Source organism: Brevibacillus sp. SYP-B805 (assembly GCF_011059135.1).
Classification (GTDB): Bacteria; Bacillota; Bacilli; order Brevibacillales; family Brevibacillaceae; genus Brevibacillus_F.
Genome location: NZ_JAALGD010000011.1, coordinates 1 through 55,949, shown reverse-complemented (window position 1 = coordinate 55,949; position 55,949 = coordinate 1). Strand labels below are relative to the sequence as shown.

At 57.8% G+C, this 55,949-nt stretch carries 59 protein-coding genes, 1 tRNA gene, 1 pseudogene and 2 riboswitches (1 of these 63 running past the window's edge); of the genes and pseudogenes, 48 read left to right on the top strand and 13 right to left on the bottom strand.

The features are described 5' to 3' along the window. The 4 genes from preA to G3578_RS14075 form a co-directional block, all read left to right on the top strand. Positions 1-245 carry the end of an NAD-dependent dihydropyrimidine dehydrogenase subunit PreA gene (gene preA / locus G3578_RS14090; protein ID WP_165213597.1) on the top strand. The gene continues 1,036 nt to the left of window position 1, outside the view, so only the last 245 of its 1,281 coding nucleotides appear in the window; its start codon lies beyond the left edge, outside the window; the stop codon is at positions 243-245. A gap of 202 nt (positions 246-447) precedes the next feature. Then, positions 448-1,833: a dihydropyrimidinase gene (hydA, locus tag G3578_RS14085; RefSeq protein ID WP_165213701.1), complete on the top strand. Its 1,386-nt coding sequence runs from the start codon at positions 448-450 to the stop codon at positions 1,831-1,833. 25 nt (positions 1,834-1,858) lie between these two features. Beyond that, entirely contained in the window at positions 1,859-2,749 is an 891-nt protein-coding gene (locus G3578_RS14080) for a nitrilase-related carbon-nitrogen hydrolase (protein WP_165213596.1), read from the top strand. A 229-nt stretch (positions 2,750-2,978) separates the two neighbouring features. Continuing rightward, the gene (locus G3578_RS14075; RefSeq protein ID WP_165213595.1) at positions 2,979-3,746 is read left to right on the top strand and encodes a MerR family transcriptional regulator; all 768 of its coding nucleotides are present in this window, start codon (positions 2,979-2,981) and stop codon (positions 3,744-3,746) included. A 64-nt stretch (positions 3,747-3,810) separates the two neighbouring features. On the opposite strand, the gene G3578_RS14070 is transcribed toward G3578_RS14075, so the two are convergent. Both G3578_RS14070 and G3578_RS14065 read right to left on the bottom strand, forming a co-directional pair. Next, entirely contained in the window at positions 3,811-5,307 is a 1,497-nt protein-coding gene (locus G3578_RS14070) for an NCS1 family nucleobase:cation symporter-1 (protein ID WP_165213594.1), read from the bottom strand. A 310-nt stretch (positions 5,308-5,617) separates the two neighbouring features. Then, positions 5,618-7,381, bottom strand: a complete 1,764-nt coding sequence (locus G3578_RS14065; protein WP_165213593.1) for a UbiD family decarboxylase — start codon at positions 7,379-7,381, stop codon at positions 5,618-5,620. 131 nt (positions 7,382-7,512) lie between these two features. Here G3578_RS14065 and G3578_RS14060 point away from each other — a divergent pair, with 131 nt between their 5' ends. The 10 genes from G3578_RS14060 (at position 7,513) to G3578_RS14015 (ending at position 16,744) form a co-directional block, all read left to right on the top strand. After that, positions 7,513-9,156: an ATP-binding protein gene (locus G3578_RS14060; protein WP_165213592.1), complete on the top strand. Its 1,644-nt coding sequence runs from the start codon at positions 7,513-7,515 to the stop codon at positions 9,154-9,156. Next, on the top strand, positions 9,122-9,808 hold the full coding sequence (locus G3578_RS14055) for a response regulator (protein ID WP_165213591.1): 687 nt from the start codon (positions 9,122-9,124) through the stop codon (positions 9,806-9,808). Before G3578_RS14060 ends, G3578_RS14055 begins: the two co-directional genes overlap by 35 nt. A 137-nt stretch (positions 9,809-9,945) precedes the next feature. Beyond that, the gene (locus tag G3578_RS14050; protein ID WP_165213590.1) at positions 9,946-10,986 is read left to right on the top strand and encodes a tripartite tricarboxylate transporter substrate-binding protein; all 1,041 of its coding nucleotides are present in this window, start codon (positions 9,946-9,948) and stop codon (positions 10,984-10,986) included. A 42-nt stretch (positions 10,987-11,028) separates the two neighbouring features. Then, positions 11,029-11,487 carry a tripartite tricarboxylate transporter TctB family protein gene (locus tag G3578_RS14045; protein WP_165213589.1) on the top strand — a complete coding sequence of 153 codons (459 nt, stop codon included), beginning with the start codon at positions 11,029-11,031 and terminating at the stop codon, positions 11,485-11,487. Between the two features lie 12 nt (positions 11,488-11,499). After that, positions 11,500-13,026: a tripartite tricarboxylate transporter permease gene (locus G3578_RS14040; RefSeq protein ID WP_165213588.1), complete on the top strand. Its 1,527-nt coding sequence runs from the start codon at positions 11,500-11,502 to the stop codon at positions 13,024-13,026. 72 nt (positions 13,027-13,098) lie between these two features. Continuing rightward, positions 13,099-13,686, top strand: a complete 588-nt coding sequence (locus G3578_RS14035; RefSeq protein WP_165213587.1) for a GNAT family N-acetyltransferase — start codon at positions 13,099-13,101, stop codon at positions 13,684-13,686. Positions 13,687-14,144: 458 nt separating this feature from the next. Continuing rightward, positions 14,145-14,471: a hypothetical protein gene (locus G3578_RS14030; protein ID WP_346774014.1), complete on the top strand. Its 327-nt coding sequence runs from the start codon at positions 14,145-14,147 to the stop codon at positions 14,469-14,471. A 12-nt stretch (positions 14,472-14,483) separates the two neighbouring features. Continuing rightward, positions 14,484-15,101 carry a thiamine phosphate synthase gene (gene thiE / locus G3578_RS14025; protein WP_165213586.1) on the top strand — a complete coding sequence of 206 codons (618 nt, stop codon included), beginning with the start codon at positions 14,484-14,486 and terminating at the stop codon, positions 15,099-15,101. After that, entirely contained in the window at positions 15,101-15,769 is a 669-nt protein-coding gene (thiE, locus tag G3578_RS14020) for a thiamine phosphate synthase (RefSeq protein ID WP_165213699.1), read from the top strand. The genes thiE (G3578_RS14025) and thiE (G3578_RS14020) overlap by 1 nt, the downstream gene beginning before the upstream one ends. A 66-nt stretch (positions 15,770-15,835) precedes the next feature. Further along, on the top strand, positions 15,836-16,744 hold the full coding sequence (locus tag G3578_RS14015; RefSeq protein ID WP_165213585.1) for a hypothetical protein: 909 nt from the start codon (positions 15,836-15,838) through the stop codon (positions 16,742-16,744). A gap of 95 nt (positions 16,745-16,839) precedes the next feature. Here G3578_RS14015 and G3578_RS14010 read toward each other — a convergent pair whose 3' ends face one another. From G3578_RS14010 to G3578_RS14005, 3 genes and pseudogenes are all read right to left on the bottom strand, one after another. Then, entirely contained in the window at positions 16,840-17,043 is a 204-nt protein-coding gene (locus G3578_RS14010) for a cold-shock protein (protein ID WP_165213584.1), read from the bottom strand. A 531-nt stretch (positions 17,044-17,574) separates the two neighbouring features. Then, positions 17,575-17,955 carry a hypothetical protein gene (locus G3578_RS21405; RefSeq protein ID WP_481752747.1) on the bottom strand — a complete coding sequence of 127 codons (381 nt, stop codon included), beginning with the start codon at positions 17,953-17,955 and terminating at the stop codon, positions 17,575-17,577. 423 nt (positions 17,956-18,378) lie between these two features. Continuing rightward, positions 18,379-20,286: pseudogene (locus G3578_RS14005) on the bottom strand (NTTRR-F1 domain); the annotation flags it as partial. A gap of 226 nt (positions 20,287-20,512) precedes the next feature. Between G3578_RS14005 and G3578_RS14000 the strand changes: the two are divergent. The 3 genes from G3578_RS14000 (at position 20,513) to G3578_RS13990 (ending at position 23,759) form a co-directional block, all read left to right on the top strand. Next, positions 20,513-22,273, top strand: coding sequence for an aromatic amino acid hydroxylase (locus tag G3578_RS14000; protein ID WP_165213583.1), 1,761 nt, complete (start codon positions 20,513-20,515; stop codon positions 22,271-22,273). A gap of 233 nt (positions 22,274-22,506) precedes the next feature. Beyond that, entirely contained in the window at positions 22,507-23,217 is a 711-nt protein-coding gene (locus tag G3578_RS13995; protein WP_165213582.1) for a cytochrome c biogenesis CcdA family protein, read from the top strand. A 14-nt stretch (positions 23,218-23,231) separates the two neighbouring features. Then, positions 23,232-23,759 (top strand): TlpA family protein disulfide reductase, encoded by a 528-nt coding sequence (locus G3578_RS13990; RefSeq protein WP_165213581.1) that lies wholly within the window; start codon positions 23,232-23,234, stop codon positions 23,757-23,759. Positions 23,760-23,801: 42 nt separating this feature from the next. Here G3578_RS13990 and G3578_RS13985 read toward each other — a convergent pair whose 3' ends face one another. After that, on the bottom strand, positions 23,802-25,274 hold the full coding sequence (locus tag G3578_RS13985; RefSeq protein WP_206529688.1) for an L-lactate permease: 1,473 nt from the start codon (positions 25,272-25,274) through the stop codon (positions 23,802-23,804). A 128-nt stretch (positions 25,275-25,402) separates the two neighbouring features. Between G3578_RS13985 and G3578_RS13980 the strand changes: the two genes are divergently transcribed. After that, positions 25,403-25,951, top strand: coding sequence for a helix-turn-helix domain-containing protein (locus G3578_RS13980; RefSeq protein WP_165213580.1), 549 nt, complete (start codon positions 25,403-25,405; stop codon positions 25,949-25,951). A 3-nt stretch (positions 25,952-25,954) separates the two neighbouring features. On the opposite strand, the gene G3578_RS13975 is transcribed toward G3578_RS13980, so the two are convergent. After that, positions 25,955-26,851, bottom strand: coding sequence for a LysR family transcriptional regulator (locus G3578_RS13975; protein ID WP_165213579.1), 897 nt, complete (start codon positions 26,849-26,851; stop codon positions 25,955-25,957). Between the two features lie 115 nt (positions 26,852-26,966). On the opposite strand from G3578_RS13975, the gene G3578_RS13970 reads away from it, so the two are divergent. The 6 genes from G3578_RS13970 (at position 26,967) to G3578_RS13945 (ending at position 30,044) form a co-directional block, all read left to right on the top strand. Continuing rightward, on the top strand, positions 26,967-28,340 hold the full coding sequence (locus G3578_RS13970) for an MFS transporter (RefSeq protein ID WP_165213578.1): 1,374 nt from the start codon (positions 26,967-26,969) through the stop codon (positions 28,338-28,340). Between the two features lie 73 nt (positions 28,341-28,413). Beyond that, positions 28,414-28,707, top strand: a complete 294-nt coding sequence (locus G3578_RS13965; RefSeq protein ID WP_165213577.1) for an Mpo1-like protein — start codon at positions 28,414-28,416, stop codon at positions 28,705-28,707. A gap of 127 nt (positions 28,708-28,834) precedes the next feature. Continuing rightward, complete coding sequence (locus G3578_RS13960) at positions 28,835-29,023, top strand: hypothetical protein (RefSeq protein ID WP_165213576.1); 189 nt, start codon at positions 28,835-28,837, stop codon at positions 29,021-29,023. Positions 29,024-29,110: 87 nt separating this feature from the next. Continuing rightward, positions 29,111-29,290, top strand: a complete 180-nt coding sequence (locus G3578_RS13955; protein WP_165213575.1) for a YycC family protein — start codon at positions 29,111-29,113, stop codon at positions 29,288-29,290. Beyond that, complete coding sequence (locus tag G3578_RS13950) at positions 29,268-29,834, top strand: thioredoxin family protein (protein ID WP_165213574.1); 567 nt, start codon at positions 29,268-29,270, stop codon at positions 29,832-29,834. Before G3578_RS13955 ends, G3578_RS13950 begins: the two co-directional genes overlap by 23 nt. A gap of 136 nt (positions 29,835-29,970) precedes the next feature. After that, a tRNA-Gly gene (locus tag G3578_RS13945) sits at positions 29,971-30,044 on the top strand. Positions 30,045-30,169: 125 nt separating this feature from the next. Here G3578_RS13945 and G3578_RS13940 read toward each other — a convergent pair. The 4 genes from G3578_RS13940 to G3578_RS13925 form a co-directional block, all read right to left on the bottom strand. Further along, positions 30,170-30,502, bottom strand: coding sequence for a YrdB family protein (locus G3578_RS13940; protein ID WP_165213573.1), 333 nt, complete (start codon positions 30,500-30,502; stop codon positions 30,170-30,172). 186 nt (positions 30,503-30,688) lie between these two features. Continuing rightward, positions 30,689-31,564, bottom strand: coding sequence for an SDR family oxidoreductase (locus G3578_RS13935; RefSeq protein WP_165213572.1), 876 nt, complete (start codon positions 31,562-31,564; stop codon positions 30,689-30,691). A gap of 95 nt (positions 31,565-31,659) precedes the next feature. Then, positions 31,660-32,100: an Rrf2 family transcriptional regulator gene (locus G3578_RS13930; protein ID WP_206529692.1), complete on the bottom strand. Its 441-nt coding sequence runs from the start codon at positions 32,098-32,100 to the stop codon at positions 31,660-31,662. Between the two features lie 154 nt (positions 32,101-32,254). Further along, positions 32,255-32,812, bottom strand: coding sequence for a superoxide dismutase family protein (locus G3578_RS13925; protein ID WP_481752746.1), 558 nt, complete (start codon positions 32,810-32,812; stop codon positions 32,255-32,257). A gap of 250 nt (positions 32,813-33,062) precedes the next feature. On the opposite strand from G3578_RS13925, the gene G3578_RS13920 reads away from it, so the two are divergent. The 8 genes from G3578_RS13920 to G3578_RS13885 all read left to right on the top strand — a co-directional run bounded on the left by G3578_RS13920 (position 33,063) and on the right by G3578_RS13885 (position 42,996). Next, on the top strand, positions 33,063-33,320 hold the full coding sequence (locus G3578_RS13920) for a hypothetical protein (protein WP_165213569.1): 258 nt from the start codon (positions 33,063-33,065) through the stop codon (positions 33,318-33,320). A gap of 107 nt (positions 33,321-33,427) precedes the next feature. After that, positions 33,428-33,609, top strand: a riboswitch (cobalamin riboswitch). 161 nt (positions 33,610-33,770) lie between these two features. Further along, positions 33,771-35,105, top strand: a complete 1,335-nt coding sequence (locus tag G3578_RS13915; RefSeq protein ID WP_165213568.1) for a prenyltransferase/squalene oxidase repeat-containing protein — start codon at positions 33,771-33,773, stop codon at positions 35,103-35,105. A 13-nt stretch (positions 35,106-35,118) separates the two neighbouring features. Next, positions 35,119-37,158 (top strand): S-layer homology domain-containing protein, encoded by a 2,040-nt coding sequence (locus tag G3578_RS13910; RefSeq protein WP_165213567.1) that lies wholly within the window; start codon positions 35,119-35,121, stop codon positions 37,156-37,158. A 70-nt stretch (positions 37,159-37,228) separates the two neighbouring features. Then, complete coding sequence (locus G3578_RS13905) at positions 37,229-38,749, top strand: S-layer homology domain-containing protein (protein ID WP_165213566.1); 1,521 nt, start codon at positions 37,229-37,231, stop codon at positions 38,747-38,749. Between the two features lie 14 nt (positions 38,750-38,763). Further along, entirely contained in the window at positions 38,764-39,810 is a 1,047-nt protein-coding gene (locus G3578_RS13900; RefSeq protein WP_165213565.1) for a DUF4430 domain-containing protein, read from the top strand. After that, positions 39,807-40,466: an ECF transporter S component gene (locus tag G3578_RS13895; protein WP_165213564.1), complete on the top strand. Its 660-nt coding sequence runs from the start codon at positions 39,807-39,809 to the stop codon at positions 40,464-40,466. The genes G3578_RS13900 and G3578_RS13895 overlap by 4 nt, the downstream gene beginning before the upstream one ends. Next, complete coding sequence (locus G3578_RS13890) at positions 40,463-41,353, top strand: CbiQ family ECF transporter T component (protein WP_165213563.1); 891 nt, start codon at positions 40,463-40,465, stop codon at positions 41,351-41,353. The genes G3578_RS13895 and G3578_RS13890 overlap by 4 nt, the downstream gene beginning before the upstream one ends. A gap of 2 nt (positions 41,354-41,355) precedes the next feature. Continuing rightward, complete coding sequence (locus G3578_RS13885; protein ID WP_241254630.1) at positions 41,356-42,996, top strand: ABC transporter ATP-binding protein; 1,641 nt, start codon at positions 41,356-41,358, stop codon at positions 42,994-42,996. Here G3578_RS13885 and G3578_RS13880 read toward each other — a convergent pair. After that, positions 42,978-43,214, bottom strand: a complete 237-nt coding sequence (locus G3578_RS13880; protein ID WP_165213561.1) for a hypothetical protein — start codon at positions 43,212-43,214, stop codon at positions 42,978-42,980. The two genes, G3578_RS13885 and G3578_RS13880, sit on opposite strands and share 19 nt — an antisense overlap. 213 nt (positions 43,215-43,427) lie before the next feature. Between G3578_RS13880 and G3578_RS13875 the strand changes: the two genes are divergently transcribed. From G3578_RS13875 to G3578_RS13840, 8 genes are all read left to right on the top strand, one after another. After that, positions 43,428-43,616, top strand: a complete 189-nt coding sequence (locus G3578_RS13875; protein WP_165213560.1) for a hypothetical protein — start codon at positions 43,428-43,430, stop codon at positions 43,614-43,616. Between the two features lie 202 nt (positions 43,617-43,818). Beyond that, positions 43,819-44,745: an aldo/keto reductase gene (locus G3578_RS13870; protein WP_165213559.1), complete on the top strand. Its 927-nt coding sequence runs from the start codon at positions 43,819-43,821 to the stop codon at positions 44,743-44,745. Positions 44,746-44,816: 71 nt separating this feature from the next. Then, on the top strand, positions 44,817-45,929 hold the full coding sequence (gene mnmA, locus G3578_RS13865; RefSeq protein ID WP_165213558.1) for a tRNA 2-thiouridine(34) synthase MnmA: 1,113 nt from the start codon (positions 44,817-44,819) through the stop codon (positions 45,927-45,929). A gap of 22 nt (positions 45,930-45,951) precedes the next feature. Then, entirely contained in the window at positions 45,952-46,275 is a 324-nt protein-coding gene (locus G3578_RS13860; protein WP_165213557.1) for a hypothetical protein, read from the top strand. A gap of 25 nt (positions 46,276-46,300) precedes the next feature. Continuing rightward, positions 46,301-46,813 (top strand): ACT domain-containing protein, encoded by a 513-nt coding sequence (locus G3578_RS13855; RefSeq protein WP_165213556.1) that lies wholly within the window; start codon positions 46,301-46,303, stop codon positions 46,811-46,813. 68 nt (positions 46,814-46,881) lie between these two features. Then, positions 46,882-47,202, top strand: coding sequence for a thioredoxin family protein (locus G3578_RS13850; protein WP_165213555.1), 321 nt, complete (start codon positions 46,882-46,884; stop codon positions 47,200-47,202). A 56-nt stretch (positions 47,203-47,258) separates the two neighbouring features. Continuing rightward, complete coding sequence (locus G3578_RS13845; RefSeq protein ID WP_165213554.1) at positions 47,259-48,542, top strand: glycoside hydrolase family 18 protein; 1,284 nt, start codon at positions 47,259-47,261, stop codon at positions 48,540-48,542. Between the two features lie 82 nt (positions 48,543-48,624). Beyond that, a complete protein-coding gene (locus tag G3578_RS13840) occupies positions 48,625-48,852 on the top strand; it encodes an LbetaH domain-containing protein (RefSeq protein WP_165213553.1) in 228 nt (75 codons plus the stop codon). Positions 48,853-48,860: 8 nt separating this feature from the next. Here the strand turns inward: G3578_RS13840 and G3578_RS13835 are convergent, their stop codons facing one another. Next, positions 48,861-49,268 carry a DUF2203 domain-containing protein gene (locus G3578_RS13835; RefSeq protein WP_165213552.1) on the bottom strand — a complete coding sequence of 136 codons (408 nt, stop codon included), beginning with the start codon at positions 49,266-49,268 and terminating at the stop codon, positions 48,861-48,863. 89 nt (positions 49,269-49,357) lie between these two features. On the opposite strand from G3578_RS13835, the gene G3578_RS13830 reads away from it, so the two are divergent. The 8 genes from G3578_RS13830 (at position 49,358) to G3578_RS13795 (ending at position 55,590) form a co-directional block, all read left to right on the top strand. After that, positions 49,358-50,569, top strand: a complete 1,212-nt coding sequence (locus G3578_RS13830) for an alanyl-tRNA editing protein (protein WP_165213551.1) — start codon at positions 49,358-49,360, stop codon at positions 50,567-50,569. An 18-nt stretch (positions 50,570-50,587) separates the two neighbouring features. Next, positions 50,588-50,977, top strand: coding sequence for a kinase-associated lipoprotein KapB (kapB, locus tag G3578_RS13825; RefSeq protein ID WP_165213550.1), 390 nt, complete (start codon positions 50,588-50,590; stop codon positions 50,975-50,977). Positions 50,978-51,052: 75 nt separating this feature from the next. Next, positions 51,053-51,163, top strand: a riboswitch (TPP riboswitch). Positions 51,164-51,351: 188 nt separating this feature from the next. Further along, positions 51,352-51,552, top strand: coding sequence for a sulfur carrier protein ThiS (thiS, locus tag G3578_RS13820; protein ID WP_165213549.1), 201 nt, complete (start codon positions 51,352-51,354; stop codon positions 51,550-51,552). A 5-nt stretch (positions 51,553-51,557) separates the two neighbouring features. After that, positions 51,558-52,331, top strand: a complete 774-nt coding sequence (locus G3578_RS13815) for a thiazole synthase (protein ID WP_165213548.1) — start codon at positions 51,558-51,560, stop codon at positions 52,329-52,331. Next, complete coding sequence (gene tenA, locus G3578_RS13810; RefSeq protein ID WP_165213547.1) at positions 52,332-53,000, top strand: thiaminase II; 669 nt, start codon at positions 52,332-52,334, stop codon at positions 52,998-53,000. Then, positions 52,997-53,782 carry an ABC transporter ATP-binding protein gene (locus G3578_RS13805; protein WP_165213546.1) on the top strand — a complete coding sequence of 262 codons (786 nt, stop codon included), beginning with the start codon at positions 52,997-52,999 and terminating at the stop codon, positions 53,780-53,782. The genes tenA and G3578_RS13805 overlap by 4 nt, the downstream gene beginning before the upstream one ends. Further along, complete coding sequence (locus tag G3578_RS13800; protein WP_165213545.1) at positions 53,779-54,546, top strand: ABC transporter permease; 768 nt, start codon at positions 53,779-53,781, stop codon at positions 54,544-54,546. The genes G3578_RS13805 and G3578_RS13800 overlap by 4 nt, the downstream gene beginning before the upstream one ends. An 18-nt stretch (positions 54,547-54,564) precedes the next feature. Beyond that, positions 54,565-55,590 (top strand): ABC transporter substrate-binding protein, encoded by a 1,026-nt coding sequence (locus G3578_RS13795; RefSeq protein ID WP_165213544.1) that lies wholly within the window; start codon positions 54,565-54,567, stop codon positions 55,588-55,590. Positions 55,591-55,949 lie beyond the last annotated feature (359 nt).

The window sequence follows — 55,949 nt, the reverse complement described above, 5'->3', positions numbered from 1 at the left end:
ACAAATGCCACATCGCGTGCGAGGATGCCTCCCACCAGTGCATCGACATCATCCATGACGAAGCGTCCGGCAAAGACCGGCTTGTCGTCCGGGAAGAGGACTGCGTCGGCTGCAATCTCTGTTCCATCGTCTGTCCGGTGGAAGGCGCAATCGAGATGGTGGAAGTGGCTGCCGGTGAACCGCCGCTCACCTGGAACCAGCGGCAGGCAGCGCTGTCCGCAGGGGGTGGCACGGCATACGAGTAATGTTTGGCGTGCAGGCCGCATAGCCTGTACTAGCGGGACGCTTGCGCAGGGTGAACGGTGTCCGAGAGAAGACGCAGGGAAGGATGGGCGCCCCGGTCGACACCAGCAATAGGCCCGCTCGGCACAGCGCAAACCAATGCCGGGTGGGTGGAGCGTCCGCTTGCGTCGCTGGATCATTATTATCGAAGCGGGGGAAGAGCTTATGAAAAAATGGATTCGCAACGGCACGGTTGTCACCGCATCCGATACCTGCCAAGCGGACGTGCTGATTGAAGGGGAGCGCATCGTGGCGATCGGGGAGACGCTGGAGGCGGATGAGGCAGAAGTGATCGACGCCAGCGGCTGTTATGTGTTTCCGGGCGGGATCGATCCTCACACCCATCTCGATATGCCGTTTGGCGGCACGGTGACGGCGGATGATTTCGAATCGGGAACAAGGGCGGCCGCTTTCGGCGGTACAACGTCCATCATCGATTTCTGCCTCACGCGCAAAGGGGAATCGCTGCGGGAAGCCATTGCCGTCTGGCATGAAAAGGCGCGCGGGAAGGCGGTCATCGATTACGGCTTTCACCTGATGATCGCGGAGGCGAACGATCAGGTGCTGGAAGAGCTGGAAACCGTGGTCAAACACGAAGGCATTACCTCCTTGAAGGTGTTTATGGCGTACAAAAACGTCTTTCAGGCGGACGACGAGACCTTGTTTAAAACATTGGTGCGCGCGAGAGAACTGGGTGCCCTCGTCCAGGTGCATGCGGAGAACGGCGATGTGATCGACTATCTGACGAAGCAGGCGCTTGCGAACGGGCAAACCGATCCGATCCATCATGCCCTGACGCGCCCGCCGGAAGCGGAGGGGGAAGCGACCGGACGAGCGGCGGCGCTTGCGGCGCTCGCCGGTTCGCAATTGTATGTCGTGCATGTCTCCTGCGCGGAGGCGGTCCGCCGCATCGCCGAAGCGCGGGAAAAAGGCTGGAACGTCTACGGGGAAACATGTCCGCAGTACCTGGCGCTCGATATCTCCGCTTTGGCCCAACCCGATTTTGAAGGGGCCAAATACGTCTGGTCGCCGCCGCTCAGGGAGAAATGGCATCAGGAAGTGCTGTGGAACGCCCTGAAAAGCGGCATCCTGCAGACGGTCGGCTCCGATCAATGCTCGTTCAACTTCAAGGGTCAGAAGGAGCTCGGACGCGGCGATTTCACGAAAATTCCCAATGGCGGCCCGCTGATTGAAGACCGGATCAGCGTCCTCTATTCGGACGGCGTGCACGCCGGGCGGATCAGCCTGCATCAGTTCGTCGACATCGTCTCCACCAAGGCGGCCAAACTGTTCGGCATGTATCCGCGCAAAGGGACGATCGCGGTCGGCTCGGATGCCGACATCGTCATTTTCAACCCGCAGGCCAAACGGACGATTTCCGCGGAGACCCATCACATGCGGGTGGACTACAATCCGTTTGAAGGCAAGGAAGTCGTGGGCGAAGTGGTCTCTGTCCTGTCGCGGGGCGAATTCGTCATTCGCGACAAGGAGTTTGTCGGGCAGGCGGGCGCGGGCCGCTTCATCAAACGGGCGACATTTACGCGTCCATAAGGGATTACGAGAAAGGAGAATCCACATGCCGAACAAGGTGACGATCGGCTTGATTCAAGCCGCCAACGATGTGCATGGCGACGAGCCCGTGCACGTCCACAAGGAGAAGGCCATCGAAAAACATGTGCGCATGGTGCGGGAAGCTGCTGCAAAAGGGGCCCGGATCATCTGTCTGCAGGAGATCTTCTACGGTCCCTACTTCTGCGCCGAGCAGAACACCAAATGGTACGAAGCCGCCGAAGAGGTGCCCGACGGACCGACGACGCTCCTGTTCCGGGATCTGGCACGCGAGCTGGGCGCGGTGATCATCCTGCCTGTCTATGAGAAGGCGGGGATCGGGATCTATTACAATACGGCTGCCGTGATTGACGCGGATGGGACGGTCCTGGGCAAATACCGCAAGAATCATATTCCCCATGTCGCGGCTGGCGGCAACGGCTGCGGCTTCTGGGAAAAGTACTACTTCAAGCCGGGCAATCTGGGGTATCCCGTGTTTGATACCGCCTTTGCCAAAGTGGGGGTATACATCTGCTATGACCGGCATTTCCCGGAAGGGGCCCGCCTGCTTGGCTTAAACGGTGCCGAAATCGTCTTCAATCCGTCCGCCACCGTCGCCGGATTGTCGGAATACCTGTGGAAGCTGGAGCAGCCCGCCCATGCGGTCGCCAACGGATATTATGTGGCGGCGATCAACCGGGTGGGCGTGGAAGCGCCGTGGAATATGGGGGAATTTTACGGGCAGTCCTACCTGGTCGATCCGCGCGGCCGTTTTGTGGCGATCGGCAGCCGGGACCAGGACGAAGTGATCGTGGCCGAGATGGATAAGAACCTGATCCATGAGGTGCGGGATCAGTGGCAGTTTTATCGGGACAGACGTCCGGAAACCTATGAAAACATGGTGAAGCTGCTTCCATAAATGTACGATTGTCAGGAAGCAGAGACAGAAGGGTCGCCGGGGCGGCCCTTCTCTTTTCTCCTGCGAAAAAGGATGGAAGTGACTGCTTCCCAGGAAGTGCTGTATCGCATGTTTGGGGATAATAGAGGTTGATCGGATCATCGATACCTTGGAGGCAGGTATCTTTTTTTATGTTCGCGGTTGACCCTCACGTTACGTCATAAACGATGATCAGGGTGGAGGTGATGACATGCCTTACAAGGTGAAGGAGGTAGCCGAGATGGCGGGTGTGAGCGTCCGGACGCTCCACCATTACGATCAGATCGGGCTGCTGCATCCTGAGACCGTAACGCCGGCCGGATACAGGCTGTACACCGACCAAAACCTTGAGCGCTTGCAGCAAATCCTGTTTTTCAAGGAGATCGGTTTTTCCCTGCGGGAGATCAAACAGATCATCGACAGTCCCCATTTTGACAGAAAGCAGGCGCTGCAATCGCACCGGAAATGGCTGCTGGAAAAAAAGAAGCGGCTGGAGGAAATGATCAGAACGGTGGACAGGACGATCCTGTCCCTGGAAGGAGGAATACGGATGGAAGGAAAAGAGATGTTTGAGGGATTTGACATGACCGCGATCGAACAGCATCGGGAAAAATACGCCGACGAGGCAAAACGCTTGTACGGGAAGGAGATCGTGGAAGAAACGGAACGCAGAACCTCTCGGTATACCAAGGAAGATTGGGCGGCGATCATGGGAAAATGGGACGAACTTTTCAAGCGGATCGCGGCCGCCATGGACAAAGGGCCGGCAGATCCCGGCGTGCAGCAGGCGGTGGGGGAACTGAGACAGCATATCACCGATTCCTTCTACGACTGTACGGTAGAGATTTTCCGAGGGCTCGGCGATTTGTATGTCAACGATGAGCGGTTCACGGCCAACATTGATCGCTACAAGCCGGGCTTGGCCGCGTTTTTGCGGGAAGCCATGCATCTCTACTGTGACAATCAGCAAAACGCATAGCCGCCGCCAGCCAGAAAAGTCGGGATCCCCGGGGGGATTCCGACTTTTCATGTGCGGCCGCATCTCAGGAAGCAGCAGAGCGTGCCGGGCTGCCGTATTCGGTGATTTTGTCGTATTCGGCCTGGCTGACGTTCGTGACGGTGTTTTTCATCAGCATCGTGTAGGCAATCATGGAGATGAGCAGACCGGCCGTCCACGCGTTGTCCCAGACGAAGGAAAGGCCGGGTGCATACCTACAGGCAAAGGGGATCGCGATGCCGATGACCAGCGCCCAGATGGCATGCTTGTTATAGCCGCTTTTATAATGATAGCGTCCCTGGTAGCTGTAGAGCTCCACCAGATGGATTCTCCGCTTGCGCACCAACCAGTAGTCGGCGATGGCGATCCCGTCGATGGGGCCGAGGAGTGCGCCGTACGTGCCCAACCAGAGGAAAATGTAGTTGCCGAAATTCTCCAACAGATACCAAGGCTGCATCAGCAGCGCCGCAAGCCCGGTGATGATGGCTCCCGCGCCGAAGGTTAAGCGGCGCGGCGCAAGATTTTCCAGGGCCCGCGCCGGCGCCACGATATTGGCGGCAACGTTGGTCGTCAGCGTGGCCAGAATGATGCCGAGCGTTCCCAGGAAAATGACGAAGGGGGAGAACTTGGCCAGAATCACGGCAGGATCCCAGATCGCTTCCCCGAAGATGACGACCGTCGCGGAGGCAACCGCCACGCCGATAAACGAGAAGAGTCCCATGGTGGTTGGCAGCGCCAGCGACTGCCCGACGATCTGCGCTTTCTGGCTTTTGGCATAACGACAGAAATCCGGAATGTTCAGGGCGAGCGTCGCCCAGAAGGAGATCGCCCCCGTCAGCGAAGGGAAAAAGACTTTCAGAAACTCGCCCGTCGAGGAGAACTTCGACGGGGCGGAGAGCATGGGGCCCCAACCGCCTGCCGCCGTCACCGCCCAGGCCAGCAGGGCGAGACCCATGACGATCAGGGTGGGCGCCGCCCAGAATTCCATTCTGCGGATGGCTTCGGGCCCCCGATAGGCAATCCAGACGTTCAGCGCCCAGAAGAAGAGGAAGGCGATGGGCAGGTGGGCGGGTACGTTTTCCCATCCGCTCATGGAGACGAGCAAGGTGTCAATGGCCGCCCCTCCAAACCAGCAGTTGATGCCGAACCAGCCGGCGCCGACTATCGCCCGGGCCATCGCGGGGATGTGCGCCCCCTTGGAGCCGAACCAAAGGCGGGCGTAGACCGGGTAGGGGATGCCGAATTTCGTACCCGCGTGGGCATTCAGAAGAATCGGAATAAGAACGATACAATTCCCCAAAATGATGGTGCCGATTGCCTGCCACCAGTTCATGCCGAGCGAGATCAAGCCGGCGGCAAGCGAGTACGTCGGCAGACAGATCGCCATCCCGATCCAGAGACTGGCGAAGTTGTAGGCGGTCCAATGATGCTCGGCCTGCGTGGTCGGCCGTAATCCTTCATTGTACAGCGGACTGTCCTTGATCAGCCTTTCCCCTTCGGCCGTCAAGGTGACGATGCCATCCACTTCCCTCTGTGATTTCATCAGGATTCCCTCCTTTTCGCGGTGGATTGACAGAAAGAGACGGTTTGTCTCGCTGCCAAGATGCTACCAGTATATTGGGCAGGGGAGAATCTGATGCCTGAATTTTCAGGATTCGACAATGTGATTACCCCGCCGACGATAGCGAACGCTCCCCCACTCGGCGACAGCTAACGATACACCGATTGGGGGGCCTTTCTGGCCGAGCGGGGTCCCTTGCTGGTGTTGGCGGGGGCCCCCAACCTTTCTTCCCTCGCTTTAGCTCATTAAACTAAAAAAACCCCGGAGTGCTGCCAACTCCGGGGGACAATGCTCAGCCTTTCGGAAAATATTCGCGCCAACGTTCCGTGACCAGTTTGGCGATATCGGGATGGGTTTCCACCTCATCCGGATAAAAGGGCTTCATGCGGGCATCGATGATCAGCGGTCCCTCATAGCGGATTTTATTGCGCACGACGGAGGAGCGCGCATACAGATCGTGGGCGGGATCGAAGCGCGTAAAGACCGTCCACAGGAAGCTGCTCTCCTTTTCCGCAATGGCCGCATCGTCAACCAGGCAGATCAGCGGCCACTCCTTCAGATGCTCGTTGGCGTAAGGGACCAGTGTTTCCGCCATTTCCGGAAAATCGGTGAACGCCGGGCCGGAGACCACCAGACAGCCGGGGCAGAACGCTTTGGCGCTGGTGATGCCGGGGATTTCGCCGCCGTTGTATGCACGCGGAAGCTCGCGTACCGCTTCCCCGATGCCCAGCATGATCCCTTTGCTGCCATGATTGAACTTGCGGCCGGTGTAGTCCAGGGTATCGTTGGACGTGTCGTTGACGATGAGCAGGTCCCGCTCCGGCTGAAAGCGGGCCAGCACGATCTCCAGAAAACGGCGGAAATCGGCGAGATCGCAGGGAACGTCGGTGACCATCAAAAATTTGGTCAGCGTCAGCTGCCCCTCTCCCATGATCCGGAACGCATGGGCCATCGCCTCTTTGTAATAGCTTTCCCGCACGATGGCGCCCGCCAAGGCATGAAAGCCTGTTTCGCCATAGGTCCACAAAGCTTTCACGCCGGGCATGACCACCGGAAACAGGGGGGAGAGCAGGCTTTGCAGAAAATCGCCGATATAGTAGTCTTCCTGCCGTGGCTTGCCCACCACCGTGGCCGGATAAATGGCATCTTTGCGCCGCCACATCTGCTTCACCTGAAACACCGGGAAATCATGCTGCCACGAATAATAGCCGAAATGGTCGCCAAACGGGCCTTCCGGGCGCCGTACATGAGGCGGGACGAGGCCGCCGAAGACGAATTCCGCTTCCGCCACGATGCGGTGAGGATGGTTCGGGACTTCGGCCATGGCCAGTTTCTCCCCCATGAGAAGGGAAGCGAAGAGCAGTTCCGGCACCATCTCCGGCAGCGGGGCGATCGCGGAAACGATCAGGGCAGGCGGCCCCCCGATGGTCAGAGTGACGGGCAGCGGCTGGTTGCGCGTTTCGGCTTCGTAATAATGGAAGCCGCCGCCCTTGTGGATCTGCCAGTGGATGCCGGTTGTGGTTTTGTCATAGATCTGGATGCGGTACATGCCGAGGTTGTGTTCCTTGGTCTCCGGGTGCTCGGTGTAGACCAGCGGCAGGGTGACGAAGGGGCCGCCATCCAGATGCCAGCTCGTCAAGGCCGGGAGCTGCGTCAGATCGACGTCCGTCGTCGCAACCTGGGTGACCGGTGCGCGGGAGGCGGGAACGGTTTTGGTGCCTGCCCGCAGCACGGATAGAAGCGGGTCGCGCAGCTCCCACAAGGCCGACAGTTTCGGGGGCATCAGCCGGTCCAGGGCGCTGACCAGCTCCCGGACGACGGCCTCCGGTTTGGGCCCGACCGCCATGTGGACGCGATCGACCGTTCCAAACAGGTTGGTGACGACCGGAAACGATTTTCCTTTCACATTGGTAAAGAGGAGGGCCGGGCCTCCTTCCGCAATGACGCGGCGATGGATCTCCGCCAGTTCCAGGTAGGGATCAACCGGGGCGTCTATGACGGTCAACTGCCCTTCCCGCCGCAATTGGTCGAGAAAGGAGCGAAGATTGATATGCATGGGGAAGTCACCTCTACAGGACAAACTCATTCCTTTACTACTCTACACGAAGAGGCTGGCTTCTTCTAGCTGTTCTTTTCAACTGGTCAACCGCCGTTCTGGATGTATAATAGTCTGCGAGAGGTGGTGGCATGAAATCCCAAAAGCGAAGGCTTACCCTGCAGACAAGAATGATTTTGCTCATCACGGTGCTGATCGTCGGGATCGTCGGTGCCATCGGCATGATCTTTTCCTCCATGTTTGCCGCCTCGATCGAGGAACAGATTGGCAAACGGGCGCTGAATGTGGCCAAGATCGTGGCTACCATGCCGCAAGTGCGCGGAGCGTTCCAAACCTCGAATCCGTCCGCCATTCTTCAGCCCATCGCGGAAAACGTCCGGATCCAGACCGAGGCCGAATTCGTTGTCGTGGGCGACAAGCGCGGCATTCGCTACGCCCATCCGCTGCCCGAGCGGATCGGGAAAGCGATGGTCGGCGGGGATAATGAATTGGCGCTGCAGTACGGCCAATCGTATGTATCCAAGGCGGTGGGAAGCCTGGGGCCGTCCTTGCGCGGCAAGGTGCCGATCTTTGACGACAAGGGCCAGGTGGTGGGGATCGTCTCGGTGGGGTTTCTGCTGGAAGATATCGACCAAGCCATCGCCAGCTATCGGGCGAAGGTGCTCGGGGTGGTCCTTGTATCCGTCGTGGTAGGCATTGCGGGGGCCATTTGGTTGAGCAATCGCTTCAAGCGGGCGATTTTTGGCCTGGAGCCGGAAGAGATCGCCACCATGTTTGAAGAACGGAATGCCATCCTGGAGTCGGTGCGGGAAGGCATCGTGGCGATCGACCAGCTGGGCAGGGTCACGATGGCTAACAAGGCGGCCGTCAATATTCTGAATCTTCCGCATGAAGGATCCCTTCTGAAAAAACCGATTGCCGAACTGATCCCAGACACGAAAATGCTGGACGTGTTAAAGACGGGCGAACAGCAGCTCGACCGCGAATCGACGATCGCCGGCAAGGAGATTCTGGTGAACCGGATCCCGATCAAGGTGGGGGAGAAGGTGATCGGGGTGGTCAGCAGCTTTCGTCCCAAATCGGAACTGGACCGCCTGATGGAGGAATTGTCTCAGGCGAGGCGATATGCCGATGCGCTCCGGGCGCAAACCCATGAATTCCACAATCTGCTGTACACCATTTCCGGCCTGATGCAGCTTGGCTCCATCCAGGAAGCGATCGAACTGATCACCCGGGAGACATCGTCGCAGCAGGAGATGATTCTGTTTATCGCCAGGAGCTTCCCTGACCCGCTGATCGGCGCGCTCCTTCTCGGCATGCACAATCGCGCCAAAGAGCTGAAAATCGATTTTCTCATTCATCCGGACAGCCGTCTCAACCAACTGCCGCCGGAGATGGACCGCCAGCAAATCATCATCCTGCTTGGCAACCTGATCCAGAACGCCTTCGAGGCGATCACTGAGGCGCGGTCCCCGGTGAAGCGCGTGGAGTGTTATCTGTCGGATGCGGGCAGCGAGCTGCTCTTTGAAGTGGAGGACTCCGGTCCGGGTGTGGCGGATGCGCTGCGCGAGCAGATCTTCCATTACGGCTTTTCCACCAAGCCGGGCGACGGCCGGGGGATCGGATTAGCCAAGGTAAAAAGCATGGTGGAGGAGATGGGTGGGTACATCCTGGTAGGAAGCAGCGAGCTGGGCGGCGCATTGTTTACGGTATCCATTCCCAAAGGAAAGGAGCGTACTCATGAAACAGCTGGAAGTACTGATCGTGGAAGATGATGTGCGCATTCTCGAGATCAACCGCCGATTCCTGGAGAAAATAGACGGCTTCACCGTCATAGCCACAGCGACAAACGGCGAGCAGGCGAAGGAACTGCTGGCCGTGAGCCGACCGGATCTCGTTCTGCTGGATGTCTATCTGCCCGACATGCTGGGCATCGATCTGGTCTGGCATATCCGCCAGCATTACCGGAATGTGGACATTATCATGATCACGGCAGCGAAAGAGATCGAGGTCGTCTACGAAGCCATGCGCGGGGGTGTATACGATTACATCGTCAAGCCGCTGGTGTTCGAACGCTTCCGGGAGCGGATGGAGAGCTACCGTGAGCATTATTGGCGCAGGGCGCAGTCGGGAGTCGTCGAGCAGGAAGAGATCGATCGTCTGCTTGCCCGCGGCCTGCATCCGGCCAGACCGAAGGGGAATCTGATGCCCAAAGGCATCGACAGCTTGACCCTGGAGAAGGTGATCCAGGCGGTCAAGCAGGCGCAAGACGGCGGGCTAACGGCCGAAGAGGTGGGCACGATGATCGGGGCCAGCCGGACAACGGCCAGGAGGTATCTGGAGTATCTGGTGGAGATCGGCCGCGCGCGTGCCGATCTGGTATACGGTACGGTCGGACGGCCGGAACGGAAGTATCGATGTCGGTAAAGCGCGTGATCTTTATGAACAAAATGCGCACAATGGAATCAATATCGCTTATGCACGAAACGTATATTTTTGGCTGGCAACGTGATACCTTTTATACCTGAATACGCTTTCAAGATTCAGAAAAGGGGGAAATCACGGTGAAAAAGAGAAACTTGTTGTTGGCCCTGTCCACATTTGCACTGCTTGCCTTGACCGCCTGTGGGGGCGGGGGCGGGAAGGCTGGCGGCGGCCAAGCGGGTAGCCAGTCCGCACCTGCAGCTTCTTCGTATCCGGAAAAACCGATTGTGATCGTCGCGCCTTCCGGGGCGGGCGGCGGATGGGACAAAACGGCCCGTTCGCTCGCCAAGGTGCTGACCGAAAGCAAGCTGGTTGACCAGACCATTACGGTGGAAAACAAACCGGGGGGCGGCGGAGCGGTCTTCCTGGCCGAATACGTCACCAAGGATAAGGGGAACCCGTACCGTCTGTTTGTCAGCTCGCCGCCCATCCTGATCAACCATGACAAGAAAGAGGGCAACAGTCCCTTCGGCTACAGGGACGTGACCCCGCTCGCCCAGATGACGCGGGATTTCGGAGCCGTCGTCGTGAGAGCGGATTCGCCCTACAAGGATCTAAAAAGCCTGCTTGACGCCATCAAGGCCGATCCGAGCAAGATCACGGTCGCTGGCGGTTCGGCACCGGGTTCCATGGACCATCTGCTCGGCATCCTGCCCGCTGCCAAGTACGGCATCGATCCGAAAGCGGTGAAATACGTTTCCTACGACGGCGGCGGTGAAGCGATGGCGGCGCTGCTCGGCGGCCACGCGGACATGATCGCCACCGACGCGTCCAGTGTCGGCGAGTATCTGAAGGCCGGCAAGATCCGGGTGCTGGGCGTCAGCTCTCCGGAACGCCTGGGCGGTGACCTGAAAGATATTCCGACGTTCAAGGAGCAGGGCATCGATACCACCTTCAACATCTGGCGCGGTGTCTTTGGCCCGGCTGACATGCCGGCCGATGCGAAGAAATATTGGGACGAAAAGCTGAAAGCGCTGTCGGAAAGCGAAGCCTGGAAAAAAGAGCTGGCCGCAAACGGATGGGAAAGCGAATACAAGGACGCTGCAAGCTTCACGGCATTCCTCGATGAGCAGGACAAACTGGTCATGGAGCTCCTGACATCGCTCGGAATGGCAAAATAAGGAGAGGGCACAACCTCTCCTTATTCCCTTAAGGAGGTACCGATGAACAAATACTTCGATCGCTACGCGAGCGTGATTTTTGCATTAATCGGCATGCTGTTCGTGGTGGAAAGCCGCAATATCGCCACCAGCGCCTACGGCAGCCAGGTAGGGCCCAACATGTTTCCGATGGGGTTGGGCATCCTGCTCATTCTGCTAAGCATCCGGCTGTTTTTCGAATCGTGGAAAGCTTCCGGCGGTGAAAACAAATCCGCCCCACTGCAGCACAAACGGTTTCTGGTCATCTTGGCCGCCACCTGCCTGTACGCCTATTTTTTGGAGGACATCGGCTATGTCATCGGCACGTTCCTGTTCCTGCTGGTCGGTTTCCGGGTGATGGGCGCGGAAAGCTGGTGGAAATCCGGACTGATTGCCCTGCTCTTTTCCGGGGGCGTTTATTATCTCTATGTGGACATTTTACAAGGAACGCTTCCAGGTTTTCCGAGCTGGATTGGTTTTTAGGGGGGAAACGACGTGAGCACGTTACACTATTTGGCGGATGGTTTCGCGGTCGCCTTGCAATGGCATAATCTGATCTTCGCGTTCGTCGGCGTTCTCATCGGCACGGCGGTCGGCGTCCTGCCGGGCATCGGCCCCATCAGCGGCGTAGCCCTCCTGATACCGGTTACCTCTTCGCTGACGGGAGGACTCGCGCCGGAGGAAGCGGCAACCAGCGCCATCATCCTGCTGGCAGGGGTATATTACGGCGCCATGTACGGCGGTTCCACCACCTCCATCCTGCTGAACACGCCGGGGGAATCCTCTTCGGTGGTGACGGTGCTGGACGGTTATCCGATGGCCAAACAAGGAAGAGCGGGGGCCGCTTTGGCGATCGCCGCCATCGGCTCGTTTGTGGCGGGGATCGTTTCGCTCGGCGGGCTGGTCCTGCTGGCGGAGCCGCTGTCGGATATCGCGCTGAAACTGAGTCCCGCCGACGAATTTTCCCTGATGGTGCTGGGGTTGTGTGCGTTGAGCGGCCTGGCCGGCAAATCGGTCACCAAGGCATTGATCATGACGGTGTTCGGTTTGCTTTTGGCAACCATCGGCGTGGACGCCGTATCCGGGGTTGACCGCTTTACGTTCGGGGTGCCGCAGCTGTATGGCGGCTTGGAGTTCCTGACGATCGCCGTCGGATTGTTTGCGTTGGGGGAAGTGTTTAAAACCATTTTGGAAAATGACGGCAGCGAAGGGGAAATCGCCAAAATCACCAGAGTCCTGCCGACCAAGCAAGACCTGAAGGATAGCGTCGGGCCCATCATTCGCGGCTCCCTGGTAGGATTCTTCAAAGGGATCGTGCCGGGATCGGGCGCGACCCTGGCGTCGTTTCTCGCCTATTTGCTGGAGAAAAAAATCAGCAAGCATCCCGAGAAATTCGGCAAGGGCGCGATTGAGGGGGTAGCCGCTCCCGAATCCGCCAACAACGCGGCATCCGGCGGAGCGATGATCCCGCTGCTCACCCTGGGGATTCCCGGAACGGGAACAACGGCCGTCCTGATGGGCGCCTTGATCATGTACAACGTACAGCCGGGCCCCCTGCTGTTCGATGAACATCCCATGATCGCGTGGGGGTTGATCGCCAGCATGTTTATCGGGAATGTGATGCTGCTCATTCTGAACATGCCGCTGGTGAAGGTGTTTGCCAAACTGATTGAAACCCCGGCGAAATACCTGATCCCGATGATTATCGCCATCTCCATTTTTGGCGTGTATGCCGTGCGGGTGTCGATCTTTGACCTCATGCTGCTGATCGCCTGCGGTGTGATCGGTTATTTCCTGAGCCGAAACGATTACCCGCTGGCTCCGCTGGTGCTGGGGCTTGTGCTGGGACCGATGATCGAAAACAACCTGCGCCGGGCGCTGACCACCTCGAATGGCGACTTTTCGATCTTTGTGGAACGGCCGGTTTCTCTCCTCTTCCTGGTGATAGCGGTCCTGTGGATCACGATACCGCTTGTGATGAAGATGAAGGGCAAAAAAGTGATCGTGAACGAAGAAGCGTAACCCTCTTGACAAGCTTCTCCCTCCCCGGTAGGATGTGGGAAATATTTCAAAAAAGAGTTGGGGGAGGAACCAATGGCGCACATTGAGTCGGTTACGTTGGAGGGAAAGCACGTTCGCCTGGTGCCGCTGGAAATGAGCCATGCCGAACAGGTATGGCAAGCGGGCCGATACCCGGAAATCTGGGCCTATACCTTGGCGCAGGTCGAGACGCTGGAGGATGCCAAACGCTATATCCGCCAGGCGCTGGAAGGGCGGCAGGCGGGAAACGAGCTGCCGTTTGCCATCCTGGAGCGGGCGAGCGGTGAACTCATCGGGAGTACCCGGTACTACGCCATTTCGCTCGCGCACAAAGGGTTGGAAATCGGGTATACCTGGCTGACGCCCCGTGTGTGGAAGTCTCCGGTCAACACCGAGTGCAAATGGCTGCTGCTGCGCCACGCTTTCGAAGAACTGGGGATGATTCGCGTGCAGTTTCGCACCGATCTGCGCAATGAGAACTCGCAGCGGGCCATCGCCCGGATCGGCGGCGTGCGCGAAGGCGTGCTCCGCAATCACATGATCGTGCGCAACGGCTATGTCCGGGATTCTGTCATCTATAGCATCATCGATCGGGAGTGGCCGGAGGTTGACCGCAGGCTGCGCGCCATCCTGGAAAGGTAGGTACATGAACGGATAACGGCTGGATACACTACCTACTGGCAAAGGAGGTGGGTGTGTGTCCAGCAAAAACAATAACAGCAAAGACTTGGCCAAAAACAGGGGGAAAACCCTCGATCGCAACGACCAGAACAAGAACATTCGCGAATACAACAGCGCCAATAATGACCGTTAGGAGGAAAGCCGCTGCCGGATGCAGCGGTTTTTTCTTTTATGGAAAAGCCTGGACACAGGGCCGTCACCTGGGAATGGGTTCTGGGCCCCGCTTGGCACAGCGAGGGGGCCCCACTCGGTACAGCGAGGGGGCCCCACTCGGCACAGCGTTAGCTATCGCCGAGTGGGTAAAGCGTTAGCTAACGCCGAGTGGGTAGAGCATCAGCTAACGCAGAGTGAGTTTTCTTGCGCCACGGCAAGGAAAGCATGGTATAATAGCGGGAGTTTACCGAAGCGGGGGAATCAGCGTGGCTACACAGCCGAATCAAATCACCATCTCCACACAGGCCTTTCTGATCCTCTGCCGCCTGTTTGACGGCTGCTATGACGACCTGAAAAAGCAGGAAGAGCTGTCTGCAGTGGTGGAGAGCACCGCCCAAACGCTCCTGGATGGCGTAACCGCGCTTAAGCAGCAGGAGGCGCCGGTAAAGGAGATTACCCTGTCCATCCCGTTTGAAGCCGGATTTTTCCTGCGCAAACTGCTGCGGGAAATGCTTGCGCGCTTGGAAGGGCAGGACACCGACGGGAAAAACAGACGATGGCTGGAAGAATGTCTGGTCGCCTTGGGCGGATAAGAGGTGAACAGCATGCAGCATACACTTCATCTTGTGACGAGCGGTACGCAGCCGCTCTCCCATGTAGCGGAGATCGTCAAAGCGGCCGCGCGGGGCGGTATCGATTACCTTCATCTGCGGGAAAAGCAGCGGACAGCGAGAGAGCTGATGGAATGGGTCGAAACGCTTGCACAGCACGTTCCGCGCGAGCGCATAATCGTCAATGACCGGGTCGATGTCGCGGCGGCCGGGCGCTGCGGAGGCGTTCACCTGGCTTACCACAGCTTAACGCCGGCAGAAGCAAGACCGCTTCTCCATAGCGGGCAGCGGGTGGGACGCTCCGTCCACTCCATCGAAGAGGCGCATACGGCCAGCAGACAAGGGGCCGATTATTTGTTCTACGGCCATATCTATCCAAGCGGTTCCAAACCCGGCATGCCGCCGCGGGGAACAGCGGCGCTGGCGGAGCTGGTCGGAAACGTCCGCGTACCCGTGATTGCCATCGGCGGCATCACGCCGGAAAATGTTGACGAAGTTCTGCAAACAGGCTGCGCCGGCATTGCGGTGCTGTCCGGCATCACGGCTGCCGCCGATCCGGAAGCGGCTGCCCGGGCGTATCGGCTCGCATTGGATCGAAGGAGGACGACATGATGGAACGCACAAAAAGGCTGCGAGAAAAACTTCCGCTCTATTTTGTTGTCGGCAGCCAGGATTGCGGCTGCTCGTGGGAAAAGACGCTCACCATCGCCGGTGAAGCGCTGGCAGGCGGCGCCGGTATCCTGCAATTCCGCGACAAAGGGAGCACGCTGACACCGGCGGAACGCCTGGCGCTGGCAGAGCAGCTGCAGGCTTTGTGCAGGCAGCACGATGCGCTTTTTTTCGTCAATGACGAGGTGGAACTGGCCGTCCAGCTGCAAGCGGACGGGATCCATGTCGGCCAGGATGATCTGCCGCTCCCTGAAGTGAAGCGGCGTGTGACTCCGGATATGTATATCGGCGTTTCGGCAGGAACGGTGGAAGAAGCAATCCTTGCCATGGAGGGCGGCGCGGATTATATCGGGGTGGGAGCGATGTTTGCGACAGCGTCCAAGGCCGATGCAGGAGAACCGATTGGTCCACAGGGACTTGCCCAGATCCGCAAGGCGGTGGGAAGCGATTTCCCGATCGTCGGCATCGGCGGCATCCATGCCGGGAACGCGGCGGCGGTATTTGCGGCAGGCGCCGACGGCATCGCTGTCATATCGGCGATCAGCAGGGCGGCGTCACCGCGCGAAGCGGCCGCCCAATTGCGCCGTCTGGCAGGACGGCATCATGCTTGAGAGGCACCGGAAAGGTTTGGATACGGCAGCCTTTCCTCATACTGGCCAGGAGAGGGGGGGAGAATCGTGAAACACCGCATCTACCGCATCGGCTATGAGCGGGTAAGCAAGCGCGAGCTGTTGGAGCGGCTGCAGCTGACCGACTGCATGCTGGTCGAACACAAAACGGTTCACGACGAACCTGACCGGTGGCATGAAGAGATTCCTCCTGAAGACGAGCGGCATGCCATCCTGGTGAGGTATCAAGGGCGTCCGGGAGAGTGGATCACCTTTACCGGCACCTATGAGATCCTCGCCCGCGAGCCGATTCCCTGGATCGATTCGCCGCTGGAATACCATCAGTTTGGCGTCGAATTGATCCCCGGCAACATCCGGCGCGAGAAGGCACCGCAGGCGCGGATTCCGGCGCGAACCAAGCTGCAGGTGGCGGCGATCAGGGGGGAAACCGTGTTCGTGACGGTTCCCGGCCATCCATCCCGCCGTTATGAGATGTCGCTCTCCCATGCGCGCTTTGCCAAGGATTTTCCGACCGAGCTGGAGCTGAAGCTGCAGGTATTTGCCTTTCCGCCCCGGCACGATATCCTTGTCGATTGGCTTTTAAAGGAAGGACGTAAAAGCGGCATCATCACCAGGCCAAACGGGGAGCGGGTGGAGCGCTCCGCTTTTCAGGTATGGGACGAACTGCGCAGGGAATATGACATCAGCGTGAGCGCAGCGCTGCTGGCGATCAAACAAGCGCTGATCGTCCTCGACAGGGCAGGAGTGGAGAGCGATTTTCCATACCCCCTGCAGGATTTGTCCGATCTTTCTTCGGCAAACGAGGAGGAGCGGGAAGCGTTCTACTCCTACCACACCGTCCGCTCGGCGATTGCGGCCGTCGCGGCCCTGCTGACGACCGATCCGCGCGATCCGCTGCAGGATCTCCTGCTGATGGACATCATGCTGGAGCAGCAGTTGCGCCGCAGAAGAGAATGAAGGGGCTTCCGTATCCTTGGGCGGATGCCCTTTTTTGGGTGGAAAGCAAGCAGAAATGAAAAAACTGCCGCTGCGGGCAGTTTTTTTGGGACGAACTACAATTTGACGACATTTTCCGCCTGAGGACCGCGATTCCCTTTTACGACGGTGAACTGAACCGCTTGCCCTTCTTCCAGGGACTTGTAACCATCGCCTTGAATGGCGGAGTAATGCACGAACACATCCTCACCGTTTTCCACCTGAATAAATCCAAACCCCTTCTCAGCATGAAACCACTTTACCGTTCCGTTTGTTCGCATACCATGACCTCCACATTTTGGTATCGCGATTGTCCATCCAATCGCATGTTTCTAAGGACTACCGTTTGGTGAAAGAAGTGATAATCCTTATGAAACATGTGAATGATTGCTCTTACTTAACGTTGTTTATTGCCAGATCCATTTTGCAAACCAAAACAATGAAAGCCCTTCCTCTCTTTCATCCTTGCGGCTCCAATGACCGCGCCAGTGTGAATTGGATAAACAAAAAGCGAATGGGTGACTTAAGCAGATTATTCATTATAACACACTATTAAATGAAATGCATCATTTTTTCTGGGGCTTTTCGATGCTGACATGTAGGGTTACGCTTGCTCAGATTCATGTATCTTGTAACGTATGTAACCGGTGTGATGTCTTGAGGGGACCCCGAAAGGATTCTGTGTGAATAGGCTGTGACTCCGCGTGGTTGGAGTCACCTAAATAATCAGACAAGGGGTGAAAATACCCCTTGTCTGATTTGGAAAAAATCTTGCCGGTCAGCTGCTGTCTGAGGCTGTCAGCGGCGCTGTATTATCCAACTTTCATCACGGTGAGATTCGACTCAGCCAGGCTAATGGGCAAGATAGATGAGTTAACCAGTGTGAGCGTTTCCCCACCGACAAGGTTGGCTAAAACGGAGAAGGTAAAGCCACCGACTTGCAGGATGGCATCAATGGTATCAATCACACCAGTCACCGACCCTACGATATCAATACTTGCTGCTACGCCGACTGTAAATTGGAGATTGAAAGAAATCAAATACGTACCGGTTGTATTGATAGTGACGCCAACTCCATTTGGTACCACATCTGTACCATTTGTTACAACTTCAATAACAGGGAATGGAATCGGGTTACCTGCAGGTACAGTAACCGTTACGCCGCTTGAAGTCTTCACATTGGCAGCTGGCACGATAGCTGCACCCGTTGGTCCGGTTGGACCTGTCGCACCAGTTGGACCAGTCGGACCAGTCGGACCTGTCGCGCCGGTCGGCCCCGTAGCGCCGGTCGGGCCAGTTGCCCCGGTCGGACCTGTCGCGCCGGTTGAGCCAGTTGCACCAGTCGGCCCTGTTGCGCCAGTCGGCCCCGTAGCGCCGGTCGGGCCAGTCGGCCCCGTCGCGCCAGTCGGCCCCGTCGCGCCGGTCGGGCCAGTCGCGCCGGTCGGACCAGTCGCGCCAGTCGGACCTGTCGCGCCGGTTAGACCAGTCGCACCAGTTGGACCAGTCGGCCCCGTAGCTCCGGTCGGGCCAGTTGCCCCGGTCGGGCCAGTTGCCCCGGTCGGACCAGTTGCCCCGGTCGGACCAGTCGCGCCAGTCGGCCCCGTCGCGCCAGTTGGCCCCGTCGGACCAGTCGGACCCGTCGCGCCGGTCGGGCCAGTAGCTCCGGTTGACCCCGTCGCTCCGGTTGGACCTGTCGCGCCGGTCGGGCCAGTTGCCCCGGTCGGACCAGTCGGCCCCGTCGCGCCGGTCGGGCCAGTTGCCCCGGTCGGGCCAGTTGCGCCAGTCGGCCCCGTCGCGCCAGTCGGACCTGTCGCGCCGGTCGGGCCAGTTGCACCGGTCGGACCAGTCGGACCAGTCGCACCAGTCGGGCCAGTCGCGCCGGTCGGACCTGTCGCACCGGTTGGACCAGTCGCGCCAGTCGGACCAGTCGCGCCGGTCGGGCCAGTCGCGCCGGTCGGGCCAGTCGCGCCGGTCGGACCAGTCGCGCCAGTCGGACCTGTCGCGCCGGTCGAACCTGTCGCACCGGTTGGACCAGTCGCGCCAGTCGGCCCCGTCGCACCGGTCGGGCCAGTCGGACCTGTCGCGCCGGTTGGCCCCGTCGCACCGGTCGGACCTGTCACACCGGTCGGACCAGTCGGCCCCGTCGCGCCGGTCGGACCAGTTGCACCGGTCGGGCCAGTTGCGCCAGTCGGCCCCGTAGCGCCGGTCGGACCAGTCGCACCAGTCGGGCCAGTCGCGCCAGTCGGACCTGTCGCGCCGGTCGGACCAGTTGCCCCGGTCGGGCCAGTTGCGCCAGTCGGACCCGTAGCGCCAGTCGGACCAGTCGCGCCGGTCGGACCAGTTGCCCCGGTCGGGCCAGTTGCCCCGGTCGGACCCGTCGCACCGGTTGGACCAGTCGGCCCTGTCGCGCCAGTCGGGCCAGTCGCGCCGGTCGGGCCAGTTGCCCCGGTCGGGCCAGTCGCGCCAGTCGGCCCTGTCGCGCCAGTCGGGCCAGTCGCGCCGGTCGGGCCAGTTGCCCCGGTCGGACCAGTCGCGCCAGTCGGCCCCGTCGCGCCGGTCGGACCTGTAGCGCCGGTCGGACCAGTCGCACCAGTCGGCCCTGTCGCGCCGGTCGGGCCAGTTGCCCCGGTCGGCCCAGTCGGGCCAGTCGCGCCGGTTGGCCCCGTCGCACCGGTCGGGCCAGTCGCGCCAGTCGGACCCGTCGCGCCGGTCGGCCCTGTCGCACCGGTCGGCCCTGTCGCACCGGTTGGACCAGTCGGCCCTGTCGCGCCGGTCGGGCCAGTTGCACCGGTCGGACCAGTCGCGCCGGTCGGGCCAGTCGCGCCGGTCGGACCAGTTGCACCGGTCGGGCCAGTTGCGCCAGTCGAACCCGTAGAGCCAGTCGGACCAGTCGCGCCGGTCGGACCAGTCGCACCAGTCGGACCCGTCGCGCCGGTCGGACCCGTCGCGCCGGTCGGACCAGTCGCACCAGTCGGACCAGTCGCGCCGGTCGGACCTGTAGCACCAGTTGGACCAGTCGGGCCGGTTGGGCCGGTCGGACCCGTCGCGCCACCTCCGTCACCTTGAACCAGAAGAAGTGCGACCTGATCTACAATAACGGCTGAACTTCCTGTTTCCGCCAGTCGATTGATGACGACCAATCCATGAGTTGTGCCTGCAGGTGCCGGAGTTGTTGTTCCATATACCGTTTGAAACTCTCCAACAGCTTCATCAGGGATGACAATATTTTGGATGAGGCCGTAACCCAAAAAGTTATCGGCGGCATCAAAGTATTGCACCGTGGCGGTCGTATCTGGAGAAATTCCATCCTCTTCTCTGGTTATGGAGAGTATCAGTTCAAAGTTTTCGCCAGGATTTACCGGAATCGACTGAATAAGAAATGCATTCAGCTCTCCGCCCAGCAGTTCGGCTGCAAAAAATCCTTCATTTGCCGGGTGATTCACGATGATTACGTTTTGGCTGAGCCAGTTAGCGAGACCCTGCTCAAATCCTCCGTTTACAATGCGATTGTTGATAAGGCTCATATTCTCCCCCCTTTCCATTCCATGTATATGAACCCGCGATATAAATGCCTGTACATTTTAACCATGGTGATACCCCTAATTTACGTGCAGCATCATTTGCGCAGGCCGGTCCAAAATTTTTAACCGTTGAACTATAAACAATTCTTGCACATGATTGCACAAATTGTGCTATCATATACACGAGAAAGAAAGCGCTTACATTACACGGTTGAGGGGGAATAATGGTATGAACCGCAGCGAGTCGGATCTCTCCTTGGTGAAGGTTCCCGTCCATCTGAAGGAATTTGTCGTGGAACAGGATTACGAACGGTACACGCCTATTGATCACGCTGTCTGGCGCTATGTGATGCGTCAAAACAGCAGCTTTTTGGGTACACGGGCCCACCATGCCTATCTGGATGGGCTGAAGCAATCCGGCATCAGCATCGAACGGATTCCCAACATCAAGGAAATGAACGAATGTTTGGCACAAATCGGCTGGGGGGCGGTCACGGTCAACGGATTCATTCCATCCGTCGCATTCTTTGACTTCCAGGCGCACGGCATCCTGCCGATTGCCTGCGATATCCGCCAATACGATCATATTGCATATACCCCGGCACCGGATATCATTCATGAGGCGGCAGGCCATGCGCCGATCATCAAGGACGAGAGATACCGCTCCTATCTTCGCCTGTTTGGGGAGATCGGTTCGAAAGCCCTCTCTACCTGGGAAGATTACGAGGTTTACGAGGCGATCCGCCATTTGTCGATTGTTAAGGAAGACCCGGAAGCGACGGCGGAAGAGATACAGGCGGCCGAGGCAGAGCTGGAACAAAAACTGCAGGCAGTGACGGAGATCTCCGAGGCAACGCGCCTGTCCCGCCTTTACTGGTGGACCGTGGAGTACGGCCTGATCGGAGACCTGGAAAACCCGCAAATTTACGGCGCAGGACTCTTGTCTTCCGTAGGGGAGAGCATGAGCTGCCTGCAGCCGCATGTGAAAAAGATTCCCTTCTCTCTGGAAGCGTGCATTGAAACCGACTTTGATATTACCAAGCCGCAGCCCCAATTGTTTGTCTGCAAAGATTTTGACCAGCTGATTGAGGCCGTGCAGGCAATTGCCCGGACGATGGCGGTGTCGGTCGGCGGGACGGAGAGCCTGCAAAAAGCGCTGCGGATGAGGCAGATATCAACCTCGGTATTCAGTTCGGGACTGCAGGTGAGCGGGGTCTTGTCGGAGCTGTTGTATGACGGGGATGGGGAAGCGATCTATCTGAAGACGTCAGGACCGACGGCTCTGGCCGTCAACAGCCAGGAGCTGCCAGGTCACGGCAAGGAGTATCACAAGGAGGGATTCGGTTCTCCCATCGGGCTGCTGGCGGGTGAAGCGACGCCATTGGAACTGTTTGACGATACCCGATTGGCCGATTATGGCATCATCCCCGGCGAAACAACCACGCTCACCTTTGCCTCCGGGATAACCGTAACCGGCAATGTCGCTTACGTTCACCGCGAGGACGGGAAAGTGGTCCTGATCGGCTTTACGGATTGTACCGTTGCGTGGGGGGATCAGACGCTGTTCCAGCCGCAGTGGGGCACCTATGACATGGCGGTGGGGCAGAAAATTGTCTCCGTCTTCGCCGGGGCTGCTGATCGCGAGCGTTTTGCAACCGGGACGCACAAACCTTCCCGCCTGGTTGCCAAACGGCCGACGTACACCGATGAACAGCTCGTTCTCCATCAGTACTACCAGCGCGTGAGAGACTTGCGGGAAGGGGATACGCCGGATGACGACATTGCGCAAGCCCTGCCGGAAATCATGAGCCGCATGGATGAGCGCTTCCCATCCGACTGGCTGCTCCGCCTGGAGATGTTGGAACTGCTGGTAGCACGCAATCTTCTGACACAGGAGCAAACGAAACTTCGCCAACAGCTCGATGATCTGGCTGACCGGCAGCCCGAAAACCGGCAGCTGATTCAAAACGGTCTGGCCCTGCTGGCGTAACGGTTCCCCCTCAAATAGAAGGCGGAGCATGGTCAGAACGATGCTTCCGGCGATCGATAGCAGATTGATGATGGCAAATGCTGCCGGCTGAGGACGGCAGCATTTTCTATGACGTTCTTGTGAACTTTTGAGGAAAAGAGAGGCGCCATCCCGCGTTGGGCCAACCGTTTGCCTTTAGGACGCCCGCACTTTTCGTTACAATAAGGAAGAAGAGTCTATTTTGGGGGTGTGTTATGCAGACGAATGTGACGATCTTTCTGGCGTTTGGCGCGGGGCTGCTTTCCTTCGTCTCACCATGCTGTCTGCCGTTATATCCATCTTTCCTTACATATATTACCGGCGTTTCCCTGGAGGAAGTGAAGAAGGGCAGGGCGTTTTTTCAGCGGCAGGCATTGCTGCACACGCTCTTCTTCATTCTCGGTTTTTCCATCGTTTTTTTCGCGATCGGCCTATCGACTTCATGGCTGGGCAACCTGTTTCAGGATTACAATGATTTGATTCGCCAACTTGGGGGCATCCTATTGGTAATCTTCGGATTGGTCATGCTGGACGTCTTCAAGATGGAGTGGATGATGCGCACCTGGAAGGTTGATCTGAAATCACGGCCGCTTGGGCTTGCCGGATCGGTTCTGGTAGGGATTACGTACGCTGCGGGGTGGACACCCTGCGTCGGCCCCATTCTGTCCGCGATTACAGTGCTGGGAATCGCCCATCCGTCATCGGCGCTGGCCTATACCCTGGCGTATACGCTGGGCTTTGCTGTCCCGTTTTTTGTCATGACGTTTTTCGTGAGCAAAATCAGTGCCATTGTGAAGTACTCCGAACGGTTGATGAAAGTGGGCGGGGCACTGATGATCCTGTTTGGCATCCTGCTGTATACCGACAGGATGACGGACATCACCCGCTATCTGATCAAATTGTACGGAGGATTTACAGGATTCTAAGCGAGGTCGATGCCATGAAACGGAATCTCCTGATTCTCCTGTTCGTCTCTTTGCTGGCAGGCTTGACCGTCTCCAGACATACGCCGGATGCCGTGGTGGCAACGACAGAACAGAAAGCGCAAATCGGTTATGCCGCTCCCCATTTTTCCTTGAAAGGGATGGACAATCATTCCTACCAGATCAATGGGGAACGGCAGAAGCCCTTGGTTCTCAACTTCTGGGCGTCCTGGTGCGGGCCGTGCCGCATGGAGGCGCCCCACCTGCAGAAACTGTTTGTCAAGTATCGAGGGCAGTTTGATTTCTATGCCGTCAACGTGACCAGCAATGATAATCTGGAAGACGCCAAGGCGTTCGTCGAGGCATACAAGCTGACCTTTCCCGTTCCCCTTGATATGAAGGGGGAAGTGGCCGATCTGTACCGGGTGAACGCATTCCCGACCACCTATCTGATCGACCGCAACGGGGTGATCCGGCAGAAAATCGTCGGCATGATTGAGCCGGCCACCTTCGAACAGGAATTGAAGAAACTGGTCAGCCAGTAAAGGCAGGACCGTCGGAACCCAGGAGCCGGCGGTTTTCTTGCTTTACCAAAAGAATTTGGAGGCCAGCATCACCAGCGTTAGCGAGCCGGCTGCGATCAGCGTCATGCTGCGCTGGAGGCGGCTTTCTTCCGAGCGGATCTTGCACACGGTGGCACCGAGTACCACCCGTGACGGCGAAGCCATGGTGAGGTGGGAGGCACCCGTATTCTGGCTGGAGGCCAGGATTTCCGGCGGAATGCCAAGCTGCAGCCCCGTTTCAACCTGCAGTTTCATAAACATGGCATTGGAACCGGTTGTGCTGCCTGTCAAAAATCCCCCCAATCCGCCGACGAACGGTGACAGGAAAACAAAGGAATGGCCGAAGAGGGGGGCGCTTGCCATTGCCAGGGTGGCAATCATTCCGGAGCTTGCCATGATTTCCGACATGGCCACATAGAAGACGGTGGTCAACGTGACAGGGTACCACTGCGCCCAGGTATAACGGAGAATCTTCTGCATGGTCGGCCAATCGGTCCGATAGATGCCCAGGGAAAAAAGGCAGGTTAGAAACAAGGCAAACCCCGGAGAATAGCAGAGTGGCAGGGAGAAGCCATACGCCGGCAGGTCAACGACCGCATGTGTGGCAAGAAACGCTTCAACCGGCGGCACCAGGCGGGAGAGAAGCAGCAGGGTTGTCAGGAACAAATACGGCGAGGCCGCTCTCCACACAACGGCAAGGGATTCAGATGTGGAACCGTTCCCTTTCGCCGTCAGCTTGATGAGGAGAAGCAGGACCCCCAGTGTGCCGAGAGAGCCCAATACGCCCGCCAGCTCCACGCTGATATAGACATTGCATGCCCAGATCAGCAGGGAGAGCGTCCCGGCAGCGACCAAGATGTCGGGCCATCTTTTCCGAATGCCTTCGTGTCCGGTCGCGATCCAGACAGCGGTGCCGATAAAATAGAAAAACGTGACGCAGCACAGGACGGCGCTGCCCCTGCCGATGTGGGTCAACGGAATGCCGCCGAGACTGGCGCCGATCACCGTCCCGGTGGCGAGGGCTCCCCAGGCGACGGCGCTCAAACTGGACAGCGCCACCAGGGCAGCGCGGTACGGAGCGAACCCGAGTTCGATCAGGATCGGAGCCACGACGATGATGGCGATGCCAAAACCGCTTGCCGATTCAACCAGCGGCGAAAAGGCGGCTGCAAGCAGGAGCACCTGCCGGACTGGATCATCCGTGATGTTGGCGACGAAGGAGGCGATGGCGCGGATGGCGCCCGCTTCATTCATCAGATGAAACAAGAGAATGCCAAACAGAAGAACATAAGCCACGATGCCGGAAGTGAGGACGCCTTTCAGTGCCGCGTGAATCATCTCCCCCGCATCGAGCGCGAACATGGGGACAATATGGACGAGCACGATGGCGGTAAGGAAGGAAGCGCCGCCGGCGAGAAGGGCTGATTTTTTCAGAAGAAACAGGAACAGGAAAATCATCAGAATCGGCAATAGCGCCAAGAGATTGATAAGCATCATCCGGCCGCACCTCTTCCTTGGAAGGTGATGATTGTGTATACTATAGTGGATATGGAACAGCATAGTTCACTTTGTTGGAATAGTCAAGAAATTTTCCGCTATAGTGGACGCGGAAGAGGGGCAGAACGATGAGCTTAGGGAAGAACATTCAGCAAGCGCGCAAAGAAAAAGGATATTCGCTGCAGGAGCTCTCCGATCGCTGCGGTGTCAGCCGCTCCATGCTGTCGCAGATCGAGCGGGGAGAAAAGAATCCGACCGTCCAGGTTGCCTGTCAGATTGCCGAAGGGCTGGAGATGACGCTGTCGCAGCTTCTGGGGGAACAGGAAGAGCGGGAAGTGATCGTGATCAGGAAGCAGGAGCGTCTTGTCTTCCGCGATCCGGAGACCGGTTTCGAGCGGCAGCTGCTGTCACCCTCCTTTCCCGCGCGCGGGGTGGAATTTATCCGCAATTTGCTGCCGGAAGGGCAATCCACCGGCCGATTTCCCCGGCACAAGCAAGGGGTATGCGAGCATCTGACAGTCGTCCGGGGCAGGCTGCGTGCCATCCTGGGGGAGCGCGTCGTTGAGCTGAACGAAGGGGACTCCTTGTATTTTGAGGCGGATGTGGCGCACCGCTTCGATAACATCGGGAGCGGCACCTGTGAGTATTACCTAGTGATCGACACGCCTGAGAAATGATGCCTAACCAAGCAAAGGCTGCTGCAAATCGATGAAGTACTTTTCGAGAAACTGCTGAAACGCGCGTGCCGCCGTAGACAGGTAACGTTTTTCATGCCATGCGATCGTGAAGACGCGGCGGCAATCGGGATCATCGATGCGCAGCAGCGTAAGCGGCGATTCGTCTCTTTTGCACGCCGGCACAAACGCGACGCCCAGCCCGGCGAGAACAAGACTTCCCAAGGCGGCAGGTTCCTCAACCTCACAAACCACTTTTGGCCTTATCCCCGCTTTTTTACAGAACGCTTCATTCATTTTTCGAAACGGATGCCCCGCCTTGTACTCGATGAATGGCTCATCAGCCACTTCATGCAGGCAAATGCTGTGCCGGCCCTCCAGCCGATGTCCGGGAGGGACGGCGAGGAAAACTTCTGCGTTCAGCACAGGCATTTCGCAGATCCCCGGTCGATCGAAGGGCGCCGCCGTAAAACACAGATCGATTTCTCCCTTTTCCAAAAGCTGCACCATCTCTTCCAAGGAAGCCGGGGCAACCTGGATGATGCGGAAGTTGACATCCGGGTGCAGGGAACGAAAAGCGCCCAAAGCGTTGGAAATGCGATTCAAGGCATTTGTAGCCAAATGGATGCTCCCGCGCTCCATTCCCGCGAGATCGGCCACTTCTCGTCTGCCCTCTTCGAGTACCGCCAGTGCCGTTTCCACTTTTTGCAGAAACGCTTTCCCGAACGTATTGAGCCGGATTTGCCTGCTTTGACGATCAAATAACGGTACGCCCAACTCCTCTTCCAATCGGGCGATCGTTTTGCTGAGTGCCGGCTGAGAGATATGAAGCTCTTGTGCTGCCTTCGTCATATGCTCCAGCCTGGCAACCGTTTGAAAATACTGCAATTGCAGCAGTTCCATAGCATCATCCCTTCAAGCATAGACTCCAGGTTATGAATTCATTCTTATTATATATTTTTGTTTAATTAATATCGATTGTAAAATAAATCGTGACGTGAAGAAAGGGTGATACGCAATGGAATTGGAATGGCAGCAACAGGCGGGAGAGAAATTAATGCGCATTCTGGCATTCACGCTGGTCATTTCGGTCATGAATGCGACGATGTTCAACATTGTCCTGCCGAAGATGAGTGTGGATCTTCATCTTTCCTTCTCGCAAGCAAGCTGGGTCTTTGCCGTTTACACGCTGACATATGCCATTGGGTCGGTCATTTACGGGAAGCTGGCCGATACTTACAAGCTGAAGAATTTGCTCACGTTCGGAATCAGTTTGTTGTTTGTCGGCTCCTTGGTTGGGCTGGCCGCCCAAGCGTACTGGATGGTGCTGTTGGGCCGTATCTTGCAGGCCGCAGGAGCTTCGGTAATCCCGGCGACGGCGATGATTATCCCGGTCCGCTATTTCCCTGCTGAACGTCGCGGACGCGCGCTCGGGATATCTGCCACCGGTTTGGCGCTCGGCAATGCACTCGGCCCCGTCGTCTCGGCGTTGATCGTCAGTCTGGTCCATTGGCGGTGGTTGTTTTGCATACCTGTGTTTATCCTGTTCATCTTGCCGTTTTACCGCAAGTATTTGGGCGATGAACAGGGAAAGGCAGGGCGGATCGACTGGCTTGGCGGCGGACTGCTTGCCGGTGCAGTCGCGCTGCTGCTTCTTGCCGTAACGAATGGAGGCTGGATACTGGCCTTGGCAAGCCTGATGATCTTCCTTCTATTTATCGTACGTATTCGCACAGCGGCGGAACCATTCGTTCAACCGCGCTTGTTCAGCAACAAAGGGTATTCGTTGGGGCTGTCATTGGCCGTACTGGTCATGGGGATCGGGTACGCGCTCCCTTTCCTTACCCCGAAACTGTTGGCGGATGTCAATCATCTGGCTCCGGGGGTGATCGGCTTTGCGATGGTTCCGGCAGCCGTCACATCGGCGATTCTGGGAAGAACAGGCGGCAAGCTGGCGGATAAAAGAGGGAATTCGTTTCTGTTCAGCACCGCATCCGTGCTGCTGTTGATTTGTTTTGTTCTCTTGTCTTCCTTTACGGGGATGTCGCCGGCATTCATTGCGGGGTTTCTGATCTTCGGAACGGTAGGTCAAATGTTTATGCAAATCGCCTTGACCAACGCCATTTCCAGAACGCTGCCCAAGGAAGAAACCGGGGTGGGCATGGGGCTTTTGTCGATGTTGAACTTTCTTGCCGGCGCTGTTTCCACAGGGATTTACAGCAAGATAGTCGATCACGGTTCCGGTTTTCATCTGAATCCGTTGAACGCGTACCAGAACGCGTTCGTTTACAGCAATCTTTACTTCGTACTCGCCATGCTGCATGTAGGCATTTTCGCGCTTTATCATCTTCAATTCAGCCGCGCAGCACAGAAAAACAACCAAACGGCATGATGAACCTGCCCCAAACCGTGCACATCGCTGGAAAAAAATGATAGAATGGTGACAAAAAGGGGCGTGATGATCGGTGGAACAGCAGCTGTCGTTCATGGAACGGTATAAGCGGGATCACCAGCATCCCATCAACAAGCTGACCCACGCATTCGGCATTCCGATGATCGTGATTTCGCTGCCACTCTTTTTCTGGGATTGGCGCTGGGCGCTTGGGTTGTTTATCGTGGGCTGGATCCTGCAGTTCGTTGGCCATTATTTTGAGGGGAATCCTCCTTCTTTTCTGAAAAACCCGATCTTTCTTCTGATTGGCCCATGGTGGATCGTCAAGCGATTCTGGGGATTTCTCACGGGAAAACCGCTGAAGTGACAGCATCATGCGCCTGCGGACAGCCGCAGGTTTTTTTCTGCAAATCAGGCAAAAAACCAGAAAGTCCGAGCCTCCCTTTTCATATATGATAGAGGGCACGTTTTTATCAGGGGAGGGAGTTATTCGGATGGCCAAGGTGAAAAGGAAGATAAAAACCTCCACGACGGAGCAGCCGCAGATGAAGATCGTCATGCATACAACCTGCGAGGTATGCACGCAGCAATGTGCCCGAGGGTTAAGTTACCTGGAGCAGATGAAAAAGCCGGGAGCGATCGGCTTTGGCGTACCCTGTATCTTGACGCTGGGCAAACCGTAAAGGCAAAGCGCAGCCGCCCTTGCTGCGCTTCCTTTCTTTCCAACCGCCCCGTTTTTTCGTATGATGGAGGAAAAAGGAGTTGACTCCATGCGGCCGCTCCAGATATCCGCGGAAACCGCATTGAAGCTGTCCAAGATGCTGAACGTCCCGCTTGAGCAGCTGATGCATATGCCGCAGCATATCCTGATGAAAAAATTGATGGAGCTTGCTCAGCAAGAGCAGGCGGTAAAGGGAGGTACGGAGGATGGGAATCAATCTGGCCCATAAGTGGGGGACAGGGCTTGCGCCGGAACAATTTATCGCAGGGATGACCAAAAACAAGGAGGCTTTCCTCGACTGGTATGAACGCTTCGTCTGGGAAAACGGGGAGGATCGGCAGTTTTTCGCGTCGCTTCGCCATCGCGATGATATCAGGTGCCTGATCCTGGCGGCCGATTGGTGCGGAGACGTCGTGCGGAATGTCCCTGTCCTGTTCCGTGCGCTGGCGGAAGCGGAGATCCCGACGGAAGTGCTGATCATGGAGGAGCATCTCGACGTGATGGACCAATTCCTGACCATGGGCGGCCGCGCCATTCCGATTGCGATTTTCACCGATACAGGCGGCCATGTCCTGGCCAAGTGGGGACCGCGTCCGGCGTACATACAAGCGGTGATGGTGGCGTTCAAACAGGCTAATCCCGACCGAAATGCTCCCGATTACGAAGAGAAGATCAAGGCGGCTCGCGAAGAGGTGCGCCAAAAGTACGGGCAGAACACGGATTATCAGCAGGCGATCGTCAAGGAACTGCGGGAAGTGCTTTCCGCGATTTAGGGCAGCGGGGACCGGATCATCCGGTCCTCTCAGTTGTGCCCGAAAAATTGTGCAAAAAAACCTCTTGCGCCGGACGCCTTGATCTAGTATACTACTAACTGCCGGGTTGAAAAGCCTGTGCGACAATGCCGATTATGCGGGTGTAGTTCAATGGTAGAACTCCAGCTTCCCAAGCTGGCGGCGTGGGTTCGATTCCCATCACCCGCTCCATGCGAGAAGCCTTAACAGAAGGCTTTTTTTATTTTGCCGAGAATGACAGAACCGGCCGCCGAGTCGAAAAACAAAACAAAAGCCCCACGCCCGGGAGCCCTGGTAAAACCGTCTGAATAGAAGTATCATTGCTGCCAGATGAACATCAGAATGCGGTTGATCACTACCACGATGCCATACGTCACGGCTAAACCAAGCTTTCCTGCAGCGTATAGTGCGATTGCCGGCATCCCGAACACAACCAACTCCAACAGCAGACGCAAGGGGAAAGATAACTTCACCGGTGCACCTGGGGACCCGAGCATCGCCCATACAATCGCAATCAGCAGTGGAGTGCCAATGCCCAACGCACTCTTTGTGACCGGTTCTTTTCCGGTATGGAATCCCCAATAACCGAGTGCGGCAAGGCCACACAGTTCCAGAAAGAACCGTAAGGCCAGATTAGCCGATTTTATCATGAGATGACCTCCAAAAAAATTGCCCCCATTACCGGGAGCCCAGGATGAATTCGTTAACCAAATTATACCACGGGCTGCGAGAGGGAACAACGAACCCACAAGCGGAATGGAAGAGCAAGCTTCGAAAAGCCATCTTTGCATGAAAACCGACCTTTCCCTTCGGAAAGATCGGTTTTTCATGTGAGATCAGTTCTTTGTTTGGGAGATTTCCTGAACAATTTGACGCAGGGCCTTGTCGATTGACGTGGTTGGCCGACCGAGCAGCTTTTCAAAATCGTTGCTCTCGATTTCCAATGCACCTGCCCGAATGTCAGCCTGGATGGCTACGAGAAAAGGAATAACGAATTCCGGTACACCTGCCCCTTTCATGATGTCGGCATAAGCGGCATCATCAACCTGCTGCACAGGAACTTCCTTCCCTAATACAGTGCCGAGAATCGCGGCCAGTTCTTCTTGTGTCATCGGCTTGCCGGAAAGCTCATAGATGGTATTTTCGTGTCCGTCGCCCGCCAGCACCGCTGCCGCCGCCTCTGCATAATCCTGCTGCAGGGCCCATCCCACCTTGCCGCCTCCGGCAGACGTTACCCAAGGCGCTCCTGCCAGCACACCCTGAATGCTGGCAATCTCATTTTCCAAGTACCAGTTGTTACGCAAAAAGGAGTAAGGGATGCCGGTTTTCAGGATGGCTTCTTCCGTGGCACGGTGTACGGGAGCAAGGAACAATCGGCTTTCCCTTGCATTTGCCAAGCTGGTATATGCAATGAACTTGACGTTCGCCCGTGCGGCTGCTTCTACCGCATTCGTATGCTGACGAATTCTCGTTTCATTGTCCCCGTCGGTGGAAATGATCAGGAGCCGGTCAATCCCTGCAAAGGCCGCATCCAAGGTTTCAGGACGGTCAAAGTCTCCGTGACGGACATCTACTCCCCGGGCGCGTAAGCTTTCCGCTTTCTCCGGATTACGGACGCTTACCGCCAATTGAGTCGCAGGTACAGATTTCAACAGCGTCTCTACCACTTTCGTCCCCAGTTTCCCTGTTGCGCCAGTAACCAACATTTTCATTGTCGATACCTCCATGCATTTGTTGTAATATGTCTTGTTATAACATAAAAGGTTACAACAAGCGTATAAATAAAAGCTCGAAAAGGAGCTTTCATTTATTTGAACCTATCGATCAATTGTGCCAGCGTCGTTTGTGCCAGCCTTTGTTCCAGCGCGGATTGCGCGTCTCTCAATTCTGTTTGGAGGACTTGCTCGATATTCCGCCCAACCGGGCAGCGAATATTGGGGTTTTCGTGTATGCGAAACAGTTGGTTTTCCTCTGTCACATTCACAGCCCGATAAACATCAAGGAGTGTAATCTGGTTGGGATCCTTGAGCAGGGAAGCACCTCCTACCCCCGGACGTACGTCAACCAACCCGGCCTTCTTTAACATTCCCATGATTCTCCGGATGACGACCGGATTTGTATTTACGCTACCTGCGATGTAGTCCCCGGTACAATCATTCGGACTGACCGCGATCAGGGAAAGGGTATGCACCGCAATGGAAAACCGCGTGCTGATTTGTTTCAAGTGAACCACCACCGTTGTAACCATTTTAGTTACTTCGTAGCGTTTTGTCAAGATCATGCGGATCAGTGTTGAAAGAGCAGATGTCGAGCTGGCGCGGGTTCGATTCCCGACACCCGCTCCATGCGCATCATGCGCAAATCCTTGTCGAACAGGGGTGGCTGCGTACAGTGGGCGATTCTCAATAGCTCCCCGTTTGGAATGAATGGGGAACGGATTGTTCGTATCCAGCCTGGATCACTCCGCATGCCAAGCGTTTTCCTGAATTGCCGGCTGGTTGGGTACGATAGTCGTCCGGGTTTTGATGAATGATGATAGATTTCCCGATCACGTCTGAGACGCGGAAACGGTTGGTAAAAAAGTTGATGCGCGCGTATCCGTTGTTGGAGAATAATACAGGGAAATCTCCCGCATGATTTCCGTGCGGCTGGTGGGTGGGATTCCAGTGTTCTCCGGCGGATTGAAACGGGTTATCCGGGTTCCCCACTTCACAGCTCCCTCCATCGTGAATATGGAACCCATGGGGGCCGATTGGCTGCTGATGTGCCGCAGCAGGTTGATAGGGTGGCAGTCCAACGACTTCCACGAAAACCTCGGTTCCGTGGGGAACGTCGATAAACACCACATAACCGCTCAGATTTGGCGCAAGGGGACCGCCTTGTATCTGCGCATAGGCCCAATGCGGCACCCGTTGAGATGGAGTTGAGGACACGACAGGTGAATACTGTCCAGCGTTCATGTATCGATTCATAAAGCCCTCCGCTTATTGTTTTATCTTGCTGCCCATATTATCCTATGTGGAGGAAAGAGGATGGGTTCTCCGAAGTTCACCTGCGGAGGGATTGTGTGGTGCATCGATTCATGCCGCGATGGGTGGCGGATAAAGCGGTTGTTCGGTGACTGCAACTTGTCTTTTTCTTTCGACCGGTGGATAATGATGATAATTTGTGCCAGGCTTCAAGCCTTTTCGCAATCGGGAGTGAAGAACAATGAAAATCGCCATCTATCAAATCGCGTACCGGCTGGGCATGCACCCGAAGGAGCTGGCCAAAGCCGTTTTGGATGGAGATGTGACAGGGGAGGTTCCCGGCGGCAATCCCCAGGCCAAGGAGGCGTGGGTGGATCTGCTCTCCCTGCGCAACTACATCGAGTGGCTCCATGAAAAAGGGCAGGTGGACGAGCTTCGCTACCAGAAATCGATCCGCCATCTGGATGCAGAGATCGGCAGAGCGAAAGCGCGCAGGTAACGTGAGGGAGGGCAGATGTTAAAGGGAGACTGGAGGGTATGGTTCCGGCCCATTGACACAATCTTCTTGAACAATCCCCGGTTCCTCTGTAAAATATGGAAGTGACAAGCACATAAAGTCGTCTTGGTGATGGCGTTCGCCATTGAAAAGGGAAAGTGGTGCGAATCCACTGCAGTCCCCGCTACTGTGAGCACGGACGGGTTTCTGTCATCCACTGGCTGTTTGCTGGGAAGGAAGAAATGCCGGATGATGTGCGAGCCAGGAGACCTGCCAAGACGATGCGGAACTCTTTTGCGGGTATGGACGGAAGAGGGAGACGGTCGCGGAATGTTCAGGTTTGGCGTGCGCATGGGCATGCCTGTGACAGGACGATGCAGCCCCCTTCCCCTATGCCGGAAGGGGGTTTTCTTGTGCCGGGAACTCATTCTTATTTCGGAGAGGAAGATGGGGATGTCAATCTACACCAAGCATGGCAGCCGTCTGATGGCGTGGCTGCTGCTGTTCGTGCTGCTGTTTTCATCTGTCGTCTCGGTTCAGCCTACGGCAGCCGCTTCGTCGAAAGATTTGGAAAAGAAAGTTTACACGGCCATGCAGAACGCCGTGAAATACTACTATGACGAGGATGGCGCCTACCAGTTTGCCGATTTTGACTGGGAGCTGATCGGCCTTGCGCAGGCAGGCGAAAAGCTGGATTCCCGCAAATGGCAGGATAAGGATGATCTGACCGCCTTCGATTTTTGGGCAACGAAAGCCAAAGAGCTGGATGAAGCGGGTCAATTTGCCAAACTGGCCATTGCCTTGATGAAGAACGGGTACGACCCGACCAACTTCAACGGCAAGAATCTGCTGGAAGAGATCGTCAAAAGACAGGATGCCAACGGCCGGATGGGCGACGACACGTATACCATTTTCAACCACGTCCTGTCCATCGTGGCCCTGGAGATGTACGGCTACGACTACGACCGTGAGGAAGCGGCCGAATTCCTGCTGAAACGGTATGACGACTTCTCCGAGGAATGGGGCACCTATACCGACGATATCGCGTTTACGCTGCATGCGTTGAATCTCCTGGGGGATATCGACGGGGTGGAGGAAGAGAAGGAAAAGATACTCGACCGCTTGGAGAAGGAGCGGAAAGCGGACGGATCGATCGCCGACAACCCCGACTCCACCATGGAGGCGCTGACCGCCTTGACCAGTGTGGGGGAAGACGTGTTGAAGGCTCCCTGGGACAAAAGCGTGGAGTATGTTCTGAGCAACCAGCTGGAGGACGGCAGCTTTCAAAGCGCCTGGTCCAACGGGGAGACCAGCGCCATGACGACGGAAAAGGGGCTTATCTCCCTGGCAACCATCCGGAAAGGAACCACCCTGTACGAGCGTTTGACCAACAAGGAGAAGGCTGCGCTGACCGTTTATCTTTCCAAAGGAGAGGCTTCCGAGGATATCCATGTGTTTGACGGGATGACCAACCTGCTGAAAGGCAAAGAGGTGAAGCCGTCCAAGAACACATACACCATCGCCAGCAAGCAGCTGTTTGTACGGGCAGAGGTGAGCGGGATTGCTGATGAGGAAAAGCCGCTTGCCGTTCTGGTCAAAGTGATGAAAGGCAAGCAGGTGGTGGATACCGGCATCGTGGAAACGAAATCTGCTGATGCGGAGTACGTGACGGCCGGGTTCACGCTGGCGCGCGGTACCTACACCGTTGAAGTGAACTACTGGTATGGCCTCGCGAACAATCCGGAAGTGGCAAAAGACGGAGCCATCTTCTCCGTAACGGTCAAGTAGACAGGGGATCCATATGTGGAAACGTTTGGGTAAATGGCTTGCCGTACTCCTGCTGTTGACAACATGCACCATGCCCCCGGTGAGCGGGATTGCCGCGCAGGCCGATGCCGCCCTTGAGGCGGAACAATCCGGCAGCACCGTGACCATCAGCGGTCATACGGGGGCGGATGATCCGCCCAAGGTGGCGCTGCTCGTCGTGGATGCCCAGGGGCAGACCGTCTATTTTCAGGATGTGGCAGGCGGAGGCGCCTCCTTCCGCATCCAGTTCCAACCGGCAGAAACCGCCTCGAACGGCAAGGCGGTGGCCACCCTTTATTCCCGTACCCCGGTGAGCGATACCTTCTCGCTGAAGGCAGAAAATGGTGAGGAGAAGAAGATTGGCGTCACCTTGCGGATCGAGGGATTCGACAAGGAAGAGATCCTCGCCAAGTCGGGCTGGAGCATCAAAAAGGGTTCATCGGTATACGACCTGCTGGTTTATGCAGCGGAAGAAAACGAGTTGGACGTGGAGGTTTCCGATCCCGACGGCGATGGTCATGATCTCTACGTCAAGAGCATCGCCGGACTGGCGGAATTTGACAAAGGACCCGGCAGCGGCTGGGTATACAAGGTAAATGGCGTGGGTCCTCAGGCGCCAGTCGACCGCTACGTGCTGGAAGACGGCGACGATGTGGAATGGCTCTACACCTCCGATTACGGCAATACGGAAATCGGTGACGGAAGCGGACAGGACAGGATCGCCTACCGGGTTTCCAACAAAGACGCGGTCAATGTGGAAAAAGCGTTGAACCAGCTCACCTTTGCGGAAGATGTAGAGACGATTGCACGCATCGCCGAAGATCTGTTTTTTGATCTCGCCGAATACAGCATCGAAAAACAGCGCGGTTTCGTGGCCGATGTCGGCCTGTTTCTGCAAGCCGCATGCGAGCGGGCCGCCACCTTCGCCGTTCCCAAAAAGGAGAGTTGGGAAACGACAAGAGTGATCGAGCTTCCCGGCGAAGACGCCAAGAAACTGCTGGCGGCCCAGGCGGAATTTCAGGAAAAGCTGCAGGAGATGCTGGAGAGCTCTACCCTGTACAAGCCGCTGCTAAAGGAGCTGAAACCGACGCTCCTGATCGGACTGCCGTCGGACCAGGAGACGACGAAATACCAAATCCTGGTGGACCGGGAAGCGTGGGAAGCGATGCGGCAAGCGGGCGCGCGGCTCGGGATCGCCAGAGGCAATTGGCGCACGGACCTGTTGCTGAAGCAGCCGCTCACCATCGGGGCCGATCCCTTCCAGCTGACGGTGCAATTCTATGATGATCAGGAACAGACCGCACAGGTGGAGGAGATCAGGAACGGCTGGACCGGCACGCTGCAGCCACTGACGGCCTCCTATCGATTGGAGAGCAGCATGGCGGGAGCGGTGGCTTATCAGATCAACTGGCCGCTGACAGGTGTGCCGGAGGAGGGCGGATGGCCGAGCCTGTATGTGCGGACAGGCGGGCAGGCAGGCTGGCAGGCCGCGACGCCCCTCGTCACCATCGAGGAGGAGAAGGCGAAAGCGGTGGTTGAGACCCCTGGAGACATGGTGGTGATGTCCGCGCAGGCATCGTTCCAGGATGTGCTGGATGCGCCGGCCGGATACGCTTGGGCCAGGGAGCCCGTCCAGGCGCTTGCCGCTGTCGGTGTCGTGAAAGGCAAATCCCCTCTCCGATTCGGGCTGACCGATACCGTGACACGCCAGGAATTTGCCGCCATGCTTGCCCGGATCAGCGAAAAAGAAGCCGTGGGCGAGCAGCGGGATGACGGCGCAGGCATCAGCCGGCTGGAGATCGCTTCTCGGCTGGCGCAGGCGTACGGTGGAGGCGGGAGCATTGAGCCGCTTCGCTTCACCGACTTGCAGATGATTCCGGAACTGGACCGGGAGGCGGTCGCCCTGTGTACGTCCCACGGATGGATGCTGGGCAGAGCCGATGGCCGTTTTGATCCGCAAGCGGTGATCACCCGGGCGGAGGCGGCAGCCGTTCTGTACCGTTTTTGGAGAAATGTTCAAACACAAGGCAAGTAGGCGGAGGTTCTCTGCCTACTTTTCCCTTTTTGCGCGCATATACCTACAGTATGGCGGAGGTGGTTTTCCAATGAAGCGAAAGGCATGTTGGGCCGTTTTCTTGACGTTTGTGATGCTGGTTACGTCCTTTCACCCCGGCGCACTGGCGGCCACACCCTCCCAGATCAACACGGCTGCCGGCAAGGCCGTAGCCTATCTGCACAGCAGGTATGAGAGCGGAAAAGAAGCCGCGATCGACGATTGGTCGCTGATCGGGCTGGTTCTGTCCGGGGAAGCGCTGCCGTCTGCCAAATGGGGGGACCGGTCGAAGTGGCAGGCCGAACTGAAGCGGCGCCTGCAGACCCTGGACCCCCGGAAAACGACCGACTATGCACGTTTCGTGCTGACGGTGCTCGCCCTCGGGGAAGATCCTGCCAATGTGGGAGGAGAAAATATGATCGCCCGTCTGAAAAAGGCGCAGTTGGCCAACGGCAAGTTCGCCGACCGGATTGACGGGCAGGGGCAGAGTCTGATCAATGCCCATGTATGGAGCCTGATCGCGCTGTATGCTGCGGGAGAACAGATCCCGCGCGCCAAGCAGGCGAAAGCCTGGCTGGTATCCAAGCAGCTGCCGGATGGCGGCTATCAGTTTGCGACGGACGGCCGGACGGGGGGCATCGATATGACGGCCATGACGCTGGTTGCGTTCAAAGCGCTGGGCATGGGGAAAGAAGAGCAGCCGGTGAAAAAGGCTCTCGATTTTCTGCGCAAGGCGCAAACCGCCAATGGCGGCTATCAGGAAGGAGGCATCCCCAACGCGGAGTCGGCCGCCACGGTGATTTCCGCCCTGCTGGCCTGGGGAGAACAGCCGGAGAACTGGAAAAAAGGGGCCGGCAGCGTGACCGACAACCTGCTCGGTTTTCAAACTGCTGCAGGCGCATTTGCCCACACCCGCGGCGGCAGCGCCAACCAGATCGCGACCGCCCAGGCCCTGCTGGCGCTGAGCGATCTGAAGCGGGGAGGTGCGTATCTTACATTTCTTAGGGAAAAAAGCGGTGCCCGCAAAGTGGCGAGGCTGGCAGATCTGCCCCCCTCCTACTGGGCGTATGCGGAAATGGCCTATCTGGTAAAAAATGGCTACATGCAGGGGATGACCTCCACGCTGATGCAGCCGGAAAGCCGGGTGACGCGGGCCCAGTTCGCCGCCCTGCTGCTGCGCATCCTCGGGGAGGAGCCGAATACGCGGGCGCAGGGGCTGTTCCGGGATGTGTCCGCAACCGATTGGACGGCACCGATCGTGGAGAAAGCGGCTGCGCTCGGGCTGATGCAGGGCAGCGGCGGCCGATTCCGTCCGCATGAGGGCATCACGCAGGAAGAGATGGCGACCATCGTGTCGCGCGTGCTGAAACGCTATGGCTGGAACAAAACATTCCCAGGCCCCGGCGTGAGCGTGAATGGGAAGACGGTCAGTCCCTGGGCCAAGGCAAGCGTGGAAGACCTGCAGAGACGTCGCTTGTTGGGCGGAACCGCAACGAAGCAGTTTACGGCCAAGGCAGCGGTGACCCGTGCGGAAGCGGCCGTGATGTTTTACCGGATGCTGCATGTGCGATGACGAGGTGATGAAGGATGAAACGTAAGGATTGGCTGTTGCTTGTCCTGGCCGTGGTGCTCATCGGCGGGATTGGCTTCGGGATGCTGCAGTACCGCTTGTCCCATCAACAGCCGGACTCTCCGCAAATGTCCGAGGGGGCCAACAAGCCTGCCGCGCAGAGCGGTCCTGCTGTCCAGCTCTGGATTACCCGGGACTTTGGCGCACAGACGCTGACGGTTCAACGGGTGCCGCTGGAGCCCGGCGATACCGTGATGGATATCCTGAAGCGGCACGGCGGAGAGGTGAAAACGGCTTACGGCGGCGGCTTTGTGGAATCGATCCAGGGGCTCGCTTCCGCCTACCGGCCGGGAGACGAGAAGAGCCGGAAGCTGGATTGGTTTTACTCGGTGAACGGCCTGATGGCGGACATCGGCGCCGCCGAATATGCGCTTGCCCCGGGGGATGTCGTCTGGTGGGATTACCATGACTGGAGCTTCGCCGCCGCTGCGCCCGCCCAGGTGGGGGCTTATCCGCAGCCGTTTGTGCAGATGGCGGGGAAGGCCGGCGCAGAGATCGCGATCATGGCGGAGGACGGCTATGACGGGAAGGCAAGGCAGGTTGCCGAAATGCTGAAAAAACTGACTGGCAAAGCGCCGCAGGTGATCGCATGGGACGAGTCCGCGTTTCGGCAGGAAAAGGCGCTGCTTGTTATCGGGGAAGCCAAACAGCTGGCTGCCTCTCCGTTCCTGCAAGCGCTCTGGAAAGAGAAGGCGACTTCCGGCCTGTTTGCCGATCTGAGCGACAGAGGGATCCAGGCATATGACGAACAGGGGAAGGCGGGCCGCCTGTATGATCAAAAGGGGGCGGGGGCGCTCCTGGCCACCGTCCATCCCGAGTTCCGGCTGCCGCTGTGGATCGCGGCGGGCGTAGGCGCGGAAGGCGTGGATCAGGTTGTACAGGTACTGAACCAGGAGCGTGCAGGCCAACCGGATGACCGGGTGCGGGGACATTATGGCCTGATCGTGAACGGAAACGACACGATCCCTCTTCCCCTTCCGAGCGGCGCGGGTGGGGCTCCGTGAATATCGCCGCGCTTCTCCTGGCCGTACTGCTGCTGCTGTTTTTCCTGCTGCTGTTCCTGTACGAAAAAGGAAGAACGGATGAACGGCTGATCGCCGTAACCGCCACCCTTGGAACGCTGGCCGCTGTGGGCCGGATCCTGTTTGCGCCCATACCCAACGTACAGCCGACCACGTTTCTCGTGATGATCAGCGGGTATGTGTTTGGCATGCGAACGGGCTTTCTGGCAGGTGTGACAGCGGCGCTCTTTTCCAACTTCTATCTGGGGCAGGGGCCGTGGACGCTCTGGCAGATGATCGCCTGGGGACTCTCCGGTGCCAGTGCGGGGGTGCTGCGCGTCCTGATCGAGGCAAAGGGTCCCGGCACCGTGCTGTTGGCCACGCGTTCGAAGCGCTGGCTCTTTGCGATCGTTTGTCTGCTGTGGGGATATCTGTTTGGCTGGATCATGAATCTGTGGGTGTTTCTCAGTCAGGGGGGCTCGGTGACATGGGGGGCCTTTCTGGCCGTCTATATCCGGGGATTTGCCTTTGACACGGCCCATGCCGTGGGCAATTTTCTCTTTGCCTTCCTGCTGGCGCCCGGGTTTGCGAAAACGTTGAGCCGTTATCACCGCAAGCTGCTCATCGCCCGGTTGTCCGTTGAGGAGGAGAAACCATGATCGCTCCGACCGATTCCCGCTGGCGCAAGATCCACCCCGTGGTCGTCTGCCTGCTACTGCTTGTGCACGGAGCGCTCGTCTTCTTCTGGGAGAATCCGCTGTTGATCGGGGGACAGCTTCTCTTTCTCATCCTGTGGGCCAAGAGGGAGAGAATCTTTGTCGATCTGCCGTCCTATTTCAGGTATGGCTGGTGGATCGCGCTGGTCTTTCTGCTGATCAACCCCTTGTGTGCGAGCAACGGCGTCACCTTTCTCTGGAAAGGGCCGATCACCCCGTTGATCGGACGGCTGGATCTGACGGCAGAAGAGCTGGGATACGCAGGGATGAGTATGCTGCGCCTGTCCATCCTGGTGCTGCTCTCCGTCATGTACCAGCGCTTCATCGATCATGACCGGTTGATGCTGACATTCTCCGCATGGATGCCCCGCTTCGTCCTGACAGCGGTTCTCGCCATTCGCCTGTTTCCCTTCCTGGAACAAGAGATGGCGAGAATCCAGGAGACGATGCGGCTGCGGGGGATTCTCCCGAAAAGCGACGCCTGGCGGGACCGGCTGGTTCACCGGCTGTTTTTGTTCCGGCCGCTCCTCCTGTCCGCCCTGGAAGGCGCTTGGTTGACGGCCGAAACCTTGTATGTCCGCGGGTTCGGGAGCGGGCCGCGCACCGTCTACAAACGCTCCCGCATCACGGGAGACGAAATCATGGGTTTGCTGCTTGTCCTGTTCATTCCGGTGTTTGCGGGGTTCGCCCTCGGCTTTGACTTCGGGCGGTTTCAATTTTATCCGCGGATGATGTGGCATGATCCGGTGGGCGATCTCCTTTTTCTGGCCGGATTGTCGGTCGTTTGGATTTTGCCGCTCTATTGGCTGTTAAGGAGGCAGACACAGTGAAGATGTTTGCATGCAAAGGTCTCACCTATCAATACCCGGAGTCGGCGCATCCTGCCGTGGCTGATGTTACCCTGGAGATCGAGGCGGGCGAATTTGTGCTGGTCCTGGGCGGGAGCGGGAGCGGCAAATCCACGTTCCTGCGCGCCTTGAACGGCCTGGTGCCCCGCTTTTACGGCGGTTCCATCGCGGGAGAGATCCGTTTTCAGGGAAAAGCGCTTTCCGCCTTGTCGCACCGGGAGATCGTAGCGGCCATCGGCTTTGTGCAGCAGGATCCGGAACGTCAGCTGGTGATGGAATCGGTGGAGCGGGAGCTGGCCTTCGGATTGGAAAATGTGGCGATGCCGCCCGACCAGATCAAAAGCCGTCTGGCGGAGGTGAGCCACCTTTTCGGCTTGGGAGCGTTCTTGTCCAAGCAAACGTCCACGCTCAGCGGCGGAGAAAAACAACGAGTGGCGCTTGCCAGCGTGCTAGCCCTTCATCCGCAGGCGCTGCTGCTGGACGAACCCACCTCCCAGCTTGACCCGGTGCATGCCGAAGAACTGCTGCATGCCGTCAGGCGCCTGAACGAAGAGTGGGGCATGACGGTCATCATGAGCGAGCATCGTCTGGATCGCTGCTTCCATCTTGCAGACCGCATCCTGCTGTTTCAGGAAGGAAAGGTGGTATTCAACGGCAGTCCGCGCCAGTTCGCCGCGCGGGCGCGGGACCATGCCGCCTGGCAGCTGTTTTTGCCGCCGGTCTCCCGCTACGCCTTGGTCCATGGAGACACGGCAAAGGTGCCGCTGACGGTCAAGGAAGCGCGGGCGCAGCTCTGCGGCTCGCTGCCACCGGCTGTCGGGAGCCGGGTGCAGCCGGTTCCACCGGCCAAAGGGAGGATGCTTGAACAGTTCACCTCCTTCTTCCGGAAGGCGAAGGCGGAGAAAGAAAGCGAACCGCTGCTGCGTTTGCAGGGGGGGCATGCCGGTTATGAAAACAACATGGTTCTGACCGACATCAGCTACGCGATCTATCCCGGGGACCAGATCGCGCTTCTGGGGGAGAACGGCGCGGGAAAAAGCACGTTGGCCAAAGTATGCGCCGGAGCGGTGCCGCTGCGAAAAGGCTCCCTCTATTGGCAGGGGGAAAAGGTGGAGGAGCGGTTCTGGGAAGGAGGGAGCAGCCGCGTCGGGTATCTCTCCCAAAACCCGAATGATTATTTTCTGCACGATACGGTGGAAGAAGAACTCTCCTTCGCTGCGAAAGGGAATGCTGCCTGGCAGGAGGAGCTGCTGGAGAGCTTGCATCTCGGCCGCTACCGCCACCGCCATCCGCACGACCTGAGCGGAGGGGAACGTCAGCGCCTGGCATTGGCCATCGTGCTCGCCACCCGACCCCAGCTGCTTCTGCTGGATGAGCCGACTCGCGGGCTGGATCAGGGCGAAAAGGAAGGGCTGATCCGGCTGCTGCGCGCCCTGCCGGTACAGGCCACGCTGGTGATTACCCATGACGTCGAATTTGCGGCTGCCTACGCCAATCGCGTCTCCATTCTGTATCGGGGAGAGATCGTGGCGGACGATCGGCCGGAAGCGGTGTTTGCCCAATCGTTCTATTACATGCCGCAGGTCTGCAAGCTGCTTCGGAATCATCACGGCTGTTCTTCATAGAGTCGCAGCAGGTCCATAACCTCCTGCCGCTTCGCCGGGGGGAGGGATTCCATCCGGCGCAGAAACAGGCTGACCAGTTCACGCTTTTCCTTGTCGGTCAGCCGGGCATCGCCGGCAAGGGAGCGACGCGTCGGCAACAGCCGCCGTTTCAAGCGGACCTGATCCGTTTCGACCAGCAGCCGCAATAATTTTCGTTCCAGCAAATCGAGTGAAGACATGCCATCCACCCCGTTTGTGACTGATCTCGCTGTCTTCCATTATACCGGATCCGCCCTTTTTCCAGGAGGGCAGCGCTGTATAAAAAGGCAGTTCGGCTGGTTTTCTTGGTGAAAACCTCAGGGGTGTCATAGTATAATAAGCAGAAGCAGACACTTTTGGTCGATGGTTCCTGCTGAAAACCATCATCCCCTGCCGAAGGAGAGGAAACGTTCGTGCTGCAGCAGTGGCTGACCTTCTTTTTAAAGTTTGCCATCGGGTACACCCTGATCCGGTCCGTTTCCATGTGCCTCGGCATGCTGTATGAAGAGCAGGTCCTCACCGCATGGGACACGCTGTTGTATCTGGGAATCTTTACGTACGTGCTTTTCTTTGTCTACGCACGCTTTGGAAACGATCAGTAAGGCTTCCTCAGAAGAAGTCCATCCTTGTTCATCCATGCCATGGCCTGCCGGAGCTGACAGGCAGGGTTTTTATAGGAATGCGAAGCAAGAAAGGTTGGAGGCCCCCGCCGACACCAGCAAGGGCCCCCGTTCGGTGCAACGTGGGCAGAGCGTTCGCTTTAGTCGCCGGGGTTTTCTCATATCGAGAAAGGGGAGAGCAGTGATGAAATACCGTACCCTTGGCAAAACCAATCTGACGGTTTCCGTCATCGGCATCGGCACCTGGCAGTTTGGCGGCGAGTGGGGAAAAAGCTTCTCCCAGCCCGAAGTGGATCAAATCATCGGCCGCGCGAAGGAGCTCGGCATCAATCTGATCGATACCGCAGAATGTTATGGCGACCATCTGTCGGAACAAATGATCGGCCATGCGATCAAGCGGGAGCGAACCGAGTGGATTGTCGCCACCAAGTTTGGTCACAAGTTCCATGGCTATCGCAACCGCACCAACCACTGGTCCGCCCAGGAGGTTCTTGATCAGCTGGAGGATTCGCTGCGGGCCCTGCAAACCGATTATATCGATTTGTATCAATTCCACTCCGGCAGCGACGAATATTTCGATCAGGACGAGCTGTGGACCATGCTGGACAAACAGAAACAAGCCGGCAAGATTCGTCATCTCGGCATCTCGATCGGCTTCAACGACAACCTGCATCAGACGGATGCTGCGACCCGCGTGGGAGCCGAGGCCATTCAGGTGGTCTACAACCGCCTGGACCAAACGCCGGAAGAGCGCGTCTTCCCTTCCTGCATCAGACAGAATCTGGGCGTGCTGGCGCGCGTCCCGCTCGCGAGCGGCTATCTGTCCGGCAAGTACAAGCCCGGCGCAACCTTCGCGGAAAATGATGTGCGCCATCATCACAACCAGGCCCAAACGCTGGAGAAATTGCGGCGCGTGGAGGAAATCAAACGCACCGAAGTGCCGGAAGGAGTCGACATGGCTCAGTGGGCATTGGCGTGGTGTCTGGCACATCCTGCCGTCACCTGCGTGATTCCCGGCTGCAAGGATGTCGCACAGGTAGAGGCCAATGCCAAAGCCGCTGAACTCGATCTGGTCCGAGACGATCATCCGCAGGCACGCCTGCACTTGTAGATTCGCTTCTTGGCGCAAAACGTGGTAAGCTGGATAGGCAAGAAGATTTTCAAAGGAAAGAGGAGCTAGCGATGAAACGACCAGAAGAGACGCGTGTGGTAGTCGGCATGTCCGGTGGCGTCGATTCTTCCGTAACTGCCTATCTCTTGAAGCAGCAGGGATATGACGTGATCGGGATTTTTATGAAAAACTGGGATGATACCGACGAATTCGGCCACTGCACGGCCGAGGACGATTTCCAGGACGTGCGGCGCGTGTGTGATCAGATCGGCATCCCTTACTATACCGTCAACTTTGAACGAGAATATATGGAGAAGGTGTTCCAGTATTTCTTGGACGAATACCGCAAAGGACGCACCCCCAATCCGGATGTGATGTGCAACCGGGAGATCAAGTTCGGCGAATTCCTGTCGAAAGCGCTTGATCTCGGAGCCGATTACATTGCCACGGGCCATTACGCGCGGGTGGAGATGCAGGACGGCGAGTACAAGCTGCTGCGCGGGGCCGATCCCAACAAGGACCAAACCTATTTTCTCAATCAATTGAGCCAGGCGCAGCTGTCGAAAGCCATGTTTCCCATCGGTCATCTGCAGAAGCAGGAAGTGCGGGCGATTGCGGAAAAGGCGGGGCTTGCCACCGCGAAAAAGAAAGACAGCACCGGCATCTGCTTCATCGGCGAACGCAACTTCCGCGAATTCCTGCAAAACTACCTGCCCGCCAAACCCGGGGATATCGAGACGGTGGATGGCGACGTGATCGGACGTCACGATGGTCTCATGTATTATACGCTGGGGCAGCGGCAGGGATTAGGCATTGGGGGAGGCTACGGCAAGAGCGGTCAGCCATGGTTTGTCGTGGAGAAAGACCTGGAGCGCAATGTGCTGATTGTGGCAGAGGGGGCGGATCATCCCCGACTCTACTCCACCGGTCTGATCGCCACCGATGTCAGCTGGATCAGCGACCGTCCGATGCCGAGCGAATTCACCTGTACGGCCAAATTCCGCTATCGTCAGCCCGATCAGGGCGTAACGGTGCGCCTGCTCGACGGCGGACGGGCGGAAGTGCTGTTTGACCAGCCACAAAAAGCCGTCACCCCCGGCCAAGCCGTCGTTCTATACAGGGGCGATGAATGCCTGGGCGGCGGAACCATTGACAAGGTGACGCAGGCAGTTGCGGCCAAGTAAAGCAGAAGGATGGGAAGCAAGCGTGGATGCTGCCAAAAAGTCAAAAATCGTCGTGCTGGCCTGCCTGCTGGTACCGATGGTGATCGCCATGATCTCTTATGTCAGTTCGAGAGAAGCCAATCAGGAACAGGTCCAAGAGATACGAGAGATGATAGCCGCAAGAGGGGGAACGATCGAGCAGATTGAAGTCGTCCCCCCTGACCAAAGCCCGTTTGACAGAAGCGGAAAAGGCAATACCATCTACAAAATCACGTATCACAAGAATGGAAAAACCATGACAGCCTGGTACCGCGCCCTTAACCAGTCTTCGATTGTCCGGGAAGCTCCCGCGTGGAAATTCGACTGAACAACAACCCTGGAGGTGTATGGACATGACGGATACGGCGGGACTTCGCTCCTTGGGCAGACTGATCCATCGCTTTGAGGCGCGGTTGGAGGGGGCGACGCTGACGATTCTCTCCCATGAAAACCGGGATGACATCACCCGCGCCCTGCTGGAAGGGTTGGGGGAGAATGTTGCTGTGCAGGCCAGTTCCGGTGAATATACCAACCATCTGGCCACCTTGAAGGTGAATGGCAACAAGTACACCTTTGCCCGGGATTATCGGGAGACGTATATCAGCGAGATCAATTACTGCCCGTGCCGCATCACGCCGGAAGCCAACGGCGTCGTGGTCGATCATATCGATTATCCCGGCGTGATCTACGATGTCTCCCGCATCTTGGCGGAAAATCGCATCAATATCTCCAAGCTGAATGTCGCCCGCGAGCAAAAAGGCAGGAACGCCCTCTTGATCTCGCTGACCGATGAAGAGATTTCGGCGGATGTGGTGGAAGCCCTCGAGCATCTTCCCCAGATCACACGGGTGATTTCGTTGCGGTAAGGAAGCTGTCCCGGTTGCGGGGCGGCTTTTTTTGGCTGGCTGGAATTCTGAGGGAGGAGGTATCGGGCATGGAAGACGTATCGCTGACGGAGTTGGATGCGTGGTTGGCGGACCGGCGGACGTTTGCCCTTTTGTTGTACACCCCCTTCTGCGGCACGTGCAAATGGGCGGCCCGGATGCTGGCCGTCGTGGAAGCGATGCTGCCGCAGCTTTCGCTGGTGAGCATCAACCTGAACAGGGCGCCGGTTCTTGCGGAAAGGTGGCGCATCACCAGCGTTCCCTGCCTGCTGCTGTTTCGGGAAGGGCGGCCCGCGGAGCGCAGATATGCCATGCATTCGGTCGAGCATCTGTACCGCTTTCTTAAAGCGCTCACCCAGACAAACACCTAACTTCTCCCCGGTGAATACAAGAGTAACAAGAGACGCAAATACCGAGGAGGAGCATCATGCAGATACACGTAGTTCGGCCGGGCCAGAGCTTGTTCGGGATCGCGCAGGCATACAATACCACGGAGAGCGAACTGATCCGGGCCAATGAACTGTCAGCTCCCGGGAATCTGGTGGTCGGGCAGGCGCTGGTGATCCCGATCGTCGGGAGGTATGTGTTCGTGCAGCCCGGGGACAGTTTGTACACCATTGCCAGAAGGTTCGGGATGAGCGCGGCGGAGCTTGCCCGGATCAACCGCATCCCGCTGACGCAGCCTTTGCAGGTAGGGACGCGGCTTTATGTGCCGCCACGCCCGAGGCGGAGAGGGGAGTTCAATGCCTACGTGGAGCCGATCGGAAACGTGGTCACACCGGCCCTGCGCCAGTCGACGAGAAATGCGGCGCCGCATCTGACCTACCTGGCTCCGTTCAGCTTTCAGATCAACCGGGACGGTACGCTTGCCCCTCCCAACCTGGATGACTTTGCCTCGATCGCCGGCCAAAACGGCGTCACGATGATGCTGGTGGTGACCAACATCGAGGGAGGGCAGTTCAGTACGGAGCTGGCCCATGTCATTCTCACCGATGAAGCGCTGCAGGACCGGCTGCTGGACAACATCATGGCGACGGCGCGCCGTCTCGGATTCCGCGACATCCATTTCGACATCGAACGCGTCGACCCGGCAGACCGAGAGGCTTACAACCGCTTTCTGCGCAAGGCCGCAGACCGGATCCATGCCGCCGGCTACCTGATCTCCACCGCGCTCGCCCCAAAGACAAGCGCGGAACAGCGCGGCGAATGGTATACCGCCCATGATTACCGGGCGCATGGACAAATTGCGGACTTCGTCGTGATCATGACCTATGAATGGGGCTACAGCGGCGGTCCGCCCATGCCCGTATCGCCCATCGGACCGGTCCGCCGGGTCCTGGAGTACGCCATTTCGGAAATCCCAGCGGAGAAGATCATGATGGGGCAGAATCTTTACGGCTATGTCTGGACGCTTCCGTACCGGCGAGGGACAACCGCCCGGGCGATCAGCCCGCAAACCGCCATCGATATCGCCAGACGGGAGAACGTGGCGATCCAGTATGATGACCGGGCCCAGGCGCCGTTTTTCAATTATGTGGACGACGCAGGCAGACAGCATCGGGTATGGTTTGAGGACGCCCGCTCCATCCAGGCCAAATTCGATTTGGTCAAGGAACTGGGCCTGCGCGGGGTCAGCTACTGGAAGCTCGGCTTGTCCTTTCCGCAAAACTGGCTCCTGATTGAAGATAACTTCGATGTGGTCAAGCGATAAAAAGTCTCCCCTCCCCGGGAGACTTTTTCATCGGCATGCCAAATGGTATGATGAGGGAAAGAGACAGGAGGAGGAATCGGGAATGGGCGACTGCAAACTGGATCACAGCCAAGAAGACGTGCGGAAGAAGCTGGCGGACCAGCGGGCGTATCTGCCGGACGAGTTGGAGAACCGCTTGGACCAGCTGCTGGATCAACCGTTGTCCCAAGAGAGGCTGAACGAACTGTTTCACTTGCTGAAAAAATATGATCTGGCTGCCCCTGAAGAGCGCGCGGCAAGAGACGCGAAACTGCGGGAGCTGTTGGGGTAGCAGCGGTTTCATTTGATCTGCTTGCGGCCGGCAAATCCCTCATTCACACCATGATAGTGGGTGATTTGCGCTTCCCCCTGCTTCCAGCACCAGAGCACTTCGGCCCCATCGAGCATCGCCGGAAAATCAACCAGTCCGCTATCGATATCTTTGATCTGGATGCCGCGCTCGTACAATTGCTTCAACCGCAGGCGCGCTTCGATATCGAGGAAATCGAGCTCGCATTCAAGCGTAAAGACGGCATCGTGCAGCGCAGCATCCGGAGAGGTATGATAGGCCATGCGCTTTTTGACGTGTTGAAGTTCTTGATATTTCTCAAAAAATTCCTTTTTCATGCTTTGCAGATAGGTCAGTTCCGTCTGAACCACTGGCAGGAGTTGGTTCGCTTCCTCCAGGGTAAAATACTTTTTTTCCATCGACTGCACCTCCTGCCTGTCATTATACGGCAAAAGGGAGGCAGACGGTAAGACCGGACAAGCCAAACAATGAGGAGCGCTTATGGCTTATGAAAGACAGATTGTATTATACGGACCCGTACATACAAACGTTTGAAGCGAACGTCATCTATCAGGGCAGCGAAGAAGACGGCACCCCTTATATCGTGCTGGATCGGACCGCGTTTTATCCGACGGGCGGCGGGCAGCCGTGCGATACTGGCACCCTGAACGGGATCGAGGTGATCCAGGTGGAAGAGGTGGACAGCACCGTTCGCCATCGGCTGAGCCGTCCGTTCCCGCCCGGGACAACCACGGCAGCAGGCAGCATCGACTGGCAGCGCCGGTTCGATCATATGCAGCAGCATGCGGGACAGCATATCCTGTCGGCCGCATTTGCGGAATTGTTCGATGCGCAAACCGTCGGCTTCCATCTCGGACGGGAGCGGGTCACCATTGATCTGGCCGTGGAGGAAGTGACGGAAGAAATGGCGGTGCAGGCGGTCGAACTGGCCAACCGCATCGTGTTTGAAAATCGGCCCATCATCGCCCGCTTCGTGGATCCCGTGGAGCTTGCCCGGCTGCCCCTGCGCAAGCCGCCTGCCGTGACGGAAAACATCCGGATCGTAACGATTGAAGGCTTCGATTACAATCCGTGCGGCGGCACGCATCCCAAACAGACGGGAGAGATCGGACCGATCCAGATTCTCGACTGGGAGCGCATGAAAGGAAATGTGCGTGTCGCATTCATCTGTGGTGGGCGGACGGCCCGCGAGCTGTGGCATAAACACCGCGTCCTGAAGCAGCTCGGCCGTCTTCTCAGCAGTTCGGAAGCGGAGCTGCCGGACGCCGTCGCCCGCCTGCAACTGGAGCGCAAGGAGACCGAACGCGCCCTGCAGGAAGCCAATCAGAAGCTGCTGGAAGCGGAGGCCAGGGAGCGGATGCGGGAGGCCGAGACGATCGGCGGGCTGCGTCTGGCTGCCGTCGCCTTGGCGGAGCGTCCGCTTCCGGACATGCAAAAGCTCGCGCAGCGCATGGTCGCGCTGGACCCCACCGCCATCGCCCTGCTTGTCTCATCCGGCCCCAAGACCCAGCTGGTTTTCGCGCGCGGCGAGGCGGTCAGCCTCCCGATGAACGAGCTGTTGCGGGAGGCGCTGCCGCTGATTGACGGCAAGGGCGGCGGCAATCCGGCGATGGCGCAGGGCGGGGGCACCGGAGGCCCTTCGCCGGAGGACTTGTTGACACAGATAAAAGAGAGTCTGCTCACCAGGATCACACCGTGACAGAAAGGAGTTGCACGCATGCACACACAGACGGTCCAAGTCGGTGACCGCGTCGTCACCACCTACAAAACCGGCCAGTACATTGCCGAAGTGGTGGAGGTCAACCCGCCCAAGTCGGTCGTCAAAATCCTCGCTGTCCGCAAGCATCCGGCCCAGGGCGACCTGCACCATCCCATGGAAGTGGACGTCCCCCTTTTTCACCAGCGGCGCGCCTTGTCCTACCAGGAAAAGATCGTAGTGATGCTGGCGGAGCTGAAGCCGTATCACGGGGAGATCCCCGCATACCGGGACTCGCTGCAAGCGGCGCTACTGGCGGAGATCCATGTTCTGGAGAGAACGATCAGATGGTCACAGCGAGCCCTGGAGGAATACAGGCAGCTGGAGAAAGATTATTTCGGCGGACCGTAAACTTCCTCCGCCGCGAACTTCCCTATTTACAAAGCACTGCGGTCGTGTTAGTGTAAGAGACGAACAACTTGATAGTCCATACCAAACGGGAGCCGAGCATAGTCGGCTGAGATTGTAACGAATGTGTTACTAACCGTGGAACCTGAACTGGGTCATGCCAGCGGAGGAAGAGGTATTGGCAGTTAGCGTGAACGGAAGAGGCGGTTTGCGGCTTAGGCGGCAGCCGTGCGATTCACGGCTGATGTGCAAACGAACCATCCGAAGGCGGATGGTTTTTTTGTGGAGACCGTCCGTTTTGGAACGGCTTCCTTTCATTCCTGTGCAGGGCCCGGGGATGAAAGGAAGCTTTTTTTCTTCGGGGAAGGAGGATGCGGATGAATCTGCGGGTCAACGGCAAACAGGTGTCGCTCGATCATGTGGCGACCCTGGGCGATCTGCTCGACCATTATCAGCTGCAGAACAAGATCGTCGTCGTGGAGCATAACGGAGAGATTGTGGATCGCTCCCGGTACGAATCGACGCCGGTAGCAGACGGCGATCGCATCGAAATCGTTCATTTTGTTGGAGGGGGATGAATCACATGAGCGACACATTAAAAATCGGACCGTATGAGTTTCGGTCCCGCCTGCTGTTGGGGACCGGAAAATTTGACGACCTGGATGTGCAAAGCCGTGCGGTTGAGATTTCCGAGACGGAGATTCTGACATTTGCCATCCGCCGTCTCGATCTGGAGAATCCCGACGCGCCCAATTTCCTGGAGCGCCTTGATTTGAAAAGATTTACCCTGCTGCCCAACACGGCGGGGGCGTACACGGCACAGGAGGCGGTGCGCATCGCCCGGCTCGCCCGTGCATCCGGCCTCTGCGACATGATCAAGGTAGAGGTGATCGGGGATGCCAGGACGCTGCTGCCCGATCCGATCGGCACGCTGGAAGCGTCGAAGCAGCTGGTGGAGGAAGGCTTTATCGTGCTCACCTATACCAACGATGATCCGATCCTGGCCAAACGCCTGCAGGAGGTAGGGGTTCACGCGGTTATGCCGGGGGCGTCCCCCATCGGCTCCGGTCAGGGAATCCTCAATGAAAACAACATCCGTTTCATTATCGAGGAGGCTACCGTACCGGTGATCGTCGATGCCGGCATCGGTTCTCCCGCCGATGCCGCCAAGGCGATGGAGCTGGGGGCGGACGGCGTCCTGTTGAATACGGCGGTCGCGCAGGCGGACGATCCCGTGCTGATGGCGGAAGCGATGAAATACGCGGTCATGGCGGGGCGCAAAGGATTCCTGGCCGGCCGGATTCCCAAAAAGCGCTACGCCTCTGCCAGCAGTCCCGCGGAAGGGATGATCGAATAGATGAGCCGTTTTACAGAACGCTTGCGCACAGCCGTCGCGCCCATCTGGGAAGAGATCCATCGCCATCCCTTTGTGCAAGGCCTGGGGGATGGCAGCCTGCCGAAAGAGAAGTTCGCCTTTTACATGCGGCAGGATTACCTGTTTCTGATCGACTATGCCAAACTTTTTGCCATCGCCAGCGCCAAGGCGTATGACCTGGCGACCGGCGCCAAATTCGCCGCGCTGCAGGAGGCAACGCTGAATGCGGAAATGTCTCTTCACCGGCAGTATGCCCGGAAGTTTGGCATCACGGACGATCAGCTGGAAGAGACCGAACCGGCTTTTGCCACGCTGGCCTATACCAGCTACATGCTGAAGGTTGCCTATCAGGGCTCGCTGGCCGAGCTGGTGAGCGCCCTCCTGCCCTGCATGTGGAGCTATTGGGAAATCGGCAAGGCGCTGTCCCGCATCGAGGGAGCCACAAACCATCCGCTCTACGGAGAATGGGTGACCACTTACTCTTCCGAGGAGTTCGGCGAACTGGCGAAGTGGCTGATCGGGCTGATGGACGATCTCGCGGCGGGGAAAAACGAGCGGGAACTTGCCCTGTATGAAAAGCATTTCCTGACAACCACCCGGATGGAATACCAGTTTTGGGAAATGGCCTATCGGGGGGAGCTGTGGCCTTGAAAAGCAAGCTCTCTTTTGCCGACGTGAGCTTTTCCTATGGGGAGAAGCCGATCGTGCAGCATTTTTCCCTGCAGATCGGACAGGGGGAGTTCGTCAGCCTGATCGGACCGAGCGGGGTCGGCAAAAGCACCCTGTTTCAGCTGGCAACCGGGCTGCTCGCTCCCACGGCGGGCACCATCAGCCTCAACGGGGAAAAAGAGCGGACGCTGCTCGGGAAAGTGGGCTACATGCCGCAAAAAGATCTGCTGATGCCATGGCGGACGGTTGCCGAAAACGCAGCGCTGCCGCTGGAGATCAAAGGTGTGGACAAACACGCCTCCACGGAGAGGGTGATGGAGCTGCTGCCGGCATTCGGACTGAAAGGATGGGAGCATGCGTATCCGGATCAGCTCTCCGGCGGCATGCGGCAGCGCGTGTCGCTGCTGCGGGCCGTGCTGGCAGGCAACGACCTGCTGCTGCTGGATGAACCGTTCAGCGCGCTCGATGGCATCACCCGCATGGAGATGCAGGAATGGCTGCTGGGGGTTTGCGAGCGACTGGGCACGACCATCATGCTGATCACCCATGATATCGACGAAGCGATTCTGCTGGCGGATCGGGTGCTGGTGCTCGCACAGACGCCGCTTACGCAGGCGATCGAGGTGCCGATTCTCCTTCCCCGCCCGCGCCGGGGAGAGCATCGCTATGATCCTGCTTTTCTTGCGCTGCGGGAAGAGATTTGGCGCATCCTGCAAGAGAGAAGAGCCCAGTCCGGGGAGAAGGGGAGGTGGCAGGCGCAATGAAAGGATGGGCACAGGGCAGGACCATCGGCTGGTTCTGCATCTCAATGGTGCTATTGTTTCTGATCTGGGAAAGCGTCTGCCGGCTGTTCTCCCTGCCCCCGTTTATCTTCCCCCGGCCAAGCGACGTGCTGCTTTCGCTGTGGGAGCTGAGGGAACAGCTGCTGGGCATCCATCTGTGGGTCACCCTTCGCGAGGTGGTCCTCGGACTCGTTCTCTCCATCCTGTTCGGGGCGGGTTTGGCGATGGCGATGCACATGAGCCGGCTGGTGGAACGCATCGTTTATCCCTATATCGTGATCTCGCAAACCATCCCGATCATCGCGCTTTCTCCTGTGTTTATCCTGTGGTTCGGCTATGATCTCTCCGGCAAGATCGCCGTTACCATCCTGTTCACCTTTTTTCCCGTCGTCGTCAGCCTGTACGACGGCCTGCGGGCGGCTGATCCCGACATGATCGCCCTCTTGAAGACGATGGGGGCCAGCCGCCGCCAGATTTTCCTCAAGCTGCAGATCCCGGCCAGCCTGCCGCATTTCTTCAGCGGGTTAAAGGTGGCGGCCACATTCAGCGTGTCGGGAGCAACCATCGACGAGTGGTTGGGAGCAAGCGGCGGCCTTGGCTATTTCGGCAGGCGGGCTGCGGGGAACTTCCAGGCACCCGCGCTCTTTGCGTCGGTTCTGCTGCTTTCGCTGGCGGGGATCGCGCTGTTCGCGCTGGCTGCATGGGCCGAGAAACGTTTCGCACATCGGCATACGCACAACCAATAAGAAAAGGAGCATCGCACCATGTCATGGAATGGAAAACGCATCACCCTCTCGCTGTTCAGCCTGCTGCTGGCTGGTAGCTTGACCGCCTGCTCCACACCGGTCACCCCCGCCAATCAGCAAACCGAGCCCTCCAAACCGTCGGAGCCGCAGGAGTTGACAATCGCGCTGGACTGGTATCCCAATGCCGTCCATTCGTTCCTCTATGCGGCGGAGGAACAAGGCTACTTCAAAGAGGAAAATCTGAAGGTTACCCTGCAGATGCCTGCGGATGCCAATGATCCGCTCAAGCTGGCGGCTGCAGGCAAGGTAGACGCGGCCATCAGCTACCAGCCGCAAATCGTCCAGGCGCGCGCAGAGGGGCTGCCCGTCGTCTCCATCGCCGCATTGGTCCGCCATCCGCTGAATGTCATCATGGCGCGCAAGGATAGCGGCATTCATTCGCCCAAGGATCTGGCGGGTAAGCACATCGGCTATCCCGCCGTCCCGCTTGATGAATCGATGGTTCGGACCATGATCAAGACGAACGGCGGCGATGACAGCGGCGTTGCGTTTACCGATATCGGCTTTGATATCGTGCCCGCCTTGACCGGCAAAAAGGTGGATGCGGTCGTCGGCGGCTATATCAATCACGAGAAGCTGCTTCTGGAGAAAAACGGCATTGCGGTAGAAGCGTTCGATCCGCGCCAATACGGGGTTCCGGATTACTATGAACTGGTTCTCGCTACCAGCGACGATACGCTCGCCAAGAAAAAAGAAGCGTTAGCGGCGTTCATGCGCGCGGCAGCCAAGGGTCAGGAATACGTGGCCAAGAACAAGGAGAAGGCCCTTGACCTCCTGCTAGCCAAACAGGCCACAGAGTTCCCGCTGGATGCGGATGTGGAGAAGAAGAGTCTCGATATTCTCCTGCCGCTGATGGATGCGGGCAGCGAGCCGTTCGGCAGCCAGAGCGCCGCGTCGTGGCAAACGCTGATTGACTGGATGACGAAAGAAAAGCTGATCACCACCGAGGTAAAAGTCGAATCCGTCATGAAAAACGTACCATAACGCACCGACACAAACGCCTATTTGAGTCATGGTGTGATGGGGCCAAGCGAGCTCCTTTGACGACCGACTCAGCGAAGAAACGAAGACGCGGTGCCACAGGGGGCGTGAGTCTCACATCGCTGAACCAGCTAATATCTTGTCAAGCCAAATTAATTAAATAGCATCATTATTTGTGGTATACTTTAAAAAGGGTATAACAAACCAGCCTTCCAAATTCAGTTGGAAGGATCTAGTTATCAGTCCTATCCGTTATCGTTATACGGTCTGTTCTTGATAAGGAACGCCTTTCTTCAGAATAGCGTAGATGAGATGGAGAAGTTTATTGGCACATGCAATGACTGCTACTTTGTAAGGTTTGG

Bases quoted from the DNA above. Each gene is read 5' to 3' on its own strand.
- G3578_RS13830 (WP_165213551.1), top strand. From the start codon at position 49,358: ATGAAAGACAGATTGTATTATACGGACCCGTACATACAAACGTTTGAA.
- G3578_RS13990 (WP_165213581.1), top strand. From the start codon at position 23,232: ATGAAACGGAATCTCCTGATTCTCCTGTTCGTCTCTTTGCTGGCAGGC.
- G3578_RS13920 (WP_165213569.1), top strand. From the start codon at position 33,063: ATGAAAATCGCCATCTATCAAATCGCGTACCGGCTGGGCATGCACCCG.
- G3578_RS14070 (WP_165213594.1), bottom strand. From the start codon at position 5,307: ATGAAATCACAGAGGGAAGTGGATGGCATCGTCACCTTGACGGCCGAA.
- G3578_RS13955 (WP_165213575.1), top strand. From the start codon at position 29,111: ATGCGGCCGCTCCAGATATCCGCGGAAACCGCATTGAAGCTGTCCAAG.
- thiE (WP_165213586.1), top strand. From the start codon at position 14,484: ATGCAGCATACACTTCATCTTGTGACGAGCGGTACGCAGCCGCTCTCC.
- G3578_RS13950 (WP_165213574.1), top strand. From the start codon at position 29,268: ATGGGAATCAATCTGGCCCATAAGTGGGGGACAGGGCTTGCGCCGGAA.
- G3578_RS13795 (WP_165213544.1), top strand. From the start codon at position 54,565: ATGTCATGGAATGGAAAACGCATCACCCTCTCGCTGTTCAGCCTGCTG.
- G3578_RS13915 (WP_165213568.1), top strand. From the start codon at position 33,771: ATGTCAATCTACACCAAGCATGGCAGCCGTCTGATGGCGTGGCTGCTG.
- tenA (WP_165213547.1), top strand. From the start codon at position 52,332: ATGAGCCGTTTTACAGAACGCTTGCGCACAGCCGTCGCGCCCATCTGG.
- G3578_RS13845 (WP_165213554.1), top strand. From the start codon at position 47,259: ATGCAGATACACGTAGTTCGGCCGGGCCAGAGCTTGTTCGGGATCGCG.
- G3578_RS13800 (WP_165213545.1), top strand. From the start codon at position 53,779: ATGAAAGGATGGGCACAGGGCAGGACCATCGGCTGGTTCTGCATCTCA.
- thiE (WP_165213699.1), top strand. From the start codon at position 15,101: ATGGAACGCACAAAAAGGCTGCGAGAAAAACTTCCGCTCTATTTTGTT.
- G3578_RS13960 (WP_165213576.1), top strand. From the start codon at position 28,835: ATGGCCAAGGTGAAAAGGAAGATAAAAACCTCCACGACGGAGCAGCCG.
- G3578_RS13940 (WP_165213573.1), bottom strand. From the start codon at position 30,502: ATGATAAAATCGGCTAATCTGGCCTTACGGTTCTTTCTGGAACTGTGT.
- G3578_RS14075 (WP_165213595.1), top strand. From the start codon at position 2,979: ATGCCTTACAAGGTGAAGGAGGTAGCCGAGATGGCGGGTGTGAGCGTC.
- G3578_RS14080 (WP_165213596.1), top strand. From the start codon at position 1,859: ATGCCGAACAAGGTGACGATCGGCTTGATTCAAGCCGCCAACGATGTG.
- G3578_RS14035 (WP_165213587.1), top strand. From the start codon at position 13,099: ATGGCGCACATTGAGTCGGTTACGTTGGAGGGAAAGCACGTTCGCCTG.
- G3578_RS13850 (WP_165213555.1), top strand. From the start codon at position 46,882: ATGGAAGACGTATCGCTGACGGAGTTGGATGCGTGGTTGGCGGACCGG.
- G3578_RS13835 (WP_165213552.1), bottom strand. From the start codon at position 49,268: ATGGAAAAAAAGTATTTTACCCTGGAGGAAGCGAACCAACTCCTGCCA.
- hydA (WP_165213701.1), top strand. From the start codon at position 448: ATGAAAAAATGGATTCGCAACGGCACGGTTGTCACCGCATCCGATACC.
- G3578_RS13935 (WP_165213572.1), bottom strand. From the start codon at position 31,564: ATGAAAATGTTGGTTACTGGCGCAACAGGGAAACTGGGGACGAAAGTG.
- G3578_RS13910 (WP_165213567.1), top strand. From the start codon at position 35,119: ATGTGGAAACGTTTGGGTAAATGGCTTGCCGTACTCCTGCTGTTGACA.
- G3578_RS14060 (WP_165213592.1), top strand. From the start codon at position 7,513: ATGAAATCCCAAAAGCGAAGGCTTACCCTGCAGACAAGAATGATTTTG.
- G3578_RS13925 (WP_481752746.1), bottom strand. From the start codon at position 32,812: ATGAACGCTGGACAGTATTCACCTGTCGTGTCCTCAACTCCATCTCAA.
- kapB (WP_165213550.1), top strand. From the start codon at position 50,588: ATGCACACACAGACGGTCCAAGTCGGTGACCGCGTCGTCACCACCTAC.
- G3578_RS14000 (WP_165213583.1), top strand. From the start codon at position 20,513: ATGAACCGCAGCGAGTCGGATCTCTCCTTGGTGAAGGTTCCCGTCCAT.
- mnmA (WP_165213558.1), top strand. From the start codon at position 44,817: ATGAAACGACCAGAAGAGACGCGTGTGGTAGTCGGCATGTCCGGTGGC.
- G3578_RS13815 (WP_165213548.1), top strand. From the start codon at position 51,558: ATGAGCGACACATTAAAAATCGGACCGTATGAGTTTCGGTCCCGCCTG.
- G3578_RS14065 (WP_165213593.1), bottom strand. From the start codon at position 7,381: ATGCATATCAATCTTCGCTCCTTTCTCGACCAATTGCGGCGGGAAGGG.
- G3578_RS13905 (WP_165213566.1), top strand. From the start codon at position 37,229: ATGAAGCGAAAGGCATGTTGGGCCGTTTTCTTGACGTTTGTGATGCTG.
- G3578_RS13855 (WP_165213556.1), top strand. From the start codon at position 46,301: ATGACGGATACGGCGGGACTTCGCTCCTTGGGCAGACTGATCCATCGC.
- G3578_RS13890 (WP_165213563.1), top strand. From the start codon at position 40,463: ATGATCGCTCCGACCGATTCCCGCTGGCGCAAGATCCACCCCGTGGTC.
- thiS (WP_165213549.1), top strand. From the start codon at position 51,352: ATGAATCTGCGGGTCAACGGCAAACAGGTGTCGCTCGATCATGTGGCG.
- G3578_RS13930 (WP_206529692.1), bottom strand. From the start codon at position 32,100: ATGGTTACAACGGTGGTGGTTCACTTGAAACAAATCAGCACGCGGTTT.
- G3578_RS13975 (WP_165213579.1), bottom strand. From the start codon at position 26,851: ATGGAACTGCTGCAATTGCAGTATTTTCAAACGGTTGCCAGGCTGGAG.
- G3578_RS14055 (WP_165213591.1), top strand. From the start codon at position 9,122: ATGAAACAGCTGGAAGTACTGATCGTGGAAGATGATGTGCGCATTCTC.
- G3578_RS13900 (WP_165213565.1), top strand. From the start codon at position 38,764: ATGAAACGTAAGGATTGGCTGTTGCTTGTCCTGGCCGTGGTGCTCATC.
- G3578_RS13885 (WP_241254630.1), top strand. From the start codon at position 41,356: ATGTTTGCATGCAAAGGTCTCACCTATCAATACCCGGAGTCGGCGCAT.
- G3578_RS14010 (WP_165213584.1), bottom strand. From the start codon at position 17,043: ATGCGAACAAACGGAACGGTAAAGTGGTTTCATGCTGAGAAGGGGTTT.
- G3578_RS13970 (WP_165213578.1), top strand. From the start codon at position 26,967: ATGGAATTGGAATGGCAGCAACAGGCGGGAGAGAAATTAATGCGCATT.
- G3578_RS14045 (WP_165213589.1), top strand. From the start codon at position 11,029: ATGAACAAATACTTCGATCGCTACGCGAGCGTGATTTTTGCATTAATC.
- G3578_RS13880 (WP_165213561.1), bottom strand. From the start codon at position 43,214: ATGTCTTCACTCGATTTGCTGGAACGAAAATTATTGCGGCTGCTGGTC.
- G3578_RS13995 (WP_165213582.1), top strand. From the start codon at position 22,507: ATGCAGACGAATGTGACGATCTTTCTGGCGTTTGGCGCGGGGCTGCTT.
- G3578_RS13980 (WP_165213580.1), top strand. From the start codon at position 25,403: ATGAGCTTAGGGAAGAACATTCAGCAAGCGCGCAAAGAAAAAGGATAT.
- G3578_RS13840 (WP_165213553.1), top strand. From the start codon at position 48,625: ATGGGCGACTGCAAACTGGATCACAGCCAAGAAGACGTGCGGAAGAAG.
- G3578_RS13870 (WP_165213559.1), top strand. From the start codon at position 43,819: ATGAAATACCGTACCCTTGGCAAAACCAATCTGACGGTTTCCGTCATC.
- G3578_RS13985 (WP_206529688.1), bottom strand. From the start codon at position 25,274: ATGATGCTTATCAATCTCTTGGCGCTATTGCCGATTCTGATGATTTTC.